Genomic DNA, 57,078 nt, shown 5'->3' with positions numbered 1-57,078 from the left:
GGAGAGGGCCGGGCGATGGACTGTGCGCGGCGCGTGAATCGAGCCTGCCAGATCCAGTGCAGGATTCATGGTGATCTGCCGAGCCCTTTTGGCCCCGCGCATGATGGTGGATAAGTAGTTCTGTGCCCGTAACGCCACATCCATGGTGCCGCGTTCCTTGATGCGCTGGGTGATCTCTAGCAGGTCATGGGTATCTAGTTCAGCGATGGGTCGTTGGCCGATCAGCGGGAAGACGTGGGTACGCAGTCGGCTCATCACGGTTTTTGCGTGTCCTTCGGTCCAGCGACGGGACATGTCGGCGTGCCACTCCAGAGCAACGGTTTCGAAAAGCAGTGCCGCTCGCTGGGCTACGATCTTGGCCTTCTTCTTTTCTTCCATTGGGTCGAGGTTGTCGAGCAGCAACGCCTTGGCTTCGTCTCGCTTACGTCGTGCGACGGAAAGGGTAACGATGGGGTAATTGCCGATGATGAGCGTACCTTCCTTGCCGCTGGGCTTGGTGTACTTCAAGCGCCAGGTCTTCACGCCATTGGGTTTGACGAAAAGGTACATGCCGCCGCCGTCGAACAGTTTGTAGGCGCGTTCGCGGGTTTTGGCCGTGCGGCATTGCAGGTCGCTGAGAGGGATCGCTAGACGTGGCATAGGGGTACGCGCTCCTGACCGGAAAATCGCAGTACCCCTAACATACCCTCGGGGAAGGGGGATTTTATTGGATCCCGACAGAGGGTCCTGGAACGAAAAAACCCGCCAAAGGGCGGGTTTTCGGGGCTTCCAGAGCATTCGATGGAATGCAATGAAGCCTAATGTGGTGCCGGCACCAGGAGTCGAACCCGGGACCTACTGATTACAAGTCAGTTGCTCTACCAACTGAGCTATACCGGCGTGTTAGGGCGACGATTATAGCGATTGGAAAGGTTCTGTAAACCCCTGAATTCTGACTATTTTTGCAGAACCCAAGGTTTTTTCATCCGCGCCTCTTTTTCCGATCAGCAAGGGTAGGATTCTTCCTGGGTCGCCGAAGGGTCTAACCCGGTGCAATCTCATCGCATCCAAAGGACGCCTCACGTGAAACGGTCGCTTCGTCATTACCTTCTACCGCGACGCGCAGCAGACTCAGGTGATCCAGACCGAGCAGGGTTCATGGTCTGCGGCCAATGGCAAGAATGAGTTGCGCACGGACGGCGTACGTTCGCAAGATGTGTACACCTATAAGCTGCTCGACGCCGACACCGTTCACTACGTGAGTGTGTCGTCGGACCCTACCAGCGATTGCCAGGATGACTACGCGTTCACCGAGCGCCGCGTGCGCCAATAAGGCGGGCCCGCTCCAATACCGGGCGCTCGGGTGCCCGGTTGTTATGGGTATCAACGCCCCTTCCCACAGTTCTTCCCGAACTTCTTGTAGCCCACTGCCTATCTCTGTCGGCATTTGCAGCAAAAGCCAAAAGCCAAAAGCCAAAAGCCAAAAGCCAACAGGCTGACTGCGATCAATTTAGTTTAGTTAATGGGCGGTATCCTCCGGGCTTAGCAGATTGAGTGCCCTAGTGGAGTCGTGCGGCGCGGGTTTTGCTTCGCTGTCCAGCGAGGCGGTGCCTGTACGCACCGATACACGGGCCGTGGCTTCGCGGGGGATTCGAATCAACCGCTCGGCTGGTTTTCCCTTGAATACAGGTGAGGTTTCCGTATTCTGTTGCGCGATATAAACCGTCAGATTAATCGCGGTTTGATGTAGGTAATTTTTCGAGACCATGTTGGGCAATCGAATATTTATTGATGGGTATGTCAGTTTTGCGCCGTTCTTGTCCACCCGGACAGCAATTTTCGCGAAATAACAGCGCAAGTTCATGTTCTTACAGCGAATGCACTTTTCAGCACAAAAAAGTCATAAAAATGGCGCTATGCCGTTCGTCGGATTAATTTGAACTAAAAGCATCAAAATACTGACACCATCAATGTGATATCACAGAATGCACCCGACACCACATAACTAGAAAAATACAAGGTCAGCTTATTGCTGACCTTTTTATCGCCTTTAGAGCGCAAACAGGTGGGGAGGGGCAGTGAGTGAGTCGAGCAGATGACATTTCAAAACTATTCAACAAGCTGGGTGCCAACCCGAGTGGCTACCGCGAGATCGACTTTGTCCATGAGTTTATCGAGGACGATGTAGAGGTTCTGGAGACCCCAGCAGTCACTCAAGCCCTGCCTGTGATCGAAGCGCCTTCAGCGCCTTTGTTGCGTCTGTTGGAGGAGCTGAGCCAAGGCGAAGCCGACCACCTGCGGCCGCCCGAAGTGATGGAGGGGCGTGACGGTGAAGTGTATTCGGAGCAATCCAACCCCAACGTCGTGGTGGTTGTCTCGGTGAAAGGCGGCGTCGGTCGCAGTACCCTGACCGCTGCGATTGCCAGCGGCTTGCAGCGCCAGGGTCGCCCGGCGCTCGCCCTGGACCTGGACCCGCAGAATGCTTTGCGTCATCACCTGTGCCTGGGCCTCGACATGCCTGGCGTCGGCGCGATCAGCTTGCTCAATGAAAGCTGGGAAGCCCTGCCTGAACGCGGTTTTGCCGGTTGCAGGCTGGTGGCATTTGGCAGCACCGGCCACGAGCAGCAGCAGAGTCTGAACCGTTGGTTGGGTGAGGATAGCGAGTGGCTGGGCAAACGATTGGCCAGCCTTAAATTGAATGGCCAGGACACTGTGATCATCGACGTCCCGGCCGGCAATACCGTGTACCTCGGCCAGGCCATGTCGGTGGCCGATGCGGTGCTGGTAGTCGTGCAGCCGGATGTGGCCTCGTTCAGCACCCTCGACCAAATGGACAGTGTGCTTGCGCCGTACTTCACTCGCGAAAAACCGCCACAGCGCTTCTACGTGATCAACCAATTGGACGCGGCCCACCGCTTCAGCCTGGACATGGCCGAGGTGTTCAAGACCCGTCTGGGTGCTGCCCTGCTGGGGACGGTTCACCGCGACCCCGCGTTCAGTGAAGCCCAAGCCTACGGTCGCGATCCCCTCGACCCCACCGTCAACAGTATCGGCAGCCAGGACGTCCACGCCCTGTGCCGCACCTTGCTCGAACGCATCGACTCGGACCTCCCATGACCGACAATACGTCCTCCACGCCCTTCGTCGAAGGGCGCGCTGAACAGCGCCTAAATGGCGCGATTGCGCGCTTCAATCGGTGGCCTGCGGCGCTGCGTACGGTGCTGGTTGTTGCCAGTTGCGTGCTCGGCGCCCTGCTGTTGCTGGGTATTATCAGCGCACCGCTCGACCTCTACAGCCAATGCCTGTTTGCCGGCGTGTGCTTCTTGGCGGTGCTGGTGCTGCGCAAAATTCCCGGACGCCTGGCGATCCTCGCGCTGGTGGTGCTGTCGCTGGTGGCGTCGTTGCGCTACATGTTCTGGCGGCTCACCTCCACCCTCGGGTTCGAGACCTGGATCGACATGTTCTTCGGCTACGGCCTGGTCGCCGCCGAGTTCTACGCCCTGATCGTCCTGATCTTCGGCTACGTACAAACCGCCTGGCCGCTGCGCCGTACGCCGGTGTGGCTCAAGACCGAGCCCGAAGAGTGGCCGACGGTCGATGTGTTCATCCCGACTTATAACGAAGCGCTGAGCATCGTAAAACTGACCATCTTCGCTGCCCAGGCAATGGACTGGCCCAAGGACAAGCTGCGCGTCCACGTGCTGGACGACGGCCGCCGCGACGACTTCCGTGACTTCTGCCGCAAGGTCGGCGTGAACTACATTCGCCGCGACAATAACTTCCACGCCAAGGCCGGTAACCTCAACGAAGCGTTGAAGGTCACCGACGGTGAATACATCGCCCTGTTCGACGCCGACCACGTGCCGACGCGCTCCTTCCTGCAAGTGAGCCTGGGCTGGTTCCTGAAGGATCCGAAGCTGGCGATGCTGCAAACGCCGCACTTCTTCTTCTCGCCGGATCCGTTCGAAAAGAACCTCGATACCTTCCGCGCCGTGCCCAACGAGGGCGAGCTGTTCTACGGCCTGGTGCAGGACGGCAACGACCTGTGGAACGCCACCTTCTTCTGCGGCTCCTGTGCGGTCATCCGCCGTAAGCCGCTGCTGGAAATCGGCGGCGTAGCCGTCGAGACCGTGACCGAAGACGCCCACACCGCGCTCAAGCTCAACCGCCTGGGCTACAACACCGCCTACCTGGCTATCCCGCAAGCCGCGGGCCTGGCCACCGAAAGCCTGTCGCGCCACATCAACCAGCGAATTCGCTGGGCGCGGGGCATGGCGCAGATCTTCCGCACCGACAACCCGCTGCTGGGCAAGGGCCTCAAGTGGGGCCAGCGCATTTGCTACGCCAACGCCATGCTGCACTTCTTCTATGGTTTGCCGCGCCTGGTGTTCCTGACCGCACCGTTGGCCTACCTGGTGTTCGGCGCGGAGATTTTCCACGCGTCGGCGCTGATGATCGTCGCCTACGTATTGCCTCACTTGGTGCATTCAAGCCTGACCAACTCGCGGATCCAGGGGCGTTTCCGTCACTCGTTCTGGAACGAGGTGTACGAGACGGTACTGGCCTGGTACATCCTGCCACCGGTGCTGGTGGCGCTGGTCAACCCCAAGGCCGGGGGCTTCAACGTCACCGACAAGGGCGGCATCATCGACAAGCAGTTCTTCGACTGGAAACTCGCGCGCCCGTACCTGGTGTTGTTGGCGGTGAATCTGGTCGGCCTGGGCTTCGGTATCCACCAGTTGATCTGGGGCGATGAGTCCACCGCTGTGACGGTAGCGATCAACCTGACCTGGACCCTCTACAACCTGATCATCACCAGCGCCGCCGTGGCCGTGGCTTCGGAAGCGCGCCAAGTGCGTTCCGAACCGCGTGTCAGCGCCAAGCTGCCGGTGAGCATCATTTGTGCTGACGGCCGTGTGCTTGAAGGCACGACTCAGGATTTCTCGCAAAACGGCTTCGGCTTGATGCTCTCCGATGGTCACTCGATCACCCAGGGCGAGCGCGTGCAATTGGTACTGTCGCGCAACGGCCAGGACAGTCTGTTCGATGCCCGCGTGGTGTTCAGCAAGGGCGCGCAGATCGGCGCCCAGTTCGAGCCCCTCAGCCTGCGCCAGCAAAGCGAGTTGGTTCGCCTGACCTTTTCCCGCGCCGATACCTGGGCCGCGAGTTGGGGCGCCGGCCAGCCGGATACACCGCTGGCGGCCCTGCGTGAAGTGGGCTCCATCGGCATCGGCGGCTTGTTCACCCTGGGCCGCGCCACCCTACATGAACTGCGTCTGGCCTTGAGCCGCACCCCCACAAAACCGCTTGATACGCTGATGGACAAGCCATGACCTCGAAGATATTCGCTCGCCCTCATCCGCGCCGTGCACTCGCGCTGATGATCGCCTCGCTGATGGGCCTCAACACCCTGGCGCAAGCTGCCGAGCAAGCGGCCACCACCGTGCCGGTACAAAGAACCGATAACGGCTACAGCCTGACCCTCAAGCAGTTGGGGCGTCGCGACACCATGAACCTGCAAGGCGTGGAGTCGTCCGACAGCGTCAACTTCGATATCCGTGCCGATGAAGTGGTGAAGGGCGCGCAACTGCTGCTCAAGTACAGCTACTCGCCGGCGCTGCTGGCCGACCTCTCGCAGATCAACGTGTTGGTCAACGGCGAAGTCGCTGCCAGCCTGGCGCTGCCCAAAGACGGCGCTGGCATCCAGCAGGAGCAACTGGTGCAGCTTCCGCCGAAGCTGATCACCGAGTTCAACCGTTTGAGCCTGCAGTTCATCGGCCACTACACCATGTCTTGCGAAGACCCGCTGCACAGCAGCCTGTGGGCCAAGATCAGCAACAGCAGCGAGCTCAAAGTGCAGGTCGAGCCCATCGTGCTCAAGGATGACCTGGCCGTGCTGCCGCTGCCGTTCTTCGACAAGCGTGACGCGCGCCAGGTCAGCCTGCCATTCGTGTTCGCCACTGCGCCCGACAGCGCCGCGCTGGAAGCGGCCGGTGCCCTGTCTTCATGGATCGGCGGCCTCGCCAGCTACCGGGGCGCGACGTTCCCGAGCACCCTCGGTGAGCTACCGGCCAAAGGCAACGCCATCGTACTGGTGCAAACCGCCGACGCACTGGACGTGCACGGTGTTGCGGTCGCCAAGCCGACCGGTCCGACCCTGACCCTCATCGCCAACCCCAATGACGTCAACGGCAAACTGCTGATCGTCACCGGGCGTGACGGCGAAGAACTCAAGCGCGCCGCCAACGCGGTCGTGCTGGGTAACCCGGTATTGGCCGGCAACAGCGTGGTCATCACCAAGCTCGACAGCCTGGCACCGCGCCGTCCGTACGACGCGCCCAACTGGTTGCCAAGCAACCGCCCGGTGCGTCTGGGCGAGTTGATCGAACAGCAGAAACTCAGCGTGTCGGGCTACAACCCTGGCGCGATCAGCGTCGATATGCGCCTGCCGCCGGACCTGTTCAACTGGCGTGAAGAGGGCGTGCCGCTCAAGCTCAAATACCGCTACACGCCACAGCAAGTGTCGACCAACTCGTCGCTGCTGATCGGCCTGAATGATCAGTTCATGAAATCCGTGGCATTGCCGTCGGTGACCAACCTGGGCGGTGGCCAGACCCTGCTCGACCAGTTGAAGAAAGACGAAAGCCTGCCGCGCGAAGTGACGACCCTGTTGCCGATCAGCTCGGCATCGCCCAAGTCCAAGCTGCAACTGCGCTTCATGTACGACTACATCAAAGAAGGCGAATGCCGCGACATCATCGTCGACAACATGCGTGGCTCCATCGACCCGGATTCCACCCTCGACGTCACCGGCTACCAGCATTACATCGCCATGCCGAACCTGGGCGTATTCAACGACTCCGGCTTCCCGTTCACCCGTCTGGCTGACCTGTCGGAATCCGCCGTGGTCATGCCCGATAACTTCGGCACCGACGAGATGACCGCCTACCTGACCGTGATGGGCCGCTTCGGCGAAGCTACCGGCTACCCGGCCACCGCCGTCAAAGTGGTGCAGGCCAAGGACGTGCAAAGCGTTGCCGACAAAGACCTGCTGGTGCTCGCCACCGCCGCCAACCAACCGCTGCTCAAGCAGTGGCAACAATACCTGCCGGCCACCAGCGATGGTGAGCAGCACCAGTTCCTGCTGTCTGACCTGCCACGTTATGTACGTAGCTGGGTCAGCCCGGACCCGGCGGCCAACCAGCACCCAGCCAACGCCGGCATTACCTTCAAAGGCCTGAGCAACAGCACCTGGCTGGCCGGTTTCCAATCGCCACTCAAGAGCGGCCGCAGCGTGGTGCTGATTGCCAGCAACCAGCCGCAGGGCCTGTTGGAAGCCACCTCGGCGCTGATTGGCGGTGACGATTACAAAGACTCGATCCAGGGCAGTCTGGCCGTGGTGCAGGGCACGACTATCAGCTCGCTGGTGGGTGACGAGCAGTACTACGTCGGCAAGCTCAACTACTTCAAATTCATGCAATGGCAGCTGTCGCAGCACCTGGGCTGGATGTTGTTGATCACCTTCCTGGGTCTGGCGGTGGTTACTTCCCTGATCTACCTGTCACTGCGTGCACGTGCAAAACGGCGGTTGGCATGAGCCCGCTCAAGAGCATGGCCCTGGCAGCGCTGGGCGCGGTGATGTTTGCCGGTAGCGCGCAGGCGCAAACCTGTGACTGGCCGCTGTGGCAGAACTACGCCAAGCGCTTTGTGCAGGATGATGGGCGAGTGTTGAACTCGTCGATGAAACCCACCGAGAGCAGTTCGGAAGGGCAGTCCTACGCGATGTTCTTTGCGTTGGTCGGCAACGACCGTGCGAGCTTCGACAAGCTGTGGACCTGGACCAAGGCCAACATGTCGGGCTCCGACATCGGCCAGAACCTGCCGGGTTGGTTGTGGGGCAAAAAAGCTGATAACACCTGGGGTGTGATCGACCCGAACTCTGCCAGCGACGCTGACTTGTGGATGGCCTACGCCTTGCTCGAAGCGGCCCGCGTGTGGAATGCACCGCAGTACCGCGCCGACGCGCAATTGTTGTTGGCCAACGTTGAGCGCAACCTGATTGTGCGTGTGCCCGGCCTGGGCAAGATGCTGTTGCCGGGGCCGGTGGGCTACGTGCATCCGGGCGGCTTGTGGCGTTTCAACCCGAGCTACCAGGTGCTTGCACAACTGCGTCGCTTCCAGAAAGAACGCCCGAACGCCGGCTGGAACGAAGTGGCTGAAAGCAACGCGCGCATGCTCGCCGATACCGCCAGCAACCCCCACGGCCTCGCGGCCAACTGGGTCGGCTATCGCGCGACCAGCGCCAACGCCGGGCTGTTTGTGGTCGACCCGTTCTCCGATGACCTGGGCAGCTACGACGCGATCCGCACCTACATGTGGGCCGGCATGACCGCCAAAGGCGATCCATTGGCGGCGGCGATGCTCAAGTCGCTGGGCGGTATTTCCCGCGCAACGGCCGCATCGGTCACCGGCTTCCCGCCGGAAAAAATCCACGTGCTGACCGGCGAAGCCGAGAAAAACAACGGCTACACGCCGATGGGTTTCTCCGCGTCCACCATTGCCTTCTTCCAGGCCCGCGGCGAAACCGCCCTGGCGCAGTTGCAAAAGGCCAAGGTCGACGAGGCACTCGCCAAGGCCCTGGCGCCTTCAGCACCCGAGAGTGCGCAGCCGATCTACTACGACTACATGCTCAGCCTGTTCAGCCAGGGCTTTGCCGATCAGAAGTACCGTTTTGAACAAGACGGTACGGTCAAATTATCCTGGGAGGCCGCATGCGCCGTCACACGCTAGCCATTGCGATTCTCGCTGCCCTGGTCTCGACGGCCAGCGTGGCTGAAACCAGCGACCCGCAGTCCCTGCTGATTGAGCAAGGCTACTACTGGCAGTCGAAAAAGAACCCTGAGCGCGCGCTGGAGACCTGGCAGAAACTCTTGAGCCTGTCTCCTGAGCAACCGGATGCGCTGTACGGTATCGGCTTGATCCAGGTGCAACAGAACCGTCCGGCTGAAGCGCAAAAGTACCTGGCCCGCTTGCAAGCGCTGAGCCCGGTGCCGCGTCAGGCGTTGCAGCTGGAGCAGGACATCACCGTGGCCGTGCCGGACAACGCCAAGTTGCTGGAGCAGGCGCGCGAACTGGGCGAGCCGGATGCCGAGCGTGAGCAGGCCGTGGCCTTGTATCGCCAGATTTTCCAGGGGCGTCAGCCGCAAGGCCTGATCGCCCGTGAGTACTACAACACGCTTGGATTCACCGCCAAGGGCACCAATGAGGCCATCGCTGGCCTGCAGCGATTGACCCGTGAGCGTCCCAACGATCCGATCGTTGCGTTGTTCCTGGCCAAGCACCTGGCGCGCAACCCGGCCACGCGGCCTGACGGCATTCGTGCCCTGGCTAAACTGGCACCGAATAACGACGTGGGCGGCAATGCCGATGAAACCTGGCGCTTCGCGCTGATCTGGCTCGGCCCGCCGAAGCCGGACCAGGTGTCGCTGTTCCAGCAGTTCCTCACCGTGCACCCGGATGACGCCGAGATCCGCGCGCTGATGAACAAAGGCATTGCCCAAGGCAAAGGCGGCGGCACCTGGCAGCGCGACCCGCAGATGACCAAGGCTTTCAAGGCGCTGGATGACGGCGACCTGAAAACCGCCGAGCCGTTGCTGGCCGCGCGTCTTGCGCAAAAATCCAATGACGTCGATGCCCTCGGTGGTATGGGCGTATTGCGCCAACAGCAAGAGCGTTACAGCGAAGCCGAAAACTACCTCGTCCAAGCCACCCGCTTGCCCGGTGGTGCCGCGTGGCAGTCGGCCCTGAATGACGTACGGTACTGGAACCTGATCAGCCAAAGCCGTGACGCCCAACGCGCCGGCCGCAGCGCCCAGGCCCGTGACCTGGTGGCCCAGGCCGAGCGCCTGAACCCAGGCCAGCCTGGCGCGGCGGTCGCGTTGGCGGGTTTCCAGTCTCAGGACAACCAGTTCGAAGAAGCCGAAGCCGGCTACCGCAAGGTGTTGGCCCGTCATCCCGGTGACCCGGATGCCTTGAGTGGCTTGATCAACGTGTTGTCCCAATCGGGTCAACCGGATGAGGCCTTGAAGCTGATCGACTCGGTTTCGCCGGCGCAGCGCGCCAAGTTCGCACCGAGTGTGAAAATCAACGCATTGCGCGCGACCCAGGTCGGCAAACTGGCGGAGCAACGCGGTGACGTGAAAGGCGCACAAGCTGCCTATCGCCAGGCTCTCGACGCTGACCCTGAAAACCCGTGGACCCGCTTTGCCCTGGCGCGCATGTACCTGCGCGACGGCCAGATCCGCAATGCCCGTGCGTTGATCGACGGCTTGCTCAAGACCCAGCCCAACCAACCGGACGCGCTGTACACCAGCACGCTGTTGTCGGCGCAACTGAGCGAGTGGAAACAGGCCGAGACGACCCTGGGGCGTATCCCCGCGGCGCAGCGCACGGCAGACATGAACGAGCTGGCGATCGATATCGCGCTGCACCAGCAGACCGACGTGGCCATCGAAACCGCTCGCCGTGGCCAGCGCCCGGAAGCCTTGGCATTGCTGGGGCGTTCCGAGCCGTTGACCCGTCAGAAGCCAGAGCGTGTGGCCGTACTGGCCGCCGCCTATGTAGAAGTCGGCGCCGCGCAATACGGCCTGGACATGATGCAGAAGGTGGTGGAGAACAACCCCAACCCGACGGTCGACCAGAAACTGCTATACGCCAACGTGTTGCTCAAGGCCAACAAGTACAGTGAGGCGGGCGAGATCCTGCGCGAAGTGCAAGGCCAGCCTTTGAGCGAAATCGGTCGCCAGCGCTATGACGATCTGATTTACCTGTACCGGGTCAAACAGGCGGATGCCCTGCGCGAGAAGAACGACCTGGTGGCCGCCTATGACATGCTGTCTCCGGCCTTGGCCCAGCGTCCCAATGACGCGCTGGGCGTCGGCACATTGGCGCGGATGTACGCCGCCAGTGGCAACGGCAAGAAGGCGATGGAGTTGTACGCGCCGTTGATCCAGCAGAACCCGAACAACGCACGCCTGCAGCTGGGCCTGGCGGACATCGCCCTGAAAGGCAATGACCGCAGCTTGGCGCAGAGCGCCAGTGACAAGGCGCTGGCGCTGGAGCCGGGTAACCCGGAGACACTCACCTCGGCCGCGCGCATTTACCAAGGGCTGGGCAAGAACAGCGAAGCTGCCGAGTTGCTGCGCAAGGCCCTGGCGATTGAAAACGCCATGAAGGCCAAGACCCAAGTGGCCCAGGCTGGCGCTCCAGGGACTTCGTACAACCCGTTCGTAGGCTTGCCGGGCCAGCGCCGCCAGGTCACCGACCTGACCGTTGCCGGCGCCGTACCGCCGCCGATCGATGCGCCAACCAAGAGCGTGACGTCCAACGCGTTTGCGAGTGCAACGTCCAACGACCTGAGCGATCCGTTTGTGCCGCCTTCGAGCATTGCCTCCATCGACAGTCCCGAGCTGAGCCCGGCGCGGCGTGCGCTGGATACCATCCTGCGTGACCGTACCGGTTATGTGGTGCAAGGCTTGAGCGCACGCAGCAACAACGGTGAGAAAGGCCTGAGCAAAATCACCGATGTGGAAGCGCCGTTTGAAGCGCGGATGCCGGTGGGCGATAACACGGTGGCGCTGCGCGTGACGCCGGTGCATTTGACGTCTGGTGCGGTTAAAGGCTTCGCAGCACAGCGCTTTGGCGGTGGGACCAACGCTGAGCTGGGCAAGCAAAGTGACAGCGGCGTCGGTTTTGCCATCGCGGTAGAGAATCCTGATCAGGGGTTGAAGGCGGATCTCGGGGTCAGCCCGATAGGTTTCACCTACAAGACCTGGATCGGGGGTGTGAGTGTTGCGCGACCGTTTGAGGCGAATTCGAACTTCCGCTACGGCGCGAATATTTCTCGTCGCCCAGTAACTGACAGCGTGACCTCGTTCGCCGGCTCAGAAGATAAGCGCACTGGCGAAAAATGGGGCGGTGTGACCGCTAACGGCGGCCGTGGCGAGTTGAGCTACGACAACCAAAAGCTGGGTGTTTATGGCTATGCCTCGTTGCATGAAATGCTGGGTAACAACGTAGAGGACAATACCCGTCTGGAACTGGGCAGCGGTATCTACTGGTACCTGCGTAATACCCAACGTGACACTCTGACCTTGGGCATCAGTGGTTCGGTGATGGGCTTCAAGGAAAACCAGGGTTATTACACCTACGGTCATGGCGGTTACTTCAGTCCGCAACGTTTCTTCTCTCTAGGCGTGCCGATCCGTTGGGCCCAGAGCTTTGACCGTTTCAGCTATCAAGTAAAAACTTCGGTAGGCGTGCAGCATATCGAGCAAGATGGCGTCGATTACTTCCCGGGGCACAACGATCTTCAAGACAGCCAGACCGTGGGTAATCGCACCTATGCCAGCGACAGCAAAACCGGCCTCGGCTACAGCTTCAACGCCGCCGCCGAATACCGCTTGAGCTCGCGGTTCTACCTGGGTGGCGAAATCGGTGTCGACAACGCCCAGGACTACCGCCAGTACGCCGGTAATGCTTATCTGCGCTACTTGTTCGAAGACCTGAGCGGGCCTATGCCGCTGCCGGTCAGCCCGTACCGTTCACCTTATTCCAACTGATTAATCGGAGTCATTCATGCCTGTTTCTGCGATTGCCGGCCTAACCATGCTGGTATTAGGCGAAAGTCATATGAGCTTTCCCGATTCGTTGCTCAACCCGTTGCAAGACAACCTCACCAAGCAAGGCGCGGTGGTTCACTCCATCGGTGCGTGCGGTGCCGGTGCGGCGGATTGGGTTGTCCCGAAAAAAGTCGAGTGCGGTGGCGAACGCACGCCCACCGGCAAGGCCGTGATTTATGGCAAGAACGCCATGAGCACCACGCCGATCCAGGAACTGATCGCCAAGGACAAGCCCGACGTGGTCGTGCTGATCATCGGCGACACCATGGGCTCTTACACCAACCCGGTGTTCCCGAAAGCCTGGGCCTGGAAAAGCGTGACCTCGCTGACCAAAGCCATCACCGACACCGGCACCAAATGCGTGTGGGTCGGCCCGCCATGGGGCAAAGTCGGTTCCCAGTACAAGAAGGATGACACCCGCACCAAGCTGATGTCGTCGTTCCTGGCCAGCAACGTGGCGCCGTGCACCTACATCGATTCGCTGACGTTCTCCAAACCGGGCGAGTGGATCACCACCGACGGCCAGCACTTCACCATCGACGGTTATCAGAAGTGGGCCAAGGCGATCGGTACTGCCTTGGGTGACCTGCCGCCATCGGCCTACGGTAAAGGAAGCAAATAATGAAACGGATGACCCTGGGCCTGGCGACTTTGCTCGCCAGCGTCAGCGCCTACAGCGCCGACATCCCCTTGTACCCGACGGGCCCGGAGCAAGACGCAGCGTTCCTGCGTTTTGCCAACGGCACGCCTGGCGAGTTGAAGCTGGTGGCCGACGGTTCCAAGGCCAGCCTGGTGTTGAATGGCGATAAAGCCGTTTCGGCCTTTTTGCCAGTGGTCGGCGGTGACAAGCCGATCAAAGGCATGTTGAGCAGCGCCGGTAAAAACACCGATTTCTCCGTGAAAGTGGCGCCTGGCGAATTCGCCACGGTGGTCGCACTGGTCGATGCCAAGGGCGCTACGCGCCAATTGGTGGTGCGCGAAGTGCCGGACGACTTCAACGCGCTCAAAGCCTCCCTGGCCTTTATCAACGCCGACGCCACCTGCGCCGACGCCAGCCTGGAAGCCGTGGCGCAAAAGGCCGAGCTGTTCAAAAAGGTCGCGGAAGGCGCGGTGCAGCGTCGCATGATCAACCCGGTGGAACTCTCGGTGCAGCTCAAATGCGCCGGTGCGCCGGTTGGCCAGCCGCTGACGTTTACCCTCAAGGCGGGCGAGCGCTACAGCGTTTTGGCCGTTCCTTCAGACAAAGGCTCGAAGTTGCTGTTCGCCTCTGACGCACTCGCTAACTGATCGGGTCCGACACCACCATGGTCTTTGCCTCACTCGAATTCCTCACGCTGTTCCTGCCGGCCTTCCTGTTGATCTATGCCCTGGCTCGTCCGAGCTGGCGCAATGTCATCCTGTTGATCGGCAGCTGGTTGTTCTACGGCTGGTTGAGCCCGTTGTTCCTGTTCCTGCACATGGTGTTGACCGTGGTGGCGTGGGTCGGCGGCTTGCTGGTGGACCGCTCCCGTGAGGATGGCAAGGGCCGGGTGCGCCTGTTGATCGCGTTGATCGTGTTCAACACGGCGGTGCTCTGTTGGTACAAATACGCCAACATCGTCGCCGGCACGGTGAGTGAGGTGATCACCTGGTACGGCTATATGCCGCTTGATTGGCAGCGTGTGGCTTTACCGGCCGGTCTGTCGTTCATCGTGTTGCAGGCGATTTCCTACCTGGTGGATGTGCACCGTCATACGGTGCCGGTGGAGCGCAGCTTCATCAACTACGCCACCTATATCTCGATGTTCGGGCACTCGATTGCCGGTCCGATCATCCGTTATGACTGGGTCCGCCGCGAGCTGAACCAGCGTTATTTCAACTGGCCAAATTTCTCCCTCGGCGCGCGGCGCTTCATGATCGGCATGGGCATGAAAGTGTTGGTGGCTGACACCTTGTCGCCGCTGGTGGACATTGCCTTTCACCTGGAGAACCCAAGCCTGGTGGACGCCTGGATCGGTTGCCTGGCGTACTCGCTGCAACTGTTCTTCGACTTCGCCGGTTACAGCGCCATGGCCATCGGCCTGGGCCTGATGCTGGGCTTCCACTTCCCGGAAAACTTCAACCGGCCGTACCTGGCCAGCAGCATCCAGGACTTCTGGCGGCGTTGGCACCTGTCGTTGTCCAGCTGGTTGCGCGACTACCTGTACATCGCCTTGGGCGGTAACCGCGACGGCGTATGGCGCACTTATCGCAACCTGTTTCTCACCATGGCGATTGCCGGGTTGTGGCACGGCGGCGATAGCTGGAACTACCTGTTGTGGGGTTCGGCCCATGGCGTGGCGTTGTGCGTCGACCGTGCGTGGTCGCGTTCGAGCCTGCCGAGCATTCCGCCGGTGTTGTCGCACATCCTCACATTGCTGTTTGTGTGCCTGGCCTGGACCTTGTTCCGTGCGCCGGACTTCCACTCAGCCCTGACCATGTACGCCGGCCAGTTCGGGATGCACGGCATGGGCCTGGGTGACGCGATGGCCGTGGCCATGCGCCCGGCCCATGGCATGGCGGCATTGTTGGGCCTGGTGTGCATCATTGCGCCGATCTGGCAGGTGCGTTGCGAACAGCGTTTCGGCACCCAGCCCTGGTTTGTGGTGGCGGCTTCGCTGTGGCCGGTGGCCGGGTTTGTGTTGTCGTTTGCGCTGATTGCCAGCCGCGACGCCGTACCGTTTCTGTACTTTCAGTTCTAAGGACGCCCGACCATGCCTGCTCCTACCGCGCCGACTCCACCGAGCGACCTGGCCGTTCGCACCAGCCCCCTGGCGGCCTGGGTGTTGGTGCCCTTTTTGGCGGCGGGACTGATCTCCTGCGCCTGGCTGATGGTGAAGGGGCCGATCAGTTATATGCCGGCCAAGGTCGACAGCGACATGCTGCTGCACGGCGACCTGACCCACCGTTTTGCCAAGGAGCTGGCCAAGGCGCCGATGGCGATCCAGGCCGCGAACCTGGAGCGTGGTGGCAGCTGGCTGGCGTTTGGCGATACCGGGCCGCGCGTGCGTCCGGGGTGTCCTGGCTGGCTGTTTATCAGCGATGAGTTGCGCATCAACCGTCACGCCGAAGCCAATGCTCAGACCAAGGCCCAGGCGGTGATCGACCTGCAAAAACAACTGAGTCAAAAAGGTATCGATCTGCAAGTGGTGGTGGTGCCGGACAAGAGCCGCATTGCCGCCGCCCAACGCTGCGGCCTGTACCGCCCGGCGGTGCTCGATAGCCGGATCCAGGACTGGACCCAGTTGTTGCAGGCTTCCGGCGTTTCCGCGCTGGACCTGACCGATACGCTCAAGCCGCTGGGCGCCGAGGCTTACCTGCGCACGGATACTCACTGGAGCGAAATCGGCTCCAACGCCGGTGCCCAGGCTCTGGCGCAACGTATCCAGCAACGCGGCATCAAGGCCACGCCGGAACAAACCTTCGACATTAGCCAGGCACCGCTCGCCGTGCGCCCCGGTGATTTGGTACGCCTGGCAGGTCTCGATTGGTTGCCGCCCAAGTTGCAGCCAGCCGGCGAGTCAGTTGCTGCCAGTACCGCCCATGAAACCGGTGGCGCGACCAGCAATGCTGATGACCTGTTTGGCGACGCGGGGCTGCCCAATGTGGCACTGATCGGCACCTCGTTTTCGCGTAACTCCAACTTTGTTGGCTTCCTGCAGAAGGCCCTGAATGCGCCGGTCGGCAATTTCAGCAAAGACGGTGGCGAATTCTCCGGCGCGGCCAAGACCTATTTTGAAAGCCCGGCTTTCAAGCAAACGCCGCCTAAGTTGTTGATTTGGGAGATTCCGGAGCGGGATCTGCAAACACCCTACGATGTGATCAGTATTGGTCAGTAATTTGACTATTTGCCGTTTGTCTAAAAAATAGGCAACTATCTCATCAAAATAATGACACTTTTACGCTCCTGAAGCAGACTGCTTGCACTAGGGCGACCACAAAAAGACCTGCGGTAAGCAGTCGTATCAGCTGACCTTTTCACGTCTTTGAGCTTCGCCGTGATGAGGGGTTTGTTATGGGCATTACTGATGGTCTTCTAGCCTTGCTCGGCAAGGACATCTGCCAGGATGAGCGCGGCATGGAGTCGCGTTTGCATTTCTTCGGCAGTATTCCCCGTGCGGATGATGTTGCCGTCAACCAGGACGCAGACACCGTGCCCCTCAAGCCAAAAGCGGTGGCGCTGGTGTCGATCAATGGCGGCGTCGGCCGTAGCACCCTGGCCACCGCCTTGAGCAGCGGCCTGCAACGCCAGGGCGAGTCCGTCGTGGCTTTGGACCTAGACCCGCAGAACGCCTTGCATCTCCACTTCGGCGTGAGTCCGGCGTTGCCGGGCATCGGGCGCACCAGCCTGGAACATGGGCCATGGAGCCCGCTTCAACAGCTTAGCTTCGCTGGCTGCCAGGTGATCCCCTTTGGCGAAGTCGATATCCCACAGCAGGAAAACCTGGAGCGCTGGCTCAAGCACGAGCCGTGTTGGCTGGCTCAACACCTCGCGTCCCTGGACTTGAGTGCGCGGCATACGGTGATCATCGATACCCCCGCCGGTAACAACGTCTACTTCCATCAAGCGCTGAGCGTTGCCGATGTGGTGCTGGTCATCGTGCAGGCAGATGCGGCATGCCTGGGCACCCTTGACCATCTGGATGTACTGCTTGCCCCGCATCTTGAAGGTCAACACCCGCCTCGCGTGCAAGTGGTCATCAACCAAGTGGATGAAAGGAATGCCTTCAGCCTGGACATGGTCGAGGCCTTCACGCAAAGGCTGGGGAAAGCGGCGCTGCAAGTGCACCGCGACATAGCGATCAACGAAGCACTGGCGTTTGGTGTCGACCCATTGGATAGCGTGGAGAAGGGGCTGGCAGCTGACGATATCAACGATCTTTGCCGGTTGTTGAAGGCGCCAAAAACAAGCGACTGAAGCGTTGGTTATACGTTGAACGCCAGATGCTTATGCACAATCGGTTGGATGCAGCTGTCACTAAACAGCCATTTTGTGGAGCTGTTCTCATCACGCCGCAACTGCCTGTTTTGCGTGCGTTTTATTTTGTGAACAAAAAATGACCAGCTCGGTTTGTGACCTGCAGCGCAGATGGCTACAGGCTCCGTAAAGATTTCATCAACAGAGTTATCCACAGGCTGTGCTGCGACAAATTTGCCCTTTATTCGCGCTCGGCAAGCACCATCAAGTTGCGCGGTGTCAGTACGGGTTCGCAGAAAGTGCCTATCTGGACCTTGTAGCCGTTTTCTTCGAGAAATAATGCCCGATCCAGCACCAGCCACACTTCCAGCGGGCGCCGGAATAGACCGCGTACCAATTCCAGATTTCTGACCTCCGCCAGGCGGCGCCAGCCGCACGCCTCCAGGCCCGTCCAGTCCTGTTCGCCTGTGGATAACCCTTTGAGGCTGGCCAGTTCCTGGCAATAGTCGGCAAAGGGTTTGTCCAGCCAGCTGGCGGGCAGGGAGGGTGTAGGCAGGTACTCGTCGACGCCACGAAGTTCACGTTGCAGTTGATCGAAACCCAGGCGCCGCGCCATGGACGTGTCCCGTTGCAGACGCACCCGTTTGCCTGCGGTGACGGTTTCGCTCAGCGGCAGGCCGAGGTCATCGATCGATAACTGCAGCCGTGATGCGCGGCCGGCGTTGGACAGTGGTTGGTAGGAATCGGCGTTGATGCGGTTGTAGCAGCAGGGCCCCAATGCAAGCTGTTTGCAGCCGACCGTGCTCGCCAGTTGCATCAGCCGCACATGCAAGTCGCCACAGGCATGCAGGGCGACGGGCGTGTGTGCTGAGTTGATTGCCACGTCGGCCATCACGTCTTGCAGACGATGGGTGACCGGCAGGCGGTGATGGTCGCTCAAGGCTTGGCCTGCGGCGATCAGCGCCGGGTCGTATTCCAGGCAGGTCAGTGCTTGGCCGGCTTGTAACAGGCGGCGTCCGAGGTGACCCTTGCCCGCACACCAATCCAGCCAATGCTTGGGCGTTTGTGCAAACTGCAGCACCGCGCCGAAGGCTTCGATCTGTTCCCACTTGCGGCCCGGCACATCGACGTTCAGGCGATGGTGAGCCGGGGGCAGGGGCTGCGTCGGTAACTTATCCACAGCACTGAGCTGTCGGGCTTGCACGGCGAGTTGTGGAAAAGGTGCCGGCGCCGGCAGGTCAAAGGGCTGGTTGTGACTGGCTTCCGCATCGGCCAACGACCGTTGGCGCAGCCACTGGGCGAGTTCGGGGTGCTCGGTTTCCCAAGGTAAGTGCAGGTGAGTAAAGGGCCGTGGTTTCCACAGCCCTTGATGCTCTATCAGGAACGCATCCAGCGCCTGGAAGCGTGCCTCAACGTCCTTGGCAGGCATCGACGCGTAGCCAGCGTTCCAGCAGTTTGAAGCCGCGCACAAGAATGTAGGCCATCAGCAGGTAGAACAGCCCGGCGGCGAAGAATATTTCTACCGGCAAATAGGTGCGGGCGATGATGGTCCGCGCCATGCCGGTCAATTCCAGCAAGGTGACGGTACTGGCCAGGGCGCTGGCCTTGAGCATCAGGATCACTTCGTTGCTGTACGCCGGCAGGCCGATGCGCGAGGCGCGTGGCAGGATGATGTAGAAGAGTGTCTTCGGCTTGGACATGCCCAACGCACGCGCCGCTTCAATCTCACCCGGCGGAATGGCCTGGATCGCGCCGCGCAGGATCTCGGCAATATAGGCCGCAGTGTGCAGGGTCATGGTGGCGGTGGCGCACCAGAACGGATCGCGCAGGTACGGCCACATGAAGCTCTCACGCACGGAGTCGAACTGCGCCAGGCCGTAGTAGACGAGGAACAACTGCACCAGCAAGGGCGTGCCACGGAAGAAGAAAATGTAGGCGTAGGGCAGTGCGCTGACATACCAGCGGCGCGATGAGCGGGCGATACCCAGTGGGATTGCCAGCAGCAGCCCGGCGATGACGGCAATGGCTACCAGCTCCAGGGTCAGGGTCGCGCCCTGGGCCAATCTTGGCAGCCACTTGATGATCACGGCCCAGTTCAGGCCCAGGTCGAAATGCGCCAGCCAGCTGTAGTCGCCGCTCATTGGGTGCTCCTTGCAAAGCCGCGGGCGGCGCGTTTTTCCAGGAAGTGCATGCCGGTCATGGCCAGCACGGTCAGGCCCAGGTACATGAAGGCGGCAACCATAAAGAAGGTGAAGGGTTGCTTGGTGACGGTCACGCCGATCTGCGCATGGCGCATGATTTCTTCCAGGCCGATCACCGATACCAGCGCGGTGTCTTTCATCAGGATCATGAACAGGTTGCCCAGGCCCGGCAGGGCGATGCGCCACATCTGCGGCATGATCAACCGGGTGAAGATCCTGAATTTCGACAGGCCCAATGCCACGCCGGCTTCGCGGTGGCCCTTGGGAATGGCGAGGATCGCGCCACGGAACACTTCCGTAGCGTAGGCGCCAAAGCACAGGCCCAGGGCGATAACCCCGGCGGCAAAGGCGCTAAGGGAAAGGTCGGGGTTGCCGAAGAACTCACCGAGGGCACGCATCAGGTTGACCGTGCCGAAATAAATCAGCAGCACCCACAGCAATTCGGGAATGCCACGAACGATAGTCGAGTAAGCACCGCCCGCCCATTGCAGCGGCTTGTACGGCGAAGTCTTGGCCAGGGCCCCGGCCAGGCCGAGCACCAGCCCCAGGCACAGGGCCGTGAGCGCCAGTTTGACGGTCATCAGCGCGCCAGCGGCAAGCGCCGGGCCGAATCCGTAGAGATCGAAATTCATGGTGTTTTCATATCGCGGCAGGCAGTGCAAAAAGCCGACGCGCTCAAGTGAGCGCGCCGGGCATACCGTTCAGATCATTCGATGCTGAAAGGGAAGTACTTGTCGTTGATCTTCTTGTAGGTGCCGTCTGCCTTGATCTCTGCCAGGGCTTTGTTCAGGCGCTCGCGCAGTGGGTCGCCCTTGCGTACGGCGATACCGATCTTGTCGCTTTCTACCACCGGGTCGCCTTTGAATTCATAGGCCGAACCGTCTTTGCTCTTGAGCCATTCGTACTGCACGTACTTGTCGGCGAGGATACCGTCCAGGCGACCGGAGGTCAGGTCGAGGTAGGCGTTTTCCTGGGTGTCGTACAGCTTGGCGGTGGTGTCTGGCAGTTCGTCTTCCAGATAAGTGCCAGCCAGGGTCGCGCGCTGCGCACCGATGGTCTTGCCCTTGAGGTAGGCAGCGTCGGTCTTGAAGTCGGCGGTGGCCTTAGGCGCGATGAACTGCAGCTTGTTGGAATAGTACGGGTCGGTGAAGTCGACGGCCTGCTTGCGCTCATCGGTGATCGACAGCGAGGACACCAGGAAGTCGAACTTCTTGGCGTTCAGAGCCGGGATGATGCCGTCCCAGTCGGACACATACACTTCGCACTTCTCGACTTTCATCTTGGCGCACAGGGCGTCGCCGATGTCTTTGTCGAAGCCGACGACGTTGCCGCTGGCGTCTTTATTGTTGAACGGCGGGTAAGCCGCTTCGATCCCCATTTTCAAGGTTTCTGCCATGGCCGTGGCGCTGAACGCCATCGAGACGGCCGCGGCCAGAAGGAATTTTTTATAGTTCTGCATGCATGTTGCTCCGTTAGCGGTTGCTGGACATGAATTGTTTGCAGCGCGCCGAAAGCGGGTTTTCAAACACCTGCTGTGGCGATCCTTGCTCTTCGACCAGGCCCTGGTGCAGGAACACCACCTCACTGGACACCTGACGGGCGAAGCCCATTTCATGGGTGACCAGCAGCATGGTGCGGCCTTCTTCGGCCAGCGCGCGGATCACATTAAGTACTTCCTGAACCATTTCCGGGTCAAGCGCCGAAGTGGGTTCGTCAAACAGGATGACTTTAGGCTGCATCGCCAGGGTGCGCGCAATGGCCGCCCGTTGCTGCTGGCCGCCGGACAGTTGCGCAGGGTAGGCGTGACGTTTGTCAGCAATGCCGACCTTGGCCAGCAGGGCTTCGGCCGTTTCGATGGCGTCGCGTTTGCTTTGGCCAAGCACACGGCGAGGGGCCTCGATGATGTTGTCGAGGATGCTCATGTGCGGCCACAGGTTAAAGTTTTGAAACACAAAACCGATTTCGCTGCGCAGGCGATTGATCTGCTTACCGTCGGCGGCCATCAGCTCGCCGTTTTTCGCGGCCTTGAGCTTGAGCTCTTCGCCGGCGACCAGGATCTGGCCCTGATGCGGGTTTTCCAGCAGGTTGATGCAGCGCAGGAAGGTGGACTTGCCGGAACCGGAGGAACCCAGGATCGAGATCACGTCGCCGTCGCGAGCGGTCAGCGAGATACCTTTGAGTACCTCCAGCTCACCATAGCGTTTATGCAAGTTGCGGATTTCAAGCGCGGGCGCGGCCTCGGCCATGTGGGGTCCTCATTGTGTTCGTTGCAATCCTGCTGTTGGGCCGCCTTCCTGGCGAGGCGCCAAGCTAGCATAGCGTCTTGATGGCAGCCAACAGCATGGCCGGCGGTAAACAGGTGGTGTGCGGCAAGGTGTCGCATCGGCACAGCAGCGTGTCGCGCCATCAACAACCGAACATCCGTTTGAACCCGAAAAACCGCAGGCTTCGCGTAAAAAAGGGCGCGATGGTGCCAGCTTTGGCCGGGTGTTGGAAGGGTTAACCGGGCAAACGGTGCATATCAGCCCTTTTGTGGGGCGTCACGTACTTTTTGTGTGTGTTTATGGTGCGTTTATTCGTCTTCAATGTGGGTCGCACGGTAACGCTATAGCGGAATGCCATTGTTCTCAATGACTTGCGAGTGATGTTGAAACGTCCTACAGCCCGCGTCAATTGCGGCTCCGTAACATTTTGGCGCAAATCTTGCGTAAAAAATAAAGAACGCCCTGTTGGTTTCTTTTCACGAGAAAGATCCCGGGCTGGGCGGACCGTTTTCGCAATTCCTCGTAAAGGTGTGTCAATGAGTAGTACGCAAAGCTCCAATGACCTCGAACAGGGGCTCAAACCGCGTCACGTCACCATGCTGTCGATTGCCGGCGTCATCGGTGCCGGTTTGTTTGTTGGCTCCGGCCACGCGATTGCTGCCGCCGGCCCGGCCGTACTGCTGGCTTACGCCGCTGCGGGCACGCTGGTGGTGTTGGTGATGCGCATGCTGGCCGAAATGGCCGTGGCGTCGCCGGATACCGGTTCGTTCTCCACCTACGCCGACCGGGCAATTGGCCATTGGGCCGGTTTCACCATCGGCTGGTTGTACTGGTGGTTCTGGGTGTTGGTGATTCCGCTGGAAGCCAACGCGGCTGCGACCATCCTGCATGCCTGGTTCCCGGATGTAGCCATTTGGGCCTTTACGCTGATCATCACCTTGCTGCTGACGGCGACTAATCTGTTTAGCGTGAAGAACTACGGCGAGTTCGAGTTCTGGTTTGCGTTGATCAAGGTTGTGGCGATCGTGGGCTTCGTGATCCTTGGTCTGGCTGCGATTTTCGGTTTCCTGCCGACCAGCCAGGTCAGCGGCGTTTCGCACCTGTTCGACACCCAAGGCTTCATGCCCAACGGCATGGGCGCCGTGTTGGCCGCGATCCTGACCACCATGTTCTCCTTCATGGGCACCGAGATTGTCACCATCGCCGCCGCTGAATCGAAGAACCCAGGCCAGCAGATTACCAAGGCCACCAACTCGGTGATCTGGCGCATTGGTTTGTTCTACCTGTTGTCGATCTTCATTGTGGTGTCCCTGGTGCCATGGAACGATCCGACCCTGGCTGCCGTAGGTTCCTACCAGACCGTGCTGGAGCGCATGGGTATCCCGAATGCCAAGCTGATCGTCGACCTGGTGGTATTGGTTGCCGTGACCAGCTGCTTGAACTCGGCGCTGTACACCGCCTCGCGCATGCTGTTCTCCCTGGGCCGTCGCGGTGATGCACCGGCGGTGGCCAAGCGCACCAACAAGAGCGGCACGCCTTACTGGGCGGTGTTGTTGTCTACTGGCGCGGCGTTCCTGGCGGTATTCGCCAACTACGTGGCCCCTGCGGCAGTGTTCGAGTTCCTGCTGGCCAGCTCCGGCGCTATTGCGCTGCTGGTGTACCTGGTCATCGCTGTGTCGCAACTGCGCATGCGTCAGAAACGCACGGCGGCGGGCGAGAAGATTGTCTTCAAGATGTGGCTGTTCCCAGGCCTGACCTACGCGGTGATGGTGTTCATCGTGGGCACGCTGACCATCATGCTGTTTCAGGAAGCGCATCGGATCGAGATTATTGCGACCGGTGTCCTGAGCTTGTTGGTGGTGGTGGCGGGGCTGATTGTGGCGAGCCGTCGCAAGGCGCAGAGAGTAGGCGCTGCGGTACTGAACTAAACTGAGTCGATGACTGTAGGAGCCGGCTTGCCGGCTCCTACAGGTTCAAGGTTGTGACAATTCTTTTGAGGCCGCCACGTAATCCGCCTGGAATTGCGGCGACTCGATCCACGCCAGTGCTGCGGCTTCATCATCGGTATCTGTAGCCCACTGCCGATACTCGATCAGCGCTGCCAGGATAAAGTCGGTGGCTTCTTCTTCGCCTTCCTGTTCCAGCACCAGTGCCAGCAACGGGTGGGCCAAGAACACGGCGCACAGGGCTTGTTGGCTGGTCTCGCCTGCGGTGCGCATCTCTACGAACAGCTCGGTCAAATCCACTGACTCAAGGTCAATGCGGCTGTCGTCGCCGGCAAACGCATCCGGTTTGGTCGCTACGGCGCGCTGGGTACGGTTCTGCTTGGCCTTGGCCTTTGCCCGGTGGGCACGTTTTTGCTGCTTGTTCGGCGAGGCCATGGGCTCAGCGTCCTAGGTTTCGGATCGGGATGGGGTATTGAAGCGCAGGTTGAGGGAAATCCCAAGGGTATCTGCAGCCAATTGGCCGTTTAGAAGCCACGCCAATGCAATCGGCCACAGCCGATCCTGATACTGGCTGCGAAAAAATGCGAAATGGCCTACCGTCTTTTCACCAATGTCCTCAGGCGCGATCCGCAGATGAGTGAGCTCACTGCCGTCGAAGTAACCCAATAATCGCTCGATGGCGGCCACGGTCCCGAACGGGTCGTCGGTGATGCTGATGGCCAGTATCTGCGCCTTTACACGACTGAATGGCAGCTCGCCCAAGGCCCGCCCGCTGGGCCGTGTTTCGTAGCTGGGCGTCGGTGTACTCCAGTCCCGCACCACGCCCGCCGGTGTGTCTTCCAGCCAGCCCAGGCGCTTGCCGGGGAAGTACCCGCACAGTGCCGTCAGCAACGGCATTGCCACATGCCACTTGGCAAACATCCGCCAGCGCACACTCGCTGCGTAGTCGCGCCAGTACGCAAACTGTGCGCCTACGGTCACCATTCGCCGAATGACCGCGCCCGACGCCCCGAGCCCTGCCGCGCAGCCACCGAAGCTATGGCCGACGACATCAATCGGCTGTCCTGGAAACTCCCGTTGCGCGCGCTTCAGCATTGCCTCGAAATCCAGCACGCCCCAATCCGACCATGAGGCCTTGAAGCCACGCAATGAGCCGCTGCGAGATTCGCCGATGCCACGGTAGTCGTAGGTGATGACGTCAACGCCGTGGGCGAACAGGTAGTCGGCAAAGCGGGCGTAGTGGCGGCAGCGGACGGAGGTGGCGGCGTTGATGATCACCACGGGCCGCGTTGGATCGGTTCTGATGTGTCGCCAGGTGAAGCCGCCGATGAGGTGACCGTCGGCGGCGGTCTCCTTGAAGGATTCGCGGTGGTCGCGCGCAGGTGAGGCCGAGGGCAATCGCAAAGAGGCGTCGTTCAAATTCATTGGGTTCTCGGCCTTTATAGGTTTCTTATTTTTTTAGTAACAGTTCACCAGTTTGCCAGTAGTTGCACCGCGTCTGGCAGGCATCCATTGAGGAGATCTCTATGAGCATCCCGCTATCTCCCATCGTTTCAGAGTTTGAAACTGAAGAGCAGGTTGCCAGCTATGACCGTTGGTTCCGCTCCACTCGACCTTGCGCCAATAGATACATAGGCTTACACCTTTGCGATCCACCAAGGCGTTTTCATGACCCGCGATACCCTCGAACGCAACCAGGTCTCTTTGTACTTCGTAGTCGTGCTGCTGGCTGCCGGTTTCGGTCTGCTCGCCCCCTCATTCGCCCACCACCTCAGCACACTGATCACACCCGCCATCGCAGTGCTGATGTATGCAATGTTCCTGCAAATACCCTTTCTGGACCTACGTCAAAGCCTGACCAACAAGCGCTTCCTGTCAGCGTTACTGTTCGCCAACTTCATCCTCATTCCGTTACTGGTGTGGGCATTGACCCAAGGCCTCGCAGGACGCCCGGCACTGCTGGTAGGGGCGTTGCTGGTATTACTGACCCCGTGCATCGACTACGTGGTGGTGTTTACTCATATCGGCAAGGGTGATTCGCGGTTGATGCTGGCGGCGACGCCGGTGCTGTTGTTGCTGCAGTTGGCGCTCTTGCCGATCTATCTGGGCGTGATGCTAGGGGCGCAGTCCGAAGTGGTTGTTGAGGCGCAGCCGTTTATCGAGGCATTCCTCTGGTTGATCGTGCTGCCCATGGTTCTGGCTGTTCTCACGGCTTCAGTGGCGCGGCGATCATCACTCGTCAGTGCTTGGAACGGCGGCTGGGCGTGGATACCGGTGCCGGCGATGGCATTGGTACTATTTGTGGTGATCGGTTCGCAGATCACGTCGGTGGTGCGGGATATCAACCTGTTGCTGCCGGTGATCCCGGTGTACGTCGGTTTCCTGTTGATGGCGCCGTTGATGGGCGCGCTGGCATCGCGGCTGTTTGCGCTGCCTGCGGTTACGGCCAGGGCGGTGACGTTCAGCGCATCGACGCGCAATTCGCTGGTGGTACTGCCCTTGGCGCTGGCGCTGCCTGAGGACGTGCGCGGGTTGGCGGCGACGGCAGTGATCCTGCAAACCCTGGTCGAGCTCGTTGGTGAGCTGATTTACGTTCGGTTGATCCCGAAATGGGTGTGGCCCGCAGGTCGGTAAACGCGGGAATGTTCAGGTCTGTTCAGGCGCTATTCAGCAGGGCAGTCGGCACCATAAGTCGGCGCCCCTTACCTGACAGGTCAACCGATGGATCACCGCAACCGTTTTCGCCTGGAATCCCTGGGCATTTTCCTGTTTGCCCTGCTGCTGTTCACCCTGGGGATCTGGGATCAGCAGCCCCAAGGATTTGACGGACGCTGGGCGCTGTTCCTGCAAGAAATGTTTCGCCATGGCGCGAGTCTTTTCCCGACCACCTATGGTCAGCCCTACGCGGATTACCCTGGAACCGCGACCTTTTTCAGCTTTGTGTTTGCCCGACTGTTTGGCGCGCCCAATCATCTGGCCAATGTGCTGCCCACCGCTCTGGCTTCTGCTGGCGTAGTTGCCTTGATCTACCGCTTGCTGGCCCCGTCGAATCGCCAGTGGGCGCTGCTCACCGTGCTGTTGACCTTGCTTACCACCCAACTGCTCGAAAAATCCCGCTCTGTCTGCCTGGATCAGATGGTGGCGTTGTTGTGTGTAGGAAGTTTTTACCTGTTGCACAGTGGCGGGCGCTGGAGGCGACTTGCGGTGTTTGCGTTGTTCATCCTGGGCTTTGCGATACGCGGGCCGCTGGGGTTGATCGAAGTCTGTGGCGTGGTCTGTGTGTACTGGGCGTTGGGCAGTCCAGGGGAGCGAGTGAAGCAGGTGCTGATTCACGGCGCTGTTGGCCTGGTGCTGCTGGCAATCTGTTGGTGGTTGCTGATGAAGTTGGCGCGCATCAGTGGGGGCGACGCCTTTGCAGACGAGGTGTTCAGGATGCAGGTGGGCGGTCGTCTCGATGAAGCTGGAGAACCGTTTTATTTCTACTTCCAGTTGAGCCTCTACCGCTACTTCCCGGTGGTGCCGTTGGCGCTGGCCACCCTGATTGCGCTGCGTCATCGCTGGTCCGAGCGGTTCGAAGGCGACATGCAACTGGTGGTGCGACTCGGCGCCTGCGGCTTGATGATCTTGCTCGGGCTGTCGGTGCCGCACTTCAAGCGCACCTATTACATCCTGCCGATGGTACCGATGTTTGCGGCTGTCGCGGCCTATGGGCTGCTCCAGGCGCCGAGTTGGCTCTCGGGCGTGCGCCGATGCTACGAAGGGCTGGTCGTGGCACTACCGGTGTTGTGCGTGGTTGTAGTCTTCGTCTGTCGACATGCGTGGCAAAAGCATGGTTACTGGCCTGACGTTTCGCTGCCGTTGCTGATTGGCGTGTTAGGGGTCTTGCAAGTGGCGGCGCTGATCGCCTGGCGACGAGCGGGGCGGTTGGTGTGGCTCAGCCTGATCGCATTGCTGGCGCAATGGTTGTTGTTGGTGACGGTGGTGGAGCCGTCCAAGGATATGCAGTTCGATACCCGCAAGTTTGTCGGTCAGGTAGAAGCACTGCGTGCAGAGACGCCTGGACCGCTGGTGTTTATCAATCTGGGGCGAGACACCTGGGCGGTGCGCTACATGATGAACCTGGACCATGATGAGCAACCGCTGTTTGTCGGCGGTCAACAGCTCGAGGGGCTGGAGGGCTTGCCTCGGCCCGCCTGGGTAATTGTGTCGCGCAAGGAGACCGCGCTGCTGCAGGGGACGCCGCTTGAGCGTCAGGCGCCGACCTTTGAGGGGCGGCTGAACGACAATCCACTGATGGTGTTTTTGCTGAAATGACTCAGCAAGTTGCTGTATGTTCGCCAACTGGATGACCGATCAGTCATTCAATTGAGTTTTTTTTGGAATTGCCGTACTGGAAGCCTCATGGATATGACGAAAAAGGACTTTAAGCGGCCTGACTGTGGCCACGTGATCGGCCGTTCGCGAATTGGCTGGTTGAGCATCTGCTTCGACGGCGGCTGCAGCTACCCTGCGATGATCAATGTGCTGAGAGCTGTCTTCAAGCGCTATGGGCGCCTGGTGCGGTTTGGCGAGAAGCTGTCGGCGCAGGGTTGGATTGATCGAGTCGAGGAGCGGGGCTTTCAGATCTCCGATCAGGAGCGGGTGGCGGTGTTTACGTTGATGTGGGATGAAAAGTGAAAGGTCTTCTGGGGTGATGCTGAATCGCCTCAGGCTAGGCCGATAAATTCCAGGTAACTTCCAGGCAACAAAAAACCCGCACTAGGCGGGTTTCTTGTGTGTTTCAGATGACGTTTGCACCACCTGAAACTGAATAGTGGTGCCCAGAGACGGAATCGAACCGCCGACACGGGGATTTTCAATCCCCTGCTCTACCGACTGAGCTATCTGGGCAACGGGGCGCATTAAACGGGTTTTTCAGGGGGTCGTCAAGCAAGTTTTCAAAAAATATTTAATTATTACCGTCGCTTACGTGCAGACCCCGGTTTTTGATCAATTATTGAGCAGGCGGCACGTAGCCGTCAGCCTTGGCGTATTCCTCGCCGGAAAAGAACTTGTCCATCTCGCCTGCCAAGTATTTACGGTCTTCGGCGTTCATCATGTTCAGGCGCTTTTCGTTGATCAGCAGGGTCTGGTGTTTCAGCCAGTCGGCCCAGGCTTTGGCAGAGACGTGCTCGAAAATGTCCTGGCCCTTGGCGCCTGGGTACGGAGGGCGCTCGAGGCCTGGCAATTCTTCTTTGTACTTGCGGCACATGATGGTGCGGGTCATGACGGAACTCCTGCATTCAATACGTCGGCCGCGCGCTTCAGCAGTTTTTTTACCGGGGCGGCAAGGCCCAGGCGCGGCGGGGTGGCGAGGTTATACCAGAGCCAGTCTGCCTCGGCCACGTGATGGGCGGATTCCTCGACCTGGACCAGCCAGGGTTCGATGGCGAGTTGGAAGTGGCTGAAGGTGTGGATCAGCCCTGGCAGCGCCTGTTGCTTGCCCAGCTCCAGCGCGTGCTGGTGGGCCAGGTGTTCCAGGTCTTGCAGGTCATCCAGCTCCGGCAAACTCCACAGGCCGCCCCACAGACCTGTAGAGGGGCGGCGATAAAGCAGGATCGCGCCCTCTGCATTGGCCAGCAACGGCATCAGCGTGCGCTTCTGCGGAATAGTCTTGCGCGGCTTGGGGATTGGGTAGCGCGTCTCCAGGCCGAGCATGTGGGCTTCGCAGCCTTTTTCCAGTGGGCACAGCAGGCAGCTGGGTTTGCTGCGGGTGCAGAGCGTGGCGCCCATGTCCATCATCGCCTGGGTGTAGGCGTTGACCCGATCATGAGGCGTGAAGCGTTCTGCGGTGGCCCACAGCTGCTTGGCCACCTTGGGCTCGCCTGGGTAGCCCTCTTGCGCGGTAAAGCGTGCCAGCACGCGTTTGACGTTGCCGTCGAGGATCGGTGCACGCAGGCCCATGCTCAGGCTGGCGATCGCACCAGCCGTGGACAAACCGATGCCGGGCAGCTCGGTGAGCTTCTCGACATCCTTGGGAAACTCGCCGCCGTACTCGGCCACGACAATCTTCGCGGTCTTTTGCAGGTTGCGCGCCCGGGTGTAGTAACCCAGGCCGGTCCACAAGTGCAGCACTTCATCTTCCGGCGCGGCGGCCAAGGCCTCGACCGTTGGCAGCGAAGCCATGAAACGGTCGAAATAGTTGAGCACGGTGCTCACCTGGGTCTGCTGCAGCATGATCTCCGAGACCCACACCCGATAAGGCGTGATGCCCTGTTGCCAGGGCAGGTCATGGCGACCGTGGCGGTCGTACCAGTCCAGCACCGCCGTTGAAAACTGCTCGTTTCTCATCGTTTGAACAGGCCTTTCAAAGCGTCTTTGAGTTGTGGATTAACCTTGTCGAGCTTCTCTTCCAGCTTTTCGTTCAGGCGGTTGCCGGCCGCTTTGATGGCGACCTGGCCCAGGCCGTCCTTGTCCAGGCGGCAGGCCTTGGCGCCCAGCTCCAGTGGGCCACGGCAGCGCAGCGGTACTTCGATACCCTGGAAGTTCGAGCCCACCTGACAGGCCGGGTCCGGCGTTGCACGCTGGTCGCCTTCGACAATGATGCCTACGCGGTAATCCATGCCCAGCACACGCAGGTCGATGTCGCCGTTGCCATTGACGGTCAGGCCGGGGATGCGCACTTTCAGGTCAGGGTTGCTGGCTACGCCGTTACGGAAGGTCAGGTTGCCCTTCAACTCCTGGAACGGCGTGTCCTTGCCTTGCGGTGTGCTGCTCAAGGTCTTGCGGTTGAGCAGGGCAATACCGGTGCACAGTTGCTGTTCGAGGTTGGCGTTGAGCAACACACCGTTGTTGATCACAAAGCTGGCGGTGCCGTTGAGGCTGTCGATCAGGGCTTTCTGGCTATTGCCACGGCCCGTGAGGTTGCTGTCGAGGGTGATCTGGCCCTTCACCGGTGGGTTTTGCCCTTGGGCTTGCAGGATGCGTTCGACCGGCACTTGCTTGATATGGCTTTGCAGCGCCAGCACCGGAATATCCTGGCGCACATCGAGACTGCCGTTGGCCTGGAAAGTACCGTTGTAGAGGCCACCGCTCAGGGTATCGAGCTTGAGCTGACCATCGACGCCCGACGCCTTGAGCGCCGCATTCTGGATTGGCAGCTTGCTCAAGGTCAGTTGGCCGAAGGCCAGGTCGGCGTTCACATCCAGCGTGCGCAGACGCGCCAGCGGCAGCAGTTTGTCGGTACTCCAGGCGCCTTTGGTCGGTGCGTCGGGCAGCGGTGTGGTGCCGCCGGCGGCCATGGCACCGGCTTCGCTGTTCTGTACTTCGGCCTGGCGGGCTGCGGCTACACCCTTGGCGGATTCAGACTTGGCCGGCAGGTAGTTGTCGGCGTTGAAGGTATCGCCCTTGAGCTGGACGCGCAGGGATTGCTTGGCAAAATCCTCCACGGCGAGGCGACCGGTGAAGGTGCTGCCGTCGAGTTTCAGGTTCAGGTCTTCCAGGGCCAGGCTGCTCGGCGTGCCCTTGAGGCGGCTGACCAGTTCGACCTTGCTCAGGCTGCCCTCGGCCATGGGAGGCAGCGGGTGGCCAACACCGTCGAGAAACTTGGCCAGGTCAAACTGGGCAATGGACAGCGCGCCGCTGAGCTGCGGAGTCTTGTCCAGATCGTTGACCTTCAGCTCGCCCAGTGCGCGCAGTTGATTGGCCGACAACTTCATATTGGTCCATTCGGCGATATTGGCCGCCTGGTCCACCAGCAATTGGCCCTGGGTGGAGAACGTCACGGTCTTGCCTTGCAGCGGCTCGCCCGTGGCTTCGCCGCTGATCTTCATGTCTTCAAGCTGATAGCGCTTGAGCGCACGCTGGATGCGCAGGTTGCCGTTGAGTTCGGTCTTGACGCGCATCACCGGCTGGTTGCTGCCGAAGAACGCAGTGAGCTTCACCGGAATGCTGGCGCCTTCGTGCACGGCACCGGCGCTCAGTTGGATGCTTTCGGCGCTGAACTGCTTGCCGGTCTGCTCGTCGTTGTATTCGACGCGAGCGTTGTTGACCGTCAGGCTGTCGATGTCCAGGCGAATGGGCTTCGAGGGTTTTTCCGGTTCGGGTTCGGAGGGTTTCTCGGTCGAGCCTGGGCTGCCGACGGTCGCCTCGGTCACGTTCTTGCCGATGTCTTCCCAGTTGCCGTGGCCTTGCTTGTCACGGTTGAGGCGCAGGTTGAGGCCTTCGACGCGCACATCGCTCATCTGTACTTCGCGGCGCAGCAGCGGCAGCACGCGTACAGAGAGACCGAGCATCTGCAGGTCGGCGAATGGCTGGGTCGGCGCGGTCAGGGTCGCCACGCTGGCTTCGTGCAGTTCCAGGCCGAGCCAGGGGAACAGGCTCCAGCCGATATCGCCATTGAGCGTCAGCTCGATGTGGGCCTTGTCGCGGGCAATCTGGCGAATCTCGTCTTTATAGTCGTTGGGATCGAAGAGATGGGTCAGGGCAAAGCCTAGAGCCACAATGATCAGCAACAGCCCGAGAAGTACCAGACCCAGGATTTTGCCGAACGCTTTCATGGGCGAGTCCTTGTATGTCGATTTCAAAATTTAGCCGCAGAGTATAACGCCCGACGGCCTGCGTCAGTGCCCCGATCGTTACATTGTATCCAGGGACGGGGAAACGGGTTTTTGGCGTCAAACAAAACAGATTTCCTGAAAAAGGTGATATCAGTTTGGTTTTTCTGTCATCCACAGGTGCTAATCTGCGCAGGTTCGTCTGCCTTCTGCGACATAGCGTCGCGCTCAAATGGAGCTTTACTCAACAACAACGGCCAACGCTTTGCGTGCAAGGCCGAGGGAGAGAGCGCCTGACGGACACATACTAACAACTGGGGGAAACACCAATGAGCACTAGCACTGTGGCAGGTTCAACTGCCGCACAGCCTGCGTTCCTGTCCAAGGAACGTATCATCGCCAAGCCCGGCTTCAACCGCTGGCTGGTTCCACCGGCCGCCCTGGCCATCCACCTGTGCATCGGCATGGCCTACGGGTTCTCGGTGTTCTGGCTGCCATTGTCCAAGGCACTGGGCATCACCAAGCCGGTCGCCTGCGCGCCGGACATGAGCTTCATCACCCAAGTCTTCTCGTCCCAATGCGACTGGCCCATCTCCATGTTGGGCTGGATCTACACCCTGTTCTTCATCTTCCTGGGCTGCTCGGCAGCGATCTGGGGCGGCTGGCTGGAACACGCCGGGCCACGTAAGGCCGGTGTTGTATCGGCATTGTGCTGGTGCGGTGGTCTGCTGATCTCGGCGTTGGGTATCTATACGCACCAGATCTGGCTGATGTGGATCGGCTCCGGGGTCATTGGCGGTATCGGTCTGGGCCTGGGCTATATCTCGCCCGTGTCGACCCTGATCAAGTGGTTCCCGGACAAGCGCGGCATGGCGACCGGCATGGCGATCATGGGCTTCGGCGGCGGCGCGATGGTCGGCGCTCCGTTGGCAGCAGCCTTGATGGGCCACTTTGCCACGCCCGACAGCGTGGGCGTGTGGCAGAGCTTCCTGGTAATGGCTGCGATCTACTTCGTGTTCATGATCGGCGGCGCCTTGTCCTACCGCGTTCCGCCTACCGGCTGGAAGCCTGAGGGTTGGACCGCGCCGGCGAAAAAGGCCAGCAACGCGATGATCACTCACCGTCACGTGCACGTGAACGTGGCGTGGAAAACCCCGCAATTCCGCTTGGTCTGGCTGGTGCTGTGCCTGAACGTATCCGCCGGTATCGGCATCCTCGGCATGGCTTCGCCACTGCTGCAGGAAGTGTTCGGCGGCAAGCTGCTGGGTGTGGATGTGCCGTTCGGCCAACTGGATGCGGGCCAATTGGCTTCCATCGCAGCCATTGCGGCGGGTTTCACCGGTCTGTTGAGCCTGTTCAACATCGGTGGCCGGTTCTTCTGGGCGTCGTTCTCCGACTACCTGGGCCGTAAAAACACCTACTTCGTGTTCTTCGCGCTGGGCTTTGCCTTGTACGCGCTGATCCCGAACCTGGGTCACCTGGGCAACGTGGCGCTGTTCGTGGCGGCGTTCTGCATCATCCTGTCGATGTACGGCGGTGGTTTTGCGACCGTTCCGGCCTACCTGGCCGACCTGTTCGGTACGCAAATGGTCGGTGCAATCCATGGTCGCCTGCTGACTGCCTGGGCTGCAGCTGGCGTGCTGGGCCCGGTACTGGTGAACTACCTTCGCGAATACCAGCTGAGCATCGGCGTTGAACGCGCCGCGGCCTACGACATCACGTTGTACATCCTCGCCGGCCTGCTGGTGTTGGGTTTCATCTGCAACCTGCTGGTTCGTCCGGTGGCCGACAAGTACTTCATGACCGACGCTGAATTGGCCGCCGAACAGGCGCTGGGCCACGACAAAGGCGCGGACGCGACTACTTCCCTGGAGTGGAAAGCTGCTCCTGGCACCGTGCCGTTGGCGATTGCCGCCTGGCTGGTGGTGGGTATTCCGTTGGCGTGGGGTGTGTGGGTGACCCTGCAGAAGACCGCAGTCCTGTTCCACTAACACCGCAAAAATTTTGTGGGCGCGGTTCCTGTGGGAGCCGGGCTTGCCCGCGATGGCATCACCTCGGTGCAACTGAAAAGCCGAGGTGCCTGCATCGCAGGCAAGCCAGCTCCACAAAAGCTGGTTCTCACATGTATGCACATGTCTATCCCCGACACTCCATCAGTCTTATCCCCTTCGATGTTTCTGTTTAGCGCCCGCGCCCCTATAATGGCTGCCTTTTTCGCCCAATGATTTTGCGGAGCTGGTGATGGCCGAACGTAAGGCGTCCGTCGAGCGCGACACTCTGGAAACCCAGATCAAAGCCTCGATCAACCTGGATGGCACCGGAAAGGCCCGATTTGATATCGGTGTACCTTTTCTTGAGCACATGCTGGACCAGATCGCCCGTCACGGGCTGATCGACCTGGATATCGAAGGCAAGGGCGACCTGCACATCGACGACCACCACATGGTGGAAGACGTGGGCATCACCCTCGGCCAGGCATTTGCCAAGGCCATCGGCGACAAAAAAGGCATCCGTCGCTACGGCCACGCCTATGTCCCGCTGGACGAAGCGCTGTCGCGCGTGGTGATCGACTTCTCCGGCCGCCCAGGCTTGCAGATGCATGTGCCGTACACCCGTGCCAATGTGGGCCGCGGCTTTGACGTCGACCTGTTCCAGGAATTCTTCCAGGGTTTCGTCAACCACGCACTCGTCAGCCTGCACATCGACAATCTGCGCGGCACCAATACCCACCACCAGATCGAAACCGTGTTCAAGGCTTTTGGCCGCGCGCTGCGCATGGCCGTGGAGCTGGACGACCGCATGGCCGGGCAAATGCCCTCGACCAAGGGCGTCCTGTAATGCAGACGGTCGCGGTTATCGATTACGGCATGGGTAACCTGCACTCGGTGGCCAAGGCCCTCGAACACGTAGGGGCCGGCAAGGTGCTGATCACCAGCGATGCCAGCGTGATTCGCGAAGCTGACCGGGTGGTGTTTCCCGGTGTCGGTGCGATTCGCGATTGCATGGCCGAAATCCGCCGCCTGGGCTTTGACAGCCTAGTGCGCGAAGTCAGCCAGGATCGTCCGTTTCTCGGCATCTGCGTGGGCATGCAAGCCTTGCTCGACAGCAGTGAAGAGAACGACGGCGTCGACTGCATCGGTCTGTTCCCGGGCCAGGTGAAGTTCTTCGGCAAAGACCTGCATGAAGACGGCGAACACCTGAAAGTCCCGCACATGGGCTGGAACGAAGTCCGCCAGACCGTGGATCACCCGCTGTGGCACGAAGTGCCGGACATGGCGCGCTTCTACTTCGTGCACAGCTACTACATCGCCGCCGGTAAGCCGGGCCAGGTGGTGGGTGGCGGGCACTACGGCGTCGACTTCGCCGCCGCGCTAGCCGAAGGTTCGCGCTTTGCCGTGCAGTTCCACCCGGAGAAGAGCCATACCCATGGCCTGCAATTGCTGCAGAACTTCGCCGCTTGGGACGGGCGCTGGTAAATGGCCAGGAAGCCGAAGCCGCCGATCTTGAACCTCACGCCCGAGCAGGAGAGTGAGGCCACCCTCAAGATCAAGCGCTTCATGGAGGACCGCTTCGAGCTTAAATTGGGCTCGTTCGAGGTCGCCGAGATTCTTGAGCTGTTCACCACCGAAGTGGCTCCGCACTATTACAACAGGGCGATTTTCGATACGCAGACGCTCCTTAAAGAAAGGTTCGAAAGCATCGAAAGCGACCTGTGGTCGCTTGAGAAACCCTGATTTCCCAAGCATTGCTGAATATCGAATAAGGTTTGCCAGATGCTGATTATCCCCGCTATCGATCTCAAGGACGGCGCCTGCGTCCGTCTGCGCCAAGGCCGCATGGAAGACTCCACCGTGTTCTCCGATGACCCGGTGAGCATGGCTGCCAAATGGGTAGAAGGGGGCTGCCGTCGTCTGCATCTGGTGGACTTGAACGGCGCCTTCGAAGGTCAGCCGGTCAATGGCGAAGTGGTCACCGCGATCGCCAAGCGCTACCCGAACCTGCCGATCCAGATCGGCGGCGGAATCCGCTCACTGGAAACCATCGAGCACTACGTCAAGGCCGGCGTGAGCTACGTGATCATTGGCACCAAGGCCGTGAAGGACCCTGCGTTCGTTGCCGAAGCCTGCCGCGCATTCCCTGGCAAAGTGATCGTGGGCCTGGACGCCAAGGATGGCTTCGTCGCCACCGACGGCTGGGCTGAGATCAGCACCGTGCAGGTCATCGACCTGGCCAAGCAGTTCGAAGCTGACGGTGTTTCTGCCATCGTTTATACCGACATCGCCAAAGACGGCATGATGCAGGGCTGCAACGTGCCGTTTACCGCCGCGCTGGCTGCTGCGACCAAGATCCCGGTGATCGCTTCCGGTGGTATCCACAACCTGGGCGACATCAAGTCGCTGCTGGACGCCAAGGCCCCCGGTATCATCGGCGCAATCACTGGCCGTGCGATCTACGAAGGTACTCTGGACGTTGCCGAAGCCCAGGCTTACTGCGACGCCTACAACGGCTGAGGACTGACCATGGCGCTGGCCAAACGCATCATCCCTTGCCTGGACGTCGACAACGGTCGCGTGGTCAAGGGCGTCAAGTTCGAGAACATCCGTGACGCCGGCGACCCGGTGGAAATCGCCCGTCGCTACGATGAGCAAGGTGCCGACGAGATTACCTTTCTCGACATCACCGCCAGCGTCGACGGCCGTGACACCACGCTGCATACCGTCGAGCGCATGGCCAGCCAGGTGTTCATCCCGCTGACCGTGGGCGGTGGCGTGCGTACCGTGCAAGACATCCGCAACCTGCTCAATGCCGGCGCGGACAAGGTCTCGATCAATACCGCCGCCGTGTTCAACCCGGAGTTCGTCGGCGAAGCCGCGCAACACTTCGGTTCGCAATGCATCGTGGTTGCCATCGACGCCAAGAAAGTCTCTGGCCCGGGCGAAACCCCGCGTTGGGAGATCTTCACCCACGGCGGGCGCAAGCCGACCGGCCTGGATGCGGTGGAGTGGGCGATGAAGATGGAAGGCCTGGGCGCGGGTGAAATCCTGCTGACCAGCATGGACCAGGACGGCATGAAAAACGGCTTCGACTTGGGCGTAACCCGCGCTATCAGCGACGCCTTGGGCATCCCAGTGATCGCCTCCGGTGGCGTCGGCAACCTGCAGCATTTGGCTGATGGCGTGATCGAAGGCCACGCCAGTGCGGTGCTGGCGGCGAGTATTTTCCACTTTGGCGAATACACCGTTCCCGAGGCAAAAGCCTACATGGCGGCGCGCGGTATCGTCGTTCGCTGAATGCTGCTGGACACCATGGCAAGTGCGCGGCACTCTTTGCGCTTGCCATGGATTCCGGTCGCCCTTCATGTTCAGACATCTTCTGCTTGCCCTCGCCAGTACGTCCATCCTTTTGGCGGGCCCAGCCCACGCCGAGGAGCTGTCTGACACTTCCCTGGTGCTGCTGACGGAAAACTTCCCGCCGTACAACATGGCGAAAAACGGCAAGAACTTCGCCAAGGAAGACAACATCGAAGGCATCGCCGTGGACATCGTGCGCGAAACCTTCAAGCGCGCCGGCATTTCCTACAACCTCACCCTGCGATTTCCTTGGGAGCGCATCTACAAGCTCGCCCTGGAAAAACCGGGTTATGGCGTGTTCGTGATGGCCCGCCTACCGGACCGCGAAGCCCTGTTCAAATGGGTCGGCCCCATCGGCCCGGACGATTGGGTGCTGCTGGCCAAGGCTGACAGCAAGATCCAGCTCGACGACCTCGAACAGGCGCGCCGCTACAAGATCGGCGCCTACAAAGGCGATGCCATTGCCGAGACCCTTGAAAAACAGGGTCTCAAGCCAATGGTGGTTCTGCGCGATCAAGACAACGCGCAAAAACTGCTGGATGGCCAGATCGACCTGTGGGCTACCGGAGATCCCGCGGGCCGCTACCTGGCGCGCCAGGTGGGCGTGACCGGGCTCAAGACCGTGCTGCGCTTCAACAGTGCCGAGCTGTACCTGGCACTGAACAAGAACGTGTCGGATGAACTGGTGGCCAAGCTACAGGCGGCCCTGGATCAGTTACGGGACGAAGGCGTTGTCGCTGACATCATGGGTCGCTACCTCTAAGGTGGTTTCAGCGGCAGGTGGCAAGGCCTCGGGTTCCAGAGTCTCGGCGGGCACCTGTTCGGCAGGCTCGTGAAAGTGCAGCTTCACCTCGCTGAAGTAGCCCAGCTCGGGACCTGACTGGCTACCGTCCTTTCGTAGCAACGTGTAGTTGCTCTTGGTGATGTAGGCATCGACATATTGGTTGGCGGGCACATGGACGATGACCTCCGCTATGGTCAGATTTCCCCAGCCGTGAGTCGATGAGCCGTGGGTGAACTCGCTGTCGAGCCTGGCAGAGAAACTCAGTGCGGATGCTGGGGTATTCGCGGCCCATTCACCGGATATCTCGATACCGGTCAGGGTCTTGAGTTGCAATGAATAATTATAGCTTTCCCCCTTTGGACTCTGCCAATTGACGATTTTGCTGCTGTCTGTTTCGTTGCGCTCGCTGGCGAATAAGGCATGCTGGTCGGTCCTCTCCAGCCGGTAGATCGGGGAGCTTTGCAGTTGCTCCACGGGGCTCAGTTCAGCGTCCTTTACCGTAAACCATGGCAGTTCATAAGCGCTGGGTGCACTCTCCGGCCCTGGACGCCAGTGTGCCGGCTCCGGCGGTAAGGCGGGATAATGCAGTGTCAGCGCAATACGTAGGGCGTAAGCCGTTGGTTGTAAACGCGGTTTTGTATAGGAACCTGCCCCGGCAAAGGTGCCGGGGGCAAGCAGCGCCTCTCCGGGAGAGGCCAGCGGGGGAGCAACCGTCCAGGCGCTGAAGGATGTGAGAGCGCCACTGCCCTTGTCGTTCCAGATCAAGGCATCAGCCTGGGATTCGACCACGAGATCTTCGCGGATACAGCGCAGGGTGCTGCGCGGCGGCTTGTCATTGCCAACACCGCACACCAGCCCCATCGCCACATACCCATTGGGTGCAATCGGCCGCCAGACCGAGCAGGCAGTCGTTACCCTTGGCCCCGAATGCTTCCAGACCAACTCGAAATCATCGGGCATGCGCAGTGCCGTGCCGTTGTCCTTGTCCACTTCGCTGACTACCGCGACGATTTTGTGCTGGTTGATATTTTGGTAGTCACCCACCGCCACGTCGCCCAGGGAATAAAACGGGGTCAGGTGGTCGGTGCTCGTGCTCGGTCGCCAAAAGGTCACGGCCTGCTTGGCGCGAGTGCCTTTGTCATTCCAAAGTTGGGTGAATTCCGTGGTGAAGCTGATCAGCAGGTCTTTGTACTTAAGCGGTTCCATAGGTTTTCCCGATGCCAAAAGTGCACTGTCGTGACGTGGCGTTCTTGCCACATGTACGCGCACTATTCGGGAATATGGAACTGCGTGAGTGGTAACTATCTAGCGATAGATGCCATCTTTGCCGTGACCGGCCATGGCGCGATTGCTGCGCACGCTGATCATCAACTTGATATCAATCCAGTCGACGCCCTGGGCCTTGAGCTTGGGCAGCTCGCGCTCCAGCACCGCCAGGGTTTGTGGATAAGGGTGGCCGATCATCACCGCTGAACCCTGCTTGTGCGCCAGTTTGATTGCGGTCTGCAATTGCGTAGTGATCGCTGCTTCGGTGCGCTCGTCATCCAGGAACACATCCCGCGAGACGTGGGCCAGGCCGATCTTCTGCGCTTCGGCCGCCGCGACGGTCTGTGCGCTGGTGCGGCTGTCGACAAAGAACTTGTTGCACCGTTGCAGCTCGGCCATCAGCCAGGCCATGGCAGCCGGTTGTGCGGTCATGCGGCTGCCCATGTGGTTGTTGATGCCGGCGGTGTAGGGCACTGCCTTGAAAGCGGCGTCCAGGCGCTTGCCCAGTTCTTCGATGGTCAACTCGGGGTGCCAGGCGAACGGACCGGTGGCTGGGTCCATGGGCATGTGCAGGATCACGATCTTGCCGGCCTTGTGAGCTTCGCGGGCAAATTCGGCGGCGTGGGGCGTGTCGGGCATGATCGCCGTCGTGACAGGCCCAGGCAGGGCCAGCACGCGACGGTCCCGGGGCAGGTTTTGCCCGAGGTCGTCGATGATGAGCGTCAGGTAGGCTTTGTGAGGCTCGCCGGCTGAGGTCGCTTGGGCGACCCCGGCCAGGCTGCACAGCACAGCGATGATCAGGGCAAAGCGCATATCAACGGCTGCGTGTGATGCTCAGGCCTTTGAGCAGGCTCAACGCCTGGGCCAATTGGTAGTCGTCATCCTGCGGCATCGGCTTGGCTTTCTTGCTGCTGCCGGTTGGCTGGTCGGCGCCACCGTTGCCATTGCCCAAGTGACCTTGCAGGTCTGCCTCTTTGTAGTACTCGCTGTCGATCTCGTTGGTGATCTTGGCCTTGCGCACCTCGATGTCCGGCACGATGCCCTGGGCCTGGATCGAGCGACCGTTCGGCGTGTAGTACAGTGCGGTGGTGATTTTCAGCGCGCGCTCGTTGTTCAGCGGCAGCACGGTTTGTACCGAGCCCTTGCCGAAGCTGGTGGTACCCATCAATACACCGCGTTTCTGGTCTTGCAGGGCGCCGGCGACGATCTCCGAGGCCGAGGCGCTGCCGCCGTTGATCAGCACGGCCAATGGCACGTTTTCGCTGAGGTCGTTGCCGGTAGCCGAGAAGCGCAGTTCGGAGTTGGCAATACGGCCCTTGGTGTAGACGATCAGGCCCTTGGTGATGAAGTGGTCGACCACTTCCACCGCCGACTGCAGCACGCCGCCTGGGTTGTTACGCAGGTCGAGCACGATGCCGTTGAGCTTCTTGCCGTTGTCCTTGCGCAGCTTGGCCAGGGCCTTGGCCACTTCGTCGCCGGTCTTGACCTGGAACTGGGTGATGCGGATGTAACCGTAGCCCGACTCCAGCAGCTGGCTCTTCACGCTCTTGACCACAATGGTCGCGCGGGTCAGCGTCACGTCGAACGGGTTGCCGCCGTCGCGTACCAGGGTCAGGGTGATTTTCTGGCCGATCTTGCCGCGCATCTTGTCGACGGCTTCGGTCATGGTCTGGCCACGGGTCGGCTGGCCGTTGATCTTCACGATGAAGTCGCCGGCCTGGATGCCGGCCTTGGACGCCGGAGTGTCATCGATCGGCGAGACCACCTTGACGTTGCCGTCTTCGGAACCGACTTCAATACCCAGCCCGCCGAACTCACCGCTGGTGCTTTCCTGCAGCTCGGCGAAATCTTCCGGGCCCAGGTAGGCGGAGTGCGGGTCGAGGTTGCTGAGCATGCCCTTGATGGCATTTTCCAGCAGGGTCTTGTCATCTACGGGTTCGACATAGGCGGCTTTGATCCGGTCCATGACCTCGGCAAAGGTGCGCAGCTCGTCCAGCGGCAACGGCGCCTTAGTGGTTGCGGCAGAGGTCGCGGCTGTGGCGGGTGCAGCCTGGTCGGCAAATGCCAGAGGCGCGCCGATCACCAGGGCGATCGTCAGGGCCAGCGAAGTGAGGCGGGACAAATGCAGCATGTCGAACGAACTCCTAATGTAGATGCAGCCCTATCCTTGGGAACGGCACCATTGTGCAGGATCGCTCGGGCGACCCTGCTGACGAATAGCGAAGTACAGCGCCGGCGTGTCCTGGCCACCACTGTTACCGACAGTGGAGATGGATTCACCGGCTTTTACAACGTCACCTGCCGACTTGAGTAAAGTCTGATTGTGGCCGTAAAGGCTCAAATAGCCATTACCGTGGTCAAGAATCACCAACAAACCGGCGCCGCGCAGCCAATCGGCAAACACTACGCGCCCACCGTGGACGGCGTGCACCTGGCTGCCGGCGGAGGCGCTGATCATCACGCCATCCCACTTCGCGCGGGTGTCATCGCCGCGGGTTTCCCCAAAGCGTGCCAGTAATCGACCATCAACGGGCCATGGAAGTTTGCCGCGAGCTGAAGCAAAAGGGCCGCCGAAGTTCTCACCGGCGCTGGAAACCAGCGGGCCAGGGGCTGCATGTGCCGGTTTACGCGGGGCCGGAGCGTCCGAGCTGGCAGCCAGCTCAGCTTCACGCTGACGCTTTTTTTCGGCTTCCTGCTGGGCGATCAGCGCTTTCTGCCGCGCTTCTTCGGCCTCGCGTGCCTGGCGGGCCAGGGTTTCTTCGATGGTCTTGAGCACTTTGGCCAGGTCGGCCTGGTCCTGCTCGCGGGCCTGCAGCTTGGCGTCACGGGCCTTTACGTCGTCATTGAGTTTGGCCAAGGCCAGTTGGCGTTCCTTGCGGACCTTGTCCAATTCGTTGCGCTGGGTGTCGAGGGCGACTTTCTGGTCTTGCAGCTGGGATTGCTGGTTGCCGATTTCCTGTTCGACGTTGACCAACTGGCGCAGGGTCTCATTGAAGCTTTTCAGTTGCTCCAGGCGGGCCTTGCTCAGGTAGTCGTAGTAGGTCAGGGTGCGCGCGAATTTCTCAGGATTCTGCTGGTTGAGCAGCAGTTTGAGGTATTCCTGGCGGCCGTTCTGGTAGGCGGCACGGGCCTGGATCGCGATCAGGCGTTGCTGTTCAACGCGTGCGCTCTGGAGTTTTTTTTTCTCAGCGTCGAGTCGCTCCAGTTCCGACTCGCTCTTCTTTAATTCTTTTTGCAACTCCTGGACCTGCTTTTCCAGCTTGCCCATCTCGGTTTCCGTGCCGCGCAGGTCTTTCTGCACCCCGGATTTCTCTTCCTGGAGCTTGCCGAGCAGTTTTTTCAGCTCGGTAATGTCCTGACGCGTAGCGTCCAACTGTTGTTGGGTTTGTGCGCGCTCATCGGCAAACGCCGGTTGGAGCAGGCAGACAAGAGCAAGGGTAATCAAGGCGCGAAGCATAGAGGCGGGCGACACCAGGGAAATGGACGGCCTAGTATGCCCGCCAAGCGCAGCAAAAAAAACGCCTCAAAGCCAACTGCTTTGAGGCGTTCGTCATAAAAAGCCGTTTAGGGCGATTTAATCGGTTGGTTTAGAGGTTTAAACCAATATCGAAGTCCCCGTCATCTCCACCGGTTTCTCCAGCCCCATCAGTTTCAGCATGGTTGGCGCCACATCCGCCAGCACGCCGCCATCACGCACCTTGAAATCACGCTTGCCGACATAGATGAACGGTACCGGTTCGGTGGTGTGAGCGGTGTGAGCCTGGCCGGTGGATTCGTCGGACATCTGCTCGCAGTTGCCGTGGTCTGCAGTGATCAGTGCTTCGCCGCCGACCTTTTCCAGGGCATCGACGATGCGGCCGACGCACAGGTCCAGGCATTCCACGGCCTTGGTTGCGGCTTCCAGGTTGCCGCTGTGGCCGACCATGTCGCCGTTGGCGTAGTTGACCACGATCACGTCGTAACGCTGGTGTTCGATGGCGTCGACGATCTTGTCGGTGACTTCCGGTGCGCTCATTTCCGGCTGCAGGTCGTAGGTGGCGACCTTTGGCGATGGGATCAGGATGCGTTCTTCGCCCGGGAACGGCTCTTCGCGGCCGCCGGAGAAGAAGAAGGTCACGTGGGCGTATTTTTCGGTTTCGGCAATGCGCAGTTGGGTCTTGCCGTTTTTTGCCAGGTAGTCGCCCAGCACGTTATCCAAGGTGCCTGCTGCAAAGGCGGCGGGGGCCGGGATGCTGGCGGCGTACTGGGTCAGGCCCACGTACTGCACTTTCGGCTGGCGGGCGCGTTCGAACTCCTTGAAACCGTCTTCGACAAACACGCGGCTCAGCTCGCGGGCGCGGTCGGCGCGGAAGTTCATGAACACTACGGCGTCGCCGTCTTCTACTTTCACCGGCTCACCAATCGTGGTGGCTTTGACGAATTCATCGCTCTCGCCACGGGCGTAGGCGGCTTCCAGGCCTTCCTGGGCGGTGGCGGCGTGGAATTCAGCCTGGCCGTCGACGATCAGGTTGTAGGCCTGGGCGACGCGGTCCCAGCGGTTGTCGCGGTCCATGGCGAAGTAACGGCCCACCAGGCTGGCGATGCGGCCTTTGCCGAGGGCGGCGAAAGTGGCATCGAGCAGTTCGATGGACGACTGCGCGCTTTTTGGCGGGGTGTCACGGCCGTCGAGGAAGGCGTGCAGGTAGATCTTGTCGGCGCCGCGCTTGAAGGCCAGTTCGGCCATGGCGACCAAGTGATCCTGGTGGCTGTGGACGCCGCCATCGGACAGCAGGCCCATGAAGTGCACGGCCTTGCCAGCGGCTACTGCTTTATCTACCGCGGCGCAGATGGTTGGGTTCTCGAAGAACTCGCCATCGCGGATCGCTTTGGTCACACGGGTGAAGTCTTGATATACCACTCGTCCGGCGCCGAGGTTCATGTGGCCGACTTCCGAGTTGCCCATCTGGCCGTCCGGCAAGCCCACATCCATGCCCGAGCCGGAGATCAGGCCGTTGGGTACGGTGGCGGTCAGGCGGTCGAGTACCGGCTTCTTGGCCGCGTATACCGCGTTGTCGTGGTGGCTTTCACTGTGTCCGAAGCCATCGAGAATTATCAGGACCAAAGGTTTAGGCGTAGTAGTCATAGATCCTCTCGCGGCGGTAATAAAGGAAGACAATTGAAAAGGGAGTGGCAGTTTAAAGCGAAGTTCCGACCACGTCACCGCTTTACGGGGGTTGGCCCCCCCTGACGGCTGTGTATACTTACCGCCATTTTAACGCCCTGGAACCTCCTTGATGGTTGATCACCTGATTGCATTTGCCACTGCCCACTATCTGCTTGTGGGTGCCTTCGTCATCCTGCTGGCGCTGCTGATCGCTCACGAATTGAGCCGCGGTGGCCGCAGCCTGAGCACGGCGGAGCTGACCGCGCTGGTCAACAAGGACGAGGCCGTTGTCGTGGACATCCGCCCAGCCAAGGATTTCGCCGCCGGCCACATCGTCGGTGCCCTGAACATTCCGCAGGACAAGCTGATCGCGCGCCTGGCCGAGCTGGAAAAGCACAAGTCCAAGACCATCATCCTGGTCGACGCCCAAGGCCAGCACGCCGGCACCCACGCCCGCGAAATGCTCAAGACCGGTTTCACCGCTGCCAAGCTGTCCGGTGGCATCAGCAGTTGGCGCGCCGATAACCTGCCGCTGGTGAAGTGATATGAGCCAGGTTGTCGTGTATTCCAGCGATTGGTGCCCTTACTGCATGCGGGCCAAGGCCCTGCTTGAGAAAAAGGGCGTTGCCTTCGAAGAAATCAAGGTCGACGGCAAACCCCAGGTGCGCGCCGAAATGGCCCAGAAGGCGGGGCGCACGTCCGTGCCGCAGATCTGGATCGGCGCCAAGCACATCGGTGGTTGCGACGACCTGTTCGCCCTTGAGCGCGCCGGTAAACTCGATGCGCTGCTGCTCGTCTGACTCCTAAACCCTAAAAGACCCCAAGATCACAAGGATCTGCGATGACTGACCAACAGAACACCGAAGCTGCAGAAGCCCAAGCGCCACAGTTCTCGCTGCAGCGCATCTACGTGCGTGACCTGTCGTTCGAAGCGCCGAAAAGCCCGGCCATCTTCCGCCAGGAATGGACCCCAAGCGTTGCGTTGGACCTGAACACCCGCCAAAAAGCCCTGGAAGGCGACTTCCACGAAGTGGTGCTGACCCTGTCTGTGACCGTCAAGAACGGCGAAGAAGTGGCCTTCATCGCTGAAGTGCAACAGGCCGGTATCTTCCTGATCCAGGGCCTGGACGAAGCGTCCATGAGCCACACCCTGGGCGCGTTCTGCCCGAACATCCTGTTCCCGTATGCCCGTGAGACCCTGGACAGCCTGGTCACCCGTGGCTCGTTCCCTGCGCTGATGCTGGCTCCGGTGAACTTCGATGCCCTGTACGCCCAAGAGCTGCAGCGCATGCAACAGGAAGGTTCGTCGACGGTTCAATAAGTCGACGTGGTAAAAATGTGGGAGGGGGCTTGCCCCCGATAGCGGCGTATCAGTCACATAGATGTCGACTGGCACTCCGTCATCGGGGGCAAGCCCCCTCCCACATTTGTTATGTGTGTTATTTGAAGCCGAGTTGGCGCCAGCCTTCGTAGACGGCAACGGCCACGGTGTTGGACAGGTTCAGGCTGCGGCAGCCCTCGCGCATCGGCAAACGCAGGCGATGGCCATCGGGCAGGGCGTCAAGCACCTCGGCCGGCAGGCCCCGGCTTTCCGGGCCGAACAGGAAGGCGTCGCCTTCGGCAAAGCTGACATCATGGAACGGCTGCGAGCCCTTGGTGGTGAACGCGAACAGCCGCGGGTGCCCCAGGCTTTCCAGGCAGCTGGCCAGGTCGGCGTGGCGCTTGAGCGTGGCGTACTCGTGGTAGTCCAAACCGGCACGGCGCAGGCGCTTGTCGTCCATGTCGAAGCCCAAAGGCTCGATCAAATGCAGGTGGCAGCCACTGTTGGCGCACAGCCTGATAACGTTGCCGGTATTCGGCGGAATTTCTGGTTGAAAAAGGATGACGTGAAACATGCACGGCTCCGAAGGCAAAGATGCGCTGCATTCTACCCCCGAAGAGGACCCAAGGCCGAAGCTTATGCCGCGGGTCATGGGCTCTTTGGCAATTGTTGGCTTGATGGTGGGCCTGATGATCGGCCGACTGACCACCCCGGACCCGGTCGAATTGCAACAGGTCGAGACCGCGGCGGACGGCGTGGTGGTGTGGTTCAACAGCGAACCCAAGCTGCACGGCGAGCATATCGACGGCACCGTGGCGCTGCTGTTCGACGCGCAAGGCAAGGCAGCCAGTGGGCAACTCAAGGTCAATGAAAAGGATGTGAACTGGCGCGTGCGCAAGACCGACGGCGGCCTGTTGTTAAACCTGGTGGCGGCTCGGCCGTTGCGTGGGGAATGGAAAGGAGAGGAGGCTGACGGCCGCTGGCGGCTGGAGATCCATCTCCAAGAGCAATAAAAGAGGGAGTTCCCGGCCTGCCTGTACCAGGGCTCCCAAAACGGGGTGAAGCCGTGAGGGCTTCAGTGTTAAAGAGGGAATCCCCGGCCTGCCTGTACCGAGGTTCCCCAAAGCGGTGTGGAGCGCGACGCTGTTCGCATCAAGCACGCCGGGTGTAAAGAGGGGATTCTCGGCCTGCCTGTACCAAGGTCCCCGAAACTGGGTAGTGCAAGGGTTGTTGCAGGGCGCGTGCCAGAGTCGCCAAAGTGTGCCAAAAAATTTATACAGAAAGCGCAAAGCCCCGGAATACGGGGCTTTGGTGTTTTCGGTGTTTATCTTTATATCTGTGCGTCTGAGGTTTCGAGCATTGGATCCATGCCCAATGCCGGTTCATGGTGCATTGAAGCAGTGCACAGTCTTTGGCTCAGCACAAAACAAATGTGGGAGCTGGCTTGCCTGCGATGGCGGTGTATCAGCCAACCTTTTCGGTGACTGACGCTCCGCCATCGCGGGCAAGCCCGGCTCCCACATTAGATTTTCAGCGATTCAGAAGTTGGGTTTAGCCCTCATCACCTTCATCGTCATCACCACCGTCGACCTTCATCCCCAATTCCTTGATCTTGCGGGTCAAGGTATTGCGGCCCCAGCCCAGCAGCACGGCGGCGTCGCGACGGCGGCCAGCGGTGTGCTTGAGGGCGGTTTCGATCATGATCCGCTCGAACGCCGGCACGGCGCTGTCTAGCAGGTTCGACTGACCGCGTGCCAGTGCCTGGTCGGCCCATTGGCGCAAAGCCTGCTCCCAGTTGGTCACAGGGGCGGAGTCCTGCGGCAGGCTCAGCAGCTCCGGCGGCAGGTCGCTGATGTGCACTTCGCGTCCGGACGCCATCACCGTGATCCAGCGGCAGGTGTTCTCCAATTGGCGCACGTTGCCCGGCCACGGCAGGTTCTTCAGGTATTCCTCGGTCTCGCTTTTCAGCAGTTTCGGCTCGACCGCCAGCTCCTGGGCAGCGCGGCTGAGGAAATGGCGGGCCAGGGTCGGAATGTCTTCGCGACGGTCTGACATCCGAGGAATGTGAATGCGGATTACGTTGAGGCGATGGAACAAGTCCTCACGGAATTTACCCGCGTGGACCAGGGTTTCCAGATTCTGGTGGGTCGCCGCAATGATGCGCACATCCACCTTGACCGGCGTGTGCCCGCCCACGCGATAGAACTCACCGTCCGCCAGCACCCGCAGCAAGCGGGTTTGGGTGTCGGCCGGCATGTCGCCGATTTCATCGAGGAACAGCGTGCCGCCGTCCGCCTGTTCAAAGCGGCCGCGGCGCAGGTTGGCTGCGCCAGTGAACGCGCCTTTTTCATGGCCGAACAGCTCGGACTCCATCAGGTCCTTGGGAATCGCCGCCATGTTCAGCGCAATGAACGGCGAGGCCGCCCGTGGGCTGTGGCGGTGCAGTGCATGGGCGACCAGTTCTTTACCGGTGCCCGATTCGCCGTTGATCAGCACGGTGATGTTGGAATGGCTCAAGCGCCCGATGGCGCGAAACACTTCCTGCATCGCCGGCGCTTCGCCGATGATTTCCGGGGTACGGGTCAGGGCCGGCGGGGCTTCCTGGTTCTGCTGTTCCTGGGCGTGCTGGTTGGCGCGCTTGACCAGCGCCACCGCCTCGTCCACGTCGAACGGCTTGGGCAGGTATTCAAAGGCACCGCCCTGATAGGATGCGACAGCGCTGTCCAGGTCCGAGTGCGCGGTCATGATGATCACCGGCAGGCGCGGGTGCTGTTCGCGGATGCGCGCCAGCAGGTCCAGGCCACTGGCGCCGGGCATGCGGATGTCGGAGATGATCACGTCGGGCTGCTGGCGCGCCAGGCGGCTCATCACGCCGTCGGCGCTGTCGAAGCTCTGGGTAGTCATACCTTCCTGTTGCAAGGCTTTCTCGAGGACCCAGCGGATAGAACGGTCGTCATCGACGATCCAGACAGTTTCACTACGGCTCATGTCGATGGGGCTCCTTGTTCCAGTGGCAGAAAGATCGAGAAGGTGGTGTGGCCAGGATGGCTCTCACATTCGATCAGGCCCTGATGCTGGCTGATGATGTTCTGGGTAATGGCCAGGCCCAGCCCGGTACCGTCCGGGCGGCCACTGACCATGGGAAAGAAAATGGTTTCCTGGAGTTCCGCAGGAATGCCCGGACCGTTGTCGATGATCTCGACCTTGGTCACCAGGCGATGGCGCACGTGGCCGATGGTGAACTGGCGCAGGGCGCGGGTGCGCAGGCTGATGCGGCCCAGGCGCAGCTCGTTCTGGCTGCTGATGGCCTGCATGGCGTTGCGCACGATATTGAGTACCGCCTGGATCATCTGTTCGCGGTCGATCAATACATCGGGAATGCTTGGGTCGTAGTCGCGCACCAAGGTGATGCAGCCTTGGCTTTCCGCCTCGACCAGTTGGCAGACACGCTCCAGCACTTCGTGCACGTTGGTCATCGCCAGCGACGGCAGCTTGTTGGAGCCGAGCATGCGGTCCACCAAGTTACGCAGGCGGTCGGCCTCTTCGATGATGACGTTGGTGTAGTCCTTGAGATTCTCGTCCGGCAGCTCGCGGGCCAGCAATTGGGCCGCGCCACGGATGCCGCCGAGTGGGTTCTTGATCTCATGGGCCAGCCCGCGCACCAGCATCTTGCTGGTCTCCTGCTTGGACAGCTGCGCTTCCTCCTTGGTGATGCGCAGCAGGCGGTCGCGGGGATGCACTTCCAGCAACAGCAGGGTGGCGCCGTTGCTCAGGATCGGGGTCACGGCGTAATCGACGGTCAGCGTCTGGCCCGTAAGCGCCGTGAGCATCGCTTCGCGCTTGGTGAACGGGTGCGCCTGCTCCACCGCCTGGCGCAACGAACTCAAGGCTTCGGCCGACTCGGTGAACAATTCGCTGATGAACTGCCCATGGCTGCGCTGGCCGCTGATGGCCAGGAGCATCTCCGCCGCCGGGTTCATGTACTCAAGACGCAGGTCGTCATTGAGCAGGATGGTCGCGGTGGTCAGGTTGTCGAGAAGCAATCGGTGCAGTGCATCGCTGATGGTCATCAGGACCTCTTTTGGAGCAAGGCGCGGGCTTGAGGCACACGCTGATACAAGGAAAATGCAAAAACCAAACCAAGGCTCCGAAAAGAAGCGTCCAAGCCCTGAAATGGGGGTTTTAGGCGCGAAACTGTGGCGTTCTGCCAGCTCGCTCGGGAAGTTTCGAACCAAAATGGGCTGGGAAGGTGGGTAGGGTGCAGTCTGTCGCACCAATATAGTGCGGTTTTGTGAAGGTTGTTCAGGAAGTAGTAAGCGGACCGTTTTCAAAGCGGGTGAAAACGGTCCGTGGGGGTCAGTGTTGCTCTGACAGCGGCATGCCCGGTGTGCCCGCATAAAACACCAGAAGCTCCACCGGGGTGTCTCCGGTGACGCCGCGATGCTCGGTGCCCACCATCTCGGCCAGGGTTTGGCCTTGCCTCAAGGTGCGCGTAGCCCCACTGCTGCGGGCCTCGACGGTCAACTCACCCGAAACGATATAGGCGGCGTTGGGCATGGGGTGGGTGTGCCATGGCAGTTGCGTGCGCGCAGGGATCTTCAGGCGAATCAGCGTGAGCTGCGGCGGGCCGGAGGGGTAGGCTTTGTAGGGTGTGCCATCCCACGACTCGCTGCGTTCAAGCAAAACCTCTTTCTCGATCTGTGCCGCATCCTTTGCCTGCGTGCCGCAGCCCAGCAACGACAAACCTACCGCAGCAGCGATCAAGCCCTTGAAGGTGTCCATGGTTCCATCCTGTTCATTGAGTGAACGCTCAGGCTATGGCTGTCGGCCCAGGTGACGATGCAGGACGGTTCCTCAAATCAGGTAGGTCGAACGCAGAGCTCGGCCGTGGCACGGATCATCGCCAGTTGACGCAGCGGATCGTTCAGCGGCTCATGCACGGCTTCGGCCAGCCATTGTGTGCACTGTGGATCGGTGCGCTGCGGGGTGAAGGCAGCCAATTGCTGCAGCAGGCGTTTTTGCAATTCGTCCAACTGCGGGCGGATCTGTTTCACCAGGTCCGGGCGCGGATCGTCAGGTGCCTTGCCCTGGAACTGCCAGTCTGACAGATGGGTGTACTGCACCAGTTTGTTCGCCTCGATCTGCGCCGAGAAAAACTGCTCGACGGCGGCAGGCGCCAATTTGTAGCTCGGTGCCTGGGCGACGACGCTGGCGATCACTTCCTGTTCGCGCTTTTTGTCCTCTACCGGCTTGTGGCTGTCCCATTTGCTCAGGGCTACCTGGTCGGCGATCTCCAGGCGTTCGGCGATGCTGTTGAGCAGCGGGGCGAGCGTGGCGGGCGCCGCAGAGGCGTTGGTGCTGATCAATAGCAGGGCAAAGGCGATTCGGAGGTTCAAGGTCGGTTTCCTTGTCGGGCGGTTGGGCGAGGCCTCAATAGTGAAGGTGCCAGGCTTTTATGTCAGGCAAAAAAAAGACCTCCCGAAGGAGGTCTTTTTCGTCACGCCGCTCTCAAGGAAGCAGCGCTACCGGATCAGCAGCTGTAGTACAGCTCGTATTCCAGTGGGTGTACGAAGGTGCGAACCTTGATTTCTTCTTCGCTTTTCAGGCCGATGTAAGCGTCGATGAAGTCGTCGCTGAACACGCCGCCTTTGGTCAGGAACGCACGGCCCTTGTCCAGCTCTTCCAGGGCTTCTTTCAGGCTGCCGCACACTTGTGGGATCTCTTTGGCCTCTTCAGGCGGCAGGTCGTACAAGTTTTTGTCGGCGGCGTCGCCTGGGTGGATCTTGTTCTGGATACCGTCCAGGCCGGCCATTACCAGGGCAGCGAAGGCCAGGTACGGGTTGGCTGCTGGATCCGGGAAGCGGGCTTCGATACGACGAGCGCGAGGGCTGGACACGTAAGGAATACGGATCGAAGCGGAACGGTTGCGCGCCGAGTAGGCCAGCATGACCGGTGCTTCGAAACCTGGGACCAGACGCTTGTAGGAGTTGGTCGACGGGTTGGTGAAGCCGTTCAGGGCCTTACCGTGCTTGATGATACCGCCGATGAAGTACAGGGCAGTGTCGGACAGGCCGGCATAACCTTCGCCAGCGAAGGTGTTCTTGCCATCTTTGGCGATGGACAGGTGAACGTGCATACCCGAACCGTTATCGCCGTACAGTGGCTTAGGCATGAAGGTAGCGGTACGGCCGTAAGCGACTGCAGTGTTGTGTACGCAGTACTTCAGGGTCTGTACTTCGTCAGCCTTGGCAACCAGGGTGTTGAACTTCACACCGATTTCGTTCTGACCGGCAGTGGCCACTTCGTGGTGGTGCACTTCGATGACCAGGCCCATGTCTTCCATGGCGTTGCACATGGAGGTACGGATTTCGTGGTCGTGGTCGAACGGCGGAACTGGGAAGTAGCCACCTTTGATACCTGGACGGTGGCCATGGTTGCCGCCTTCCACGTCTTGGTCGGACATCCAGGAGCCTTGTTCGGAGTAGATCTTGAACATGGAACCGGAGATGTCGGACTTGAACTTCACTTGGTCGAAGATGAAGAATTCTGGCTCTGGGCCTACGAATACGGTGTCACCGATACCGGTGGACTTCAGGTATTCCTCGGCACGCTTGGCGATCGCACGTGGGTCGCGGTCGTAGCCTTGCATGGTCGAAGGCTCGATCACGTCGCAGACCAGGATCAGGGTCGGCTCTTCGGTGAACGGGTCGAGTACGGCAGTGCTGTCGTCCGGCATCAGGATCATGTCGGAGGCTTCGATGCCTTTCCAGCCAGCGATGGAGGAACCGTCGAACATTTTGCCTTCTTCGAAGAAAGCTTCATCCAGCGCGTCGCGAGCCGGCATGGTCACGTGGTGCTGAGTGCCTTTGGTGTCCGTGAAGCGCAGATCAATCCATTTAACGTCATGATCTTTGATGAGTTGAACCGACTTCGACATAGTGTCCTCCGGGTGGCTTCGGGCTGGGGTAGTGGAGTTAGCCCTTAGAATGTGGGTGATGCCGGCGCGGATAGTCCGCCATGGCAACCTGCCTCACAAGAGAGCAAATTGCATGCCAGTGCGCCAACATGGGTTTTCTGCTCCAAAAACGCCCCTATAAAGGTGCATTGCGACAAACGCCCAAAAATAGCGCACCGCAATGTAGCGCAAAGGCGCATAAATGCACCTCTTTAGTGCGTTGCGCTTGCGATGCATATTAACTGGTTAAACCTTGAGCGATTTCCGCTATAATCCGCGCCCCCCTTTTTCAGCAGGCCCGGCGCGCGCTGTTTCCATGAAATTAATCGTTAAAGTCTTCCCCGAGATCACCATCAAGAGCCGACCGGTACGGACGCGTTTCATCCGTCAGTTGGCCAAGAACATCCGTGCCGTGCTCCGCGATCTGGACCCGGCTGTGGTGGTGAACGGCGTGTGGGACAACCTCGAGCTGGAAACCCGTGTCACCGAGCCCAAAGCCTTGAAGGACATGACCGAGCGCCTGAGCTGCATGCCGGGCATCGCGCATTTCCTGCAGGTGGATGAGTACCCGCTGGGCGACTTCGACGACATCACCGAGAAGTGCAAACAGCACTACGGCAGTGAGCTTGAAGGCAAGATCTTTTCGGTGCGCTGCAAGCGTGCCGGCAAGCACACTTTCAGCTCCATGGATGTCGAGAAATACGTCGGCAGCAAGCTGCGTCGCGAGTGCGGCGCAGCTGGAATTTCCCTGAAAGCGCCGCAAATTGAAGTGCGCATGGAAATTCGCGACCAACGGTTGTTTGTGATCCACAGCCAGCACAACAGTATCGGCGGCTACCCGTTGGGCGCCCTGGAACAGACCCTGGTCTTGATGTCCGGTGGTTTCGATTCCACGGTTGCCGCTTACCAGATCATGCGCCGTGGCCTGATGAGCCACTTCTGCTTCTTTAACCTGGGCGGGCGTGCACACGAATTGGGCGTGATGGAAGTCGCGCACTTTATCTGGAAGAAGTACGGCAGCTCCCAACGCGTGCTATTTGTGAGTGTGCCGTTCGAAGAAGTGCTGGGCGAAATTCTCGGCAAAGTCGATAACGGTCATATGGGCGTGGTATTGAAGCGTATGATGTTGCGCGCCGCGTCGCAGATTGCCGACCGCTTGCAGATCGACGCGCTGGTGACCGGCGAGGCGATCTCCCAGGTGTCCAGCCAGACGCTGCCAAACCTGTCGATCATCGACTGCGTCACCGAGAAGCTGGTGTTGCGCCCACTGATCGCCAGCCACAAGCAGGACATCATCGACCTGGCAGAAGAAATCGGCACCGCCGACTTCGCCAAGCACATGCCTGAGTACTGCGGGGTCATCTCGGTGAACCCCAAGACCCACGCCAAGCGTCATCGCGTGGAGCATGAAGAGAAAGAATTCGACATGGCGATTCTGGAGCGTGCGCTCGAGAATGCCAAACTGGTCCCGATCGATCGCGTGATCGACGAACTGGGCCAGGATGTGAAGATCGAAGAAGTCAGCGAAGCCCTGGCCGGCCAGATCGTCGTCGACATCCGTCACCCGGATGCCGCTGAAGATGAGCCGCTGGAAATTCCTGGCATCGACGTACAAACGCTGCCGTTTTATGCATTGAACGCGCGTTTCAAGGAACTGGATAACAGCCGTCAGTACCTGCTGTATTGCGACAAAGGCGTGATGAGTCGCCTGCATGCCCACCATTTGCTCAGTGAGGGGCATGCCAATGTGCGCGTTTATCGACCGAGCTAAGAGCCCGGGGCTGTTTGCCTGTGGCCTGCGTCACCGGCCCCCCGACTCTGCCGTCAAGCTGTAACGGCAAGGCCTGACTCTACTGTTAATCGCTGCCACGACCTGTCAGCACACCGAATCCTCTGATCGAGATACACAAGTGATCGAAAATCTACGTAACATCGCCATCATTGCTCACGTTGACCATGGTAAAACCACCCTGGTAGACAAACTCCTGCGTCAATCCGGCACCCTGGAGCGCAACGAGCTCAACGACGAGCGCGTGATGGACTCCAACGACCAGGAAAAAGAGCGCGGTATTACCATCCTGGCTAAAAACACCGCTATCAACTGGAACGGCTACCACATCAACATCGTGGATACCCCGGGCCACGCCGACTTCGGCGGCGAAGTAGAACGCGTAATGTCGATGGTTGACTCCGTTCTGCTGCTGGTTGACGCTCAAGACGGCCCTATGCCGCAAACCCGTTTCGTGACCAAGAAGGCTTTCGAAGCCGGCCTGCGTCCGATCGTGTGCATCAACAAGGTTGACCGTCCAGGCGCGCGTCCGGACTGGGTTCTGGACCAGATCTTCGACCTGTTCGACAACCTGGGTGCTACCGAAGAACAGCTGGACTTCAAAGTCGTCTACGCCTCGGCCCTGAACGGCATTGCCGGTCTGGAACACACCGACATGGCTGAAGACATGACCCCGCTGTACCAGTCGATCGTCGACAACGTACCGGCTCCAAAAGTTGACCGTGATGGCCCGTTCCAGATGCAAATCTCGGCACTGGACTACAACAGCTTCCTGGGTGTTATCGGCGTTGGCCGTATCGCTCGTGGTAGCGTCAAGCCGAACACCCCGGTTGTTGCAATCGGCGCCGACGGCAAGAAGCGTAACGGTCGTATCCTGAAGCTGATGGGTCACCACGGTCTGCACCGTATCGACGTTGAAGAAGCTTTCGCCGGCGACATCGTGTGCGTAAGCGGTATGGACTCGCTGTTCATCTCCGACACCCTGTGCCAGCCAGACAACGTCGAGGCGATGAAGCCTCTGACCGTTGACGAGCCAACCGTTTCCATGACCTTCCAGGTAAACGACTCGCCTTTCTGCGGTAAAGAAGGCAAGTTCGTGACTTCCCGTAACATCAAGGAACGTCTGGACAAAGAGCTGCTGTACAACGTTGCACTGCGCGTTGAAGAAGGCGACTCGGCTGACAAGTTCAAGGTATCCGGCCGTGGTGAGCTGCACCTCTCGGTACTGATCGAAACCATGCGTCGCGAAGGCTTCGAAATGGGCGTTGGTCGTCCAGAAGTGATCATCCGTCAGGTTGACGGCGTGAAGCAGGAACCGTTCGAAAACGTCACCATCGACACCCCGGAAGAATCCCAGGGCAAGGTGATGGAAGAGATGGGTCTGCGTAAAGGCGACCTGACCAACATGGTGCCGGATGGCAAAGGCCGTGTGCGTCTGGAATACAACATCCCTGCGCGTGGTCTGATCGGTTTCCGTAACCAGTTCCTGACCCTGACCAACGGTGCTGGCATCCTGACCTCGATCTTCGATCGCTACGACACCATGAAGTCCGGCGACATGTCCGGCCGTCAGAACGGTGTTCTGGTATCGGTAGAAACCGGCAAGGCACTGACCTACTCCCTGGAAACCCTCCAGGCGCGTGGCAAGCTGTTCGTTGAACACGGTCAAGAGATCTACAACGGTCAGATCGTTGGTCTGAACAGCCGTGACAACGACATGGGCGTCAACCCAACCAAAGGCAAGAAGCTCGACAACATGCGTGCTTCGGGCAAAGACGAAACCATCGCTCTGGTCCCACCTGTTCGCTTCACCCTGGAACAGGCCCTGGAATTCATCCAGGACGACGAGCTGTGCGAAGTCACGCCTAAGTCGATCCGCCTGCGTAAGAAGATCCTGGACGAAGGCGAGCGTACCCGCGCTGCCAAGAA

Annotated in this window: 50 protein-coding genes, 2 tRNA genes and 2 pseudogenes (1 of these 54 only partly in view); 29 read left to right on the top strand and 25 right to left on the bottom strand. The window is 60.2% G+C overall.

Annotation, left to right across the window (positions count from 1 at the left end; all coding sequences use genetic code 11):
* Both WH299_RS10335 and WH299_RS10330 read right to left on the bottom strand, forming a co-directional pair.
* Positions 1–639, bottom strand: a pseudogene (locus WH299_RS10335) (tyrosine-type recombinase/integrase) (it extends 691 nt beyond the left edge of the window).
* Positions 640–803: 164 nt separating this feature from the next.
* A tRNA-Thr gene (locus WH299_RS10330) sits at positions 804–879 on the bottom strand.
* 235 nt (positions 880–1,114) lie between these two features.
* On the opposite strand from WH299_RS10330, the gene WH299_RS10325 reads away from it, so the two are divergent.
* Positions 1,115–1,312, top strand: a complete 198-nt coding sequence (locus tag WH299_RS10325; RefSeq protein ID WP_339550213.1) for a hypothetical protein — start codon at positions 1,115–1,117, stop codon at positions 1,310–1,312.
* Between the two features lie 186 nt (positions 1,313–1,498).
* Here WH299_RS10325 and WH299_RS10320 read toward each other — a convergent pair whose 3' ends face one another.
* Positions 1,499–1,843 (bottom strand): hypothetical protein, encoded by a 345-nt coding sequence (locus WH299_RS10320; RefSeq protein ID WP_339550212.1) that lies wholly within the window; start codon positions 1,841–1,843, stop codon positions 1,499–1,501.
* Between the two features lie 218 nt (positions 1,844–2,061).
* On the opposite strand from WH299_RS10320, the gene bcsQ (WH299_RS10315) reads away from it, so the two are divergent.
* The 10 genes from bcsQ (WH299_RS10315) (at position 2,062) to bcsQ (WH299_RS10270) (ending at position 17,595) form a co-directional block, all read left to right on the top strand.
* A complete protein-coding gene (gene bcsQ, locus WH299_RS10315) occupies positions 2,062–3,096 on the top strand; it encodes a cellulose biosynthesis protein BcsQ (RefSeq protein ID WP_236317591.1) in 1,035 nt (344 codons plus the stop codon).
* Complete coding sequence (bcsA, locus tag WH299_RS10310; RefSeq protein ID WP_123475286.1) at positions 3,093–5,312, top strand: UDP-forming cellulose synthase catalytic subunit; 2,220 nt, start codon at positions 3,093–3,095, stop codon at positions 5,310–5,312. Before bcsQ (WH299_RS10315) ends, bcsA begins: the two co-directional genes overlap by 4 nt.
* Positions 5,309–7,576 (top strand): cellulose biosynthesis cyclic di-GMP-binding regulatory protein BcsB, encoded by a 2,268-nt coding sequence (bcsB, locus tag WH299_RS10305; RefSeq protein WP_339550210.1) that lies wholly within the window; start codon positions 5,309–5,311, stop codon positions 7,574–7,576. Before bcsA ends, bcsB begins: the two co-directional genes overlap by 4 nt.
* Complete coding sequence (gene bcsZ, locus WH299_RS10300; protein ID WP_122730368.1) at positions 7,573–8,769, top strand: cellulose synthase complex periplasmic endoglucanase BcsZ; 1,197 nt, start codon at positions 7,573–7,575, stop codon at positions 8,767–8,769. Before bcsB ends, bcsZ begins: the two co-directional genes overlap by 4 nt.
* Positions 8,751–12,599 carry a cellulose biosynthesis protein BcsC gene (locus WH299_RS10295; protein ID WP_339550209.1) on the top strand — a complete coding sequence of 1,283 codons (3,849 nt, stop codon included), beginning with the start codon at positions 8,751–8,753 and terminating at the stop codon, positions 12,597–12,599. The genes bcsZ and WH299_RS10295 overlap by 19 nt, the downstream gene beginning before the upstream one ends.
* Positions 12,600–12,615: 16 nt before the next feature.
* Positions 12,616–13,281 (top strand): SGNH/GDSL hydrolase family protein, encoded by a 666-nt coding sequence (locus WH299_RS10290; RefSeq protein WP_028615346.1) that lies wholly within the window; start codon positions 12,616–12,618, stop codon positions 13,279–13,281.
* Positions 13,281–13,946 (top strand): cell division protein FtsQ, encoded by a 666-nt coding sequence (locus WH299_RS10285; RefSeq protein ID WP_339550207.1) that lies wholly within the window; start codon positions 13,281–13,283, stop codon positions 13,944–13,946. Before WH299_RS10290 ends, WH299_RS10285 begins: the two co-directional genes overlap by 1 nt.
* A 17-nt stretch (positions 13,947–13,963) precedes the next feature.
* A complete protein-coding gene (locus WH299_RS10280; RefSeq protein ID WP_123475280.1) occupies positions 13,964–15,379 on the top strand; it encodes an MBOAT family O-acyltransferase in 1,416 nt (471 codons plus the stop codon).
* A gap of 12 nt (positions 15,380–15,391) precedes the next feature.
* Positions 15,392–16,516, top strand: a complete 1,125-nt coding sequence (locus WH299_RS10275; RefSeq protein ID WP_122730376.1) for an alginate O-acetyltransferase AlgX-related protein — start codon at positions 15,392–15,394, stop codon at positions 16,514–16,516.
* A 176-nt stretch (positions 16,517–16,692) separates the two neighbouring features.
* On the top strand, positions 16,693–17,595 hold the full coding sequence (gene bcsQ, locus WH299_RS10270; RefSeq protein ID WP_323623218.1) for a cellulose biosynthesis protein BcsQ: 903 nt from the start codon (positions 16,693–16,695) through the stop codon (positions 17,593–17,595).
* Positions 17,596–17,836: 241 nt separating this feature from the next.
* Here the strand turns inward: bcsQ (WH299_RS10270) and WH299_RS10265 are convergent, their stop codons facing one another.
* The 5 genes from WH299_RS10265 to WH299_RS10245 all read right to left on the bottom strand — a co-directional run bounded on the left by WH299_RS10265 (position 17,837) and on the right by WH299_RS10245 (position 22,042).
* Complete coding sequence (locus tag WH299_RS10265) at positions 17,837–19,024, bottom strand: methyltransferase (RefSeq protein WP_339550205.1); 1,188 nt, start codon at positions 19,022–19,024, stop codon at positions 17,837–17,839.
* The gene (locus tag WH299_RS10260; RefSeq protein ID WP_122730738.1) at positions 19,005–19,694 is read right to left on the bottom strand and encodes an ABC transporter permease; all 690 of its coding nucleotides are present in this window, start codon (positions 19,692–19,694) and stop codon (positions 19,005–19,007) included. Before WH299_RS10260 ends, WH299_RS10265 begins: the two co-directional genes overlap by 20 nt.
* Before the next feature lie 38 nt (positions 19,695–19,732).
* Positions 19,733–20,428 carry an ABC transporter permease gene (locus tag WH299_RS10255; RefSeq protein ID WP_126569701.1) on the bottom strand — a complete coding sequence of 232 codons (696 nt, stop codon included), beginning with the start codon at positions 20,426–20,428 and terminating at the stop codon, positions 19,733–19,735.
* 74 nt (positions 20,429–20,502) lie between these two features.
* A complete protein-coding gene (locus WH299_RS10250) occupies positions 20,503–21,255 on the bottom strand; it encodes an ABC transporter substrate-binding protein (RefSeq protein ID WP_028615353.1) in 753 nt (250 codons plus the stop codon).
* 13 nt (positions 21,256–21,268) lie between these two features.
* Positions 21,269–22,042 carry an ABC transporter ATP-binding protein gene (locus tag WH299_RS10245; protein ID WP_122730383.1) on the bottom strand — a complete coding sequence of 258 codons (774 nt, stop codon included), beginning with the start codon at positions 22,040–22,042 and terminating at the stop codon, positions 21,269–21,271.
* Positions 22,043–22,596: 554 nt separating this feature from the next.
* On the opposite strand from WH299_RS10245, the gene gabP reads away from it, so the two are divergent.
* Positions 22,597–23,988 carry a GABA permease gene (gene gabP, locus WH299_RS10240; RefSeq protein WP_028615355.1) on the top strand — a complete coding sequence of 464 codons (1,392 nt, stop codon included), beginning with the start codon at positions 22,597–22,599 and terminating at the stop codon, positions 23,986–23,988.
* Between the two features lie 45 nt (positions 23,989–24,033).
* Here the strand turns inward: gabP and WH299_RS10235 are convergent, their stop codons facing one another.
* Positions 24,034–24,441, bottom strand: a complete 408-nt coding sequence (locus WH299_RS10235; protein ID WP_028615356.1) for a hypothetical protein — start codon at positions 24,439–24,441, stop codon at positions 24,034–24,036.
* 12 nt (positions 24,442–24,453) lie between these two features.
* Positions 24,454–25,431, bottom strand: a complete 978-nt coding sequence (locus WH299_RS10230; RefSeq protein ID WP_339550203.1) for an alpha/beta hydrolase family protein — start codon at positions 25,429–25,431, stop codon at positions 24,454–24,456.
* A 101-nt stretch (positions 25,432–25,532) separates the two neighbouring features.
* Here WH299_RS10230 and WH299_RS29650 point away from each other — a divergent pair.
* The 4 genes and pseudogenes from WH299_RS29650 to WH299_RS10215 all read left to right on the top strand — a co-directional run.
* A pseudogene (locus WH299_RS29650) lies at positions 25,533–25,613 on the top strand (antitoxin); the annotation flags it as partial.
* A 61-nt stretch (positions 25,614–25,674) separates the two neighbouring features.
* A complete protein-coding gene (locus tag WH299_RS10225) occupies positions 25,675–26,640 on the top strand; it encodes an arsenic resistance protein (protein ID WP_339550201.1) in 966 nt (321 codons plus the stop codon).
* Between the two features lie 87 nt (positions 26,641–26,727).
* The gene (locus tag WH299_RS10220; protein ID WP_339550200.1) at positions 26,728–28,320 is read left to right on the top strand and encodes an ArnT family glycosyltransferase; all 1,593 of its coding nucleotides are present in this window, start codon (positions 26,728–26,730) and stop codon (positions 28,318–28,320) included.
* An 87-nt stretch (positions 28,321–28,407) separates the two neighbouring features.
* On the top strand, positions 28,408–28,683 hold the full coding sequence (locus WH299_RS10215; protein ID WP_126569697.1) for a hypothetical protein: 276 nt from the start codon (positions 28,408–28,410) through the stop codon (positions 28,681–28,683).
* A 137-nt stretch (positions 28,684–28,820) separates the two neighbouring features.
* Here WH299_RS10215 and WH299_RS10210 read toward each other — a convergent pair.
* The 4 genes from WH299_RS10210 to WH299_RS10195 all read right to left on the bottom strand — a co-directional run bounded on the left by WH299_RS10210 (position 28,821) and on the right by WH299_RS10195 (position 32,543).
* Positions 28,821–28,896: transfer RNA gene (locus WH299_RS10210), tRNA-Phe, on the bottom strand.
* A gap of 103 nt (positions 28,897–28,999) precedes the next feature.
* Positions 29,000–29,272: an oxidative damage protection protein gene (locus tag WH299_RS10205; RefSeq protein ID WP_065875784.1), complete on the bottom strand. Its 273-nt coding sequence runs from the start codon at positions 29,270–29,272 to the stop codon at positions 29,000–29,002.
* On the bottom strand, positions 29,269–30,336 hold the full coding sequence (mutY, locus tag WH299_RS10200) for an A/G-specific adenine glycosylase (RefSeq protein WP_122730392.1): 1,068 nt from the start codon (positions 30,334–30,336) through the stop codon (positions 29,269–29,271). The genes WH299_RS10205 and mutY overlap by 4 nt, the downstream gene beginning before the upstream one ends.
* Positions 30,333–32,543, bottom strand: a complete 2,211-nt coding sequence (locus tag WH299_RS10195) for an AsmA family protein (protein ID WP_339550198.1) — start codon at positions 32,541–32,543, stop codon at positions 30,333–30,335. The genes mutY and WH299_RS10195 overlap by 4 nt, the downstream gene beginning before the upstream one ends.
* Positions 32,544–32,869: 326 nt before the next feature.
* Between WH299_RS10195 and WH299_RS10190 the strand changes: the two genes are divergently transcribed.
* The 7 genes from WH299_RS10190 to WH299_RS10160 all read left to right on the top strand — a co-directional run bounded on the left by WH299_RS10190 (position 32,870) and on the right by WH299_RS10160 (position 38,654).
* Positions 32,870–34,531 (top strand): OFA family MFS transporter, encoded by a 1,662-nt coding sequence (locus WH299_RS10190; protein ID WP_028615364.1) that lies wholly within the window; start codon positions 32,870–32,872, stop codon positions 34,529–34,531.
* A 250-nt stretch (positions 34,532–34,781) separates the two neighbouring features.
* The gene (hisB, locus tag WH299_RS10185) at positions 34,782–35,378 is read left to right on the top strand and encodes an imidazoleglycerol-phosphate dehydratase HisB (RefSeq protein WP_028615365.1); all 597 of its coding nucleotides are present in this window, start codon (positions 34,782–34,784) and stop codon (positions 35,376–35,378) included.
* A complete protein-coding gene (hisH, locus tag WH299_RS10180; RefSeq protein WP_016979116.1) occupies positions 35,378–36,016 on the top strand; it encodes an imidazole glycerol phosphate synthase subunit HisH in 639 nt (212 codons plus the stop codon). The genes hisB and hisH overlap by 1 nt, the downstream gene beginning before the upstream one ends.
* Entirely contained in the window at positions 36,017–36,274 is a 258-nt protein-coding gene (locus WH299_RS10175; RefSeq protein ID WP_028615366.1) for a DUF2164 domain-containing protein, read from the top strand.
* Positions 36,275–36,313: 39 nt separating this feature from the next.
* Positions 36,314–37,051 (top strand): 1-(5-phosphoribosyl)-5-[(5-phosphoribosylamino)methylideneamino]imidazole-4-carboxamide isomerase, encoded by a 738-nt coding sequence (hisA, locus tag WH299_RS10170; RefSeq protein ID WP_003187784.1) that lies wholly within the window; start codon positions 36,314–36,316, stop codon positions 37,049–37,051.
* Between the two features lie 9 nt (positions 37,052–37,060).
* Positions 37,061–37,831 (top strand): imidazole glycerol phosphate synthase subunit HisF, encoded by a 771-nt coding sequence (gene hisF, locus WH299_RS10165; protein WP_003171107.1) that lies wholly within the window; start codon positions 37,061–37,063, stop codon positions 37,829–37,831.
* 67 nt (positions 37,832–37,898) lie between these two features.
* The gene (locus WH299_RS10160; protein ID WP_028615367.1) at positions 37,899–38,654 is read left to right on the top strand and encodes a substrate-binding periplasmic protein; all 756 of its coding nucleotides are present in this window, start codon (positions 37,899–37,901) and stop codon (positions 38,652–38,654) included.
* On the opposite strand, the gene WH299_RS10155 is transcribed toward WH299_RS10160, so the two are convergent.
* From WH299_RS10155 to gpmI, 5 genes are all read right to left on the bottom strand, one after another.
* Entirely contained in the window at positions 38,607–39,881 is a 1,275-nt protein-coding gene (locus WH299_RS10155) for a Vps62-related protein (protein ID WP_339550197.1), read from the bottom strand. The two genes, WH299_RS10160 and WH299_RS10155, sit on opposite strands and share 48 nt — an antisense overlap.
* A 99-nt stretch (positions 39,882–39,980) precedes the next feature.
* The gene (locus WH299_RS10150) at positions 39,981–40,754 is read right to left on the bottom strand and encodes a divergent polysaccharide deacetylase family protein (RefSeq protein WP_339550196.1); all 774 of its coding nucleotides are present in this window, start codon (positions 40,752–40,754) and stop codon (positions 39,981–39,983) included.
* A 1-nt stretch (position 40,755) separates the two neighbouring features.
* Positions 40,756–42,072, bottom strand: coding sequence for a S41 family peptidase (locus WH299_RS10145; protein WP_028615370.1), 1,317 nt, complete (start codon positions 42,070–42,072; stop codon positions 40,756–40,758).
* Positions 42,073–42,102: 30 nt separating this feature from the next.
* Complete coding sequence (locus WH299_RS10140; protein ID WP_122554718.1) at positions 42,103–43,398, bottom strand: murein hydrolase activator EnvC family protein; 1,296 nt, start codon at positions 43,396–43,398, stop codon at positions 42,103–42,105.
* Between the two features lie 138 nt (positions 43,399–43,536).
* Positions 43,537–45,063, bottom strand: a complete 1,527-nt coding sequence (gene gpmI / locus WH299_RS10135) for a 2,3-bisphosphoglycerate-independent phosphoglycerate mutase (RefSeq protein WP_122730400.1) — start codon at positions 45,061–45,063, stop codon at positions 43,537–43,539.
* 151 nt (positions 45,064–45,214) lie between these two features.
* On the opposite strand from gpmI, the gene WH299_RS10130 reads away from it, so the two are divergent.
* Genes WH299_RS10130 through secB form a run of 3 tightly spaced genes read left to right on the top strand, consistent with a single transcriptional unit; the run spans position 45,215 to position 46,405 of the window.
* On the top strand, positions 45,215–45,628 hold the full coding sequence (locus tag WH299_RS10130; protein WP_323623206.1) for a rhodanese-like domain-containing protein: 414 nt from the start codon (positions 45,215–45,217) through the stop codon (positions 45,626–45,628).
* Between the two features lies 1 nt (position 45,629).
* Positions 45,630–45,884, top strand: coding sequence for a glutaredoxin 3 (gene grxC, locus WH299_RS10125; RefSeq protein WP_010213876.1), 255 nt, complete (start codon positions 45,630–45,632; stop codon positions 45,882–45,884).
* 41 nt (positions 45,885–45,925) lie between these two features.
* Positions 45,926–46,405, top strand: a complete 480-nt coding sequence (secB, locus tag WH299_RS10120) for a protein-export chaperone SecB (RefSeq protein ID WP_010213875.1) — start codon at positions 45,926–45,928, stop codon at positions 46,403–46,405.
* A gap of 118 nt (positions 46,406–46,523) precedes the next feature.
* On the opposite strand, the gene WH299_RS10115 is transcribed toward secB, so the two are convergent.
* Positions 46,524–46,979, bottom strand: coding sequence for a tRNA (cytidine(34)-2'-O)-methyltransferase (locus tag WH299_RS10115; RefSeq protein ID WP_010213874.1), 456 nt, complete (start codon positions 46,977–46,979; stop codon positions 46,524–46,526).
* On the opposite strand from WH299_RS10115, the gene WH299_RS10110 reads away from it, so the two are divergent.
* Positions 46,978–47,418, top strand: a complete 441-nt coding sequence (locus WH299_RS10110; protein WP_339550193.1) for a hypothetical protein — start codon at positions 46,978–46,980, stop codon at positions 47,416–47,418. The genes WH299_RS10115 and WH299_RS10110 overlap by 2 nt on opposite strands.
* Before the next feature lie 538 nt (positions 47,419–47,956).
* On the opposite strand, the gene ntrC is transcribed toward WH299_RS10110, so the two are convergent.
* From ntrC to glnA, 5 genes are all read right to left on the bottom strand, one after another.
* A complete protein-coding gene (gene ntrC, locus WH299_RS10105; RefSeq protein WP_003218003.1) occupies positions 47,957–49,393 on the bottom strand; it encodes a nitrogen regulation protein NR(I) in 1,437 nt (478 codons plus the stop codon).
* Complete coding sequence (glnL, locus tag WH299_RS10100) at positions 49,390–50,475, bottom strand: nitrogen regulation protein NR(II) (protein ID WP_016979130.1); 1,086 nt, start codon at positions 50,473–50,475, stop codon at positions 49,390–49,392. Before glnL ends, ntrC begins: the two co-directional genes overlap by 4 nt.
* Positions 50,476–50,761: 286 nt before the next feature.
* Entirely contained in the window at positions 50,762–51,187 is a 426-nt protein-coding gene (locus WH299_RS10095; RefSeq protein ID WP_122730404.1) for a cupin domain-containing protein, read from the bottom strand.
* 77 nt (positions 51,188–51,264) lie between these two features.
* The gene (locus tag WH299_RS10090) at positions 51,265–51,801 is read right to left on the bottom strand and encodes a chorismate mutase (protein ID WP_339550192.1); all 537 of its coding nucleotides are present in this window, start codon (positions 51,799–51,801) and stop codon (positions 51,265–51,267) included.
* Between the two features lie 134 nt (positions 51,802–51,935).
* A complete protein-coding gene (gene glnA, locus WH299_RS10085; RefSeq protein ID WP_016979133.1) occupies positions 51,936–53,342 on the bottom strand; it encodes a type I glutamate--ammonia ligase in 1,407 nt (468 codons plus the stop codon).
* A gap of 334 nt (positions 53,343–53,676) precedes the next feature.
* Between glnA and thiI the strand changes: the two genes are divergently transcribed.
* Together thiI and typA are read left to right on the top strand one after the other, a co-directional pair.
* On the top strand, positions 53,677–55,131 hold the full coding sequence (gene thiI, locus WH299_RS10080) for a tRNA uracil 4-sulfurtransferase ThiI (RefSeq protein WP_016979134.1): 1,455 nt from the start codon (positions 53,677–53,679) through the stop codon (positions 55,129–55,131).
* 139 nt (positions 55,132–55,270) lie between these two features.
* A partial coding sequence (gene typA, locus WH299_RS10075; RefSeq protein ID WP_339550190.1) for a translational GTPase TypA occupies positions 55,271–57,078 on the top strand: 1,808 nt, incomplete at its 3' end.

Source organism: Pseudomonas sp. MYb541 (assembly GCF_037479595.1).
Classification (GTDB): domain Bacteria; phylum Pseudomonadota; class Gammaproteobacteria; order Pseudomonadales; family Pseudomonadaceae; genus Aquipseudomonas; species Aquipseudomonas canadensis.
Note: the sequence above shows the minus strand (reverse complement) of the source record. Positions and strands in the feature narration are given on the sequence as shown.

Bases quoted from the DNA above. Each gene is read 5' to 3' on its own strand.
- WH299_RS10320 (WP_339550212.1), bottom strand. From the start codon at position 1,843: ATGAACTTGCGCTGTTATTTCGCGAAAATTGCTGTCCGGGTGGACAAG.
- bcsA (WP_123475286.1), top strand. From the start codon at position 3,093: ATGACCGACAATACGTCCTCCACGCCCTTCGTCGAAGGGCGCGCTGAA.
- bcsB (WP_339550210.1), top strand. From the start codon at position 5,309: ATGACCTCGAAGATATTCGCTCGCCCTCATCCGCGCCGTGCACTCGCG.
- bcsZ (WP_122730368.1), top strand. From the start codon at position 7,573: ATGAGCCCGCTCAAGAGCATGGCCCTGGCAGCGCTGGGCGCGGTGATG.
- WH299_RS10295 (WP_339550209.1), top strand. From the start codon at position 8,751: ATGCGCCGTCACACGCTAGCCATTGCGATTCTCGCTGCCCTGGTCTCG.
- WH299_RS10290 (WP_028615346.1), top strand. From the start codon at position 12,616: ATGCCTGTTTCTGCGATTGCCGGCCTAACCATGCTGGTATTAGGCGAA.
- WH299_RS10285 (WP_339550207.1), top strand. From the start codon at position 13,281: ATGAAACGGATGACCCTGGGCCTGGCGACTTTGCTCGCCAGCGTCAGC.
- WH299_RS10280 (WP_123475280.1), top strand. From the start codon at position 13,964: ATGGTCTTTGCCTCACTCGAATTCCTCACGCTGTTCCTGCCGGCCTTC.
- WH299_RS10275 (WP_122730376.1), top strand. From the start codon at position 15,392: ATGCCTGCTCCTACCGCGCCGACTCCACCGAGCGACCTGGCCGTTCGC.
- bcsQ (WP_323623218.1), top strand. From the start codon at position 16,693: ATGGGCATTACTGATGGTCTTCTAGCCTTGCTCGGCAAGGACATCTGC.
- WH299_RS10265 (WP_339550205.1), bottom strand. From the start codon at position 19,024: ATGCCTGCCAAGGACGTTGAGGCACGCTTCCAGGCGCTGGATGCGTTC.
- WH299_RS10255 (WP_126569701.1), bottom strand. From the start codon at position 20,428: ATGAATTTCGATCTCTACGGATTCGGCCCGGCGCTTGCCGCTGGCGCG.
- WH299_RS10250 (WP_028615353.1), bottom strand. From the start codon at position 21,255: ATGCAGAACTATAAAAAATTCCTTCTGGCCGCGGCCGTCTCGATGGCG.
- WH299_RS10245 (WP_122730383.1), bottom strand. From the start codon at position 22,042: ATGGCCGAGGCCGCGCCCGCGCTTGAAATCCGCAACTTGCATAAACGC.
- gabP (WP_028615355.1), top strand. From the start codon at position 22,597: ATGAGTAGTACGCAAAGCTCCAATGACCTCGAACAGGGGCTCAAACCG.
- WH299_RS10235 (WP_028615356.1), bottom strand. From the start codon at position 24,441: ATGGCCTCGCCGAACAAGCAGCAAAAACGTGCCCACCGGGCAAAGGCC.
- WH299_RS10230 (WP_339550203.1), bottom strand. From the start codon at position 25,431: ATGAATTTGAACGACGCCTCTTTGCGATTGCCCTCGGCCTCACCTGCG.
- WH299_RS10225 (WP_339550201.1), top strand. From the start codon at position 25,675: ATGACCCGCGATACCCTCGAACGCAACCAGGTCTCTTTGTACTTCGTA.
- WH299_RS10220 (WP_339550200.1), top strand. From the start codon at position 26,728: ATGGATCACCGCAACCGTTTTCGCCTGGAATCCCTGGGCATTTTCCTG.
- WH299_RS10215 (WP_126569697.1), top strand. From the start codon at position 28,408: ATGGATATGACGAAAAAGGACTTTAAGCGGCCTGACTGTGGCCACGTG.
- WH299_RS10205 (WP_065875784.1), bottom strand. From the start codon at position 29,272: ATGACCCGCACCATCATGTGCCGCAAGTACAAAGAAGAATTGCCAGGC.
- mutY (WP_122730392.1), bottom strand. From the start codon at position 30,336: ATGAGAAACGAGCAGTTTTCAACGGCGGTGCTGGACTGGTACGACCGC.
- WH299_RS10195 (WP_339550198.1), bottom strand. From the start codon at position 32,543: ATGAAAGCGTTCGGCAAAATCCTGGGTCTGGTACTTCTCGGGCTGTTG.
- WH299_RS10190 (WP_028615364.1), top strand. From the start codon at position 32,870: ATGAGCACTAGCACTGTGGCAGGTTCAACTGCCGCACAGCCTGCGTTC.
- hisB (WP_028615365.1), top strand. From the start codon at position 34,782: ATGGCCGAACGTAAGGCGTCCGTCGAGCGCGACACTCTGGAAACCCAG.
- hisH (WP_016979116.1), top strand. From the start codon at position 35,378: ATGCAGACGGTCGCGGTTATCGATTACGGCATGGGTAACCTGCACTCG.
- WH299_RS10175 (WP_028615366.1), top strand. From the start codon at position 36,017: ATGGCCAGGAAGCCGAAGCCGCCGATCTTGAACCTCACGCCCGAGCAG.
- hisA (WP_003187784.1), top strand. From the start codon at position 36,314: ATGCTGATTATCCCCGCTATCGATCTCAAGGACGGCGCCTGCGTCCGT.
- hisF (WP_003171107.1), top strand. From the start codon at position 37,061: ATGGCGCTGGCCAAACGCATCATCCCTTGCCTGGACGTCGACAACGGT.
- WH299_RS10160 (WP_028615367.1), top strand. From the start codon at position 37,899: ATGTTCAGACATCTTCTGCTTGCCCTCGCCAGTACGTCCATCCTTTTG.
- WH299_RS10155 (WP_339550197.1), bottom strand. From the start codon at position 39,881: ATGGAACCGCTTAAGTACAAAGACCTGCTGATCAGCTTCACCACGGAA.
- WH299_RS10150 (WP_339550196.1), bottom strand. From the start codon at position 40,754: ATGCGCTTTGCCCTGATCATCGCTGTGCTGTGCAGCCTGGCCGGGGTC.
- WH299_RS10145 (WP_028615370.1), bottom strand. From the start codon at position 42,072: ATGCTGCATTTGTCCCGCCTCACTTCGCTGGCCCTGACGATCGCCCTG.
- WH299_RS10140 (WP_122554718.1), bottom strand. From the start codon at position 43,398: ATGCTTCGCGCCTTGATTACCCTTGCTCTTGTCTGCCTGCTCCAACCG.
- gpmI (WP_122730400.1), bottom strand. From the start codon at position 45,063: ATGACTACTACGCCTAAACCTTTGGTCCTGATAATTCTCGATGGCTTC.
- WH299_RS10130 (WP_323623206.1), top strand. From the start codon at position 45,215: ATGGTTGATCACCTGATTGCATTTGCCACTGCCCACTATCTGCTTGTG.
- grxC (WP_010213876.1), top strand. From the start codon at position 45,630: ATGAGCCAGGTTGTCGTGTATTCCAGCGATTGGTGCCCTTACTGCATG.
- secB (WP_010213875.1), top strand. From the start codon at position 45,926: ATGACTGACCAACAGAACACCGAAGCTGCAGAAGCCCAAGCGCCACAG.
- WH299_RS10110 (WP_339550193.1), top strand. From the start codon at position 46,978: ATGCACGGCTCCGAAGGCAAAGATGCGCTGCATTCTACCCCCGAAGAG.
- WH299_RS10115 (WP_010213874.1), bottom strand. From the start codon at position 46,979: ATGTTTCACGTCATCCTTTTTCAACCAGAAATTCCGCCGAATACCGGC.
- ntrC (WP_003218003.1), bottom strand. From the start codon at position 49,393: ATGAGCCGTAGTGAAACTGTCTGGATCGTCGATGACGACCGTTCTATC.
- glnL (WP_016979130.1), bottom strand. From the start codon at position 50,475: ATGACCATCAGCGATGCACTGCACCGATTGCTTCTCGACAACCTGACC.
- WH299_RS10095 (WP_122730404.1), bottom strand. From the start codon at position 51,187: ATGGACACCTTCAAGGGCTTGATCGCTGCTGCGGTAGGTTTGTCGTTG.
- glnA (WP_016979133.1), bottom strand. From the start codon at position 53,342: ATGTCGAAGTCGGTTCAACTCATCAAAGATCATGACGTTAAATGGATT.
- thiI (WP_016979134.1), top strand. From the start codon at position 53,677: ATGAAATTAATCGTTAAAGTCTTCCCCGAGATCACCATCAAGAGCCGA.